The following is a 57238-nucleotide window of genomic DNA, read 5'->3' as shown; positions in this document are numbered from 1 at the left end:
TATCTATTACTACAATAATAAACGGATTAAAACAAAACTGGCCGGAAAAACTCCGGTTCAATACCGAAATCTTTCCGACCAGCTAGTTGCTTAAACTTCTCTCCAATTTTTGGGGTTCAGTTCAGGGAAATTAAATTTTCCCAATCCTTTTATGTTTAAAATTATATAGTATAAATGTCTTTCAAAATGCCTTTTGTTGCACTCACTTAATGCTCGTCTTGATCAAATTTAAAGGCATTCAAGAAGCGATGAATACGTGCCGTTGGTTTGTTAAAGAATTCATCTGGGGTACCATCGAAATCAATTTCACCATCTTCTAAGAACAACATCCGATCGGCTGCGTGACGGGCGAAATCCATATTGTGGGTCACAATAATCATTGATTGATTTTCTTGAGCTAAATTATTCAAGACACGTAGTACCTGTGCTTCAAGTTCAGGATCTAGGGCTGAAGTTGGTTCATCTAGTAGTAAATAATCAGGAGCCATCGCCATCGCACGAGCAATCGTAACACGCTGCGTTTGACCACCTGATAATTGATAAGGATAGCGGTTAGCCATGTCATCTAAGCCGACTGCTGACAATAGTTCATGAGCATGTTTGGTTGCGACTGTTTTTGATTGCTTTAGGACATGGACTGGAGCTTCAATCATATTACCCATAATCGTTAGATGATCAAACATACGGGGTTGTTGGAAAACCATCCCTGTTTTACGACGTACCCAAAGTAAGGTATCAGTCGTTACGGGTTCACTGAGATCGATTGTACGATCATCAATAGTATACTTTCCGCTGTCAGGATGCTCTAGTAAATTCAATGAACGTAACAATGTTGATTTTCCTGATCCAGATGGTCCAACAATCACTGTTGTTTCTTGTGGATTAAAAGTCACGTTAATGTCTTTTAATGCGTGATGCTCAGCATAATTTTTATCAATATGTTCTAATTTCAGCATGATTTACCTCTGATCTTTTACGAAACGGTCGGCCCAGCGTTGAATATAACGTTGGGGAATTGACAAAATAGTGACGAATAAAGCATAAATAACAGCTACTAGCAAGTACATCTTTAATGGTTCGAAGTTAACGGCAGCGAGTTGCTGAGATAGATAGAACATTTCAACTATCGTGACAACTGAAGCCAATGACGTATCCTTAACTAATGAAATGAACGAATTTGCTAGCGTTGGAATAGAAATACGAGTCGCTTGCGGTAAGATAATGCGCATAAAAATCTGCCGATCAGTCATTCCAAGAGCGGCAGCCGCTTCACGCTGTGTATCTGGAATGGAAGAAATTGACGCACGAATTGCTTCTGAAGCATACGCACCAGTGTTGAGTGATAGCACCCAAACAGCCGCAATCCAACCAGATGGCGACAACCAACTAATGCCTAATTTTGGTAAACCATAAAAGACCACGAATAATTGCACAAGCATTGGTGTTGACCGGAAAATCCAGACGTAAAACCATAGGATGAGTTTTAAGATTTGCCAACCGAGTTTACCGAGACCGGTGGCATGTGGCACGTATGAGCGTAAGACAGCTACGGTAGCTGCAATAACAACTGCAACCACAAAAGAAACTAATGCTAGTGGAATTGTGTACTTAATTCCAGCGACAATTAATTGTGGTGCATAAGTTGCAATGAATTCAAACATGAGCCTTCCTTTCAAAAAAGAGCACAAAAAAAGTGTTAAACAATCTCAGTCGTAAGATGCCTAACACGTTTTTGACGATTATTAAATTGGTGTACACCAAGATAACCTACCGCAAAAAACGCGTTAGGCTTTCACAAGTAACATAGTTATTTAATGTGATGTGAATCATAGTTATACTCCCTAAAATTGAAAATTTCGAATTACTAACTATTTTCATTCTAGGGGTGTTACTAATTAAATGCAAGTAAAAGTTTAAAATAACCGTGCAGTTGACAAAGGGATAAAGAGCGGGGTATGATTTGCGTCAGAAACTAAAAGGGGTGACGATAATGAGTTTGGGGATGCGATGTTAAATTAACAGATGTCGTTAGCGACAAATATTACGGGCAATGAATAATATTAATCAAACACATCAGTTAAGGAAATATAAAATGAATAAATATACAAAAATTGCAGCCATCGCAGCTGTTACGTTAATTACCGCAAGTAGTAGTGCTTATGCAGTTGTGCCAAGTGCATCTGATAAATCAGTACCTGCTTATCAAAAAAATCTTCACAAAAAAGGGACGTTGACAGTTGGTCTAGAAGGAACGTACTCACCATATTCGTATCGTGACAAATCTGGTAAATTAACTGGGTTTGAGGTTGATTTATCAAAAGCTGTTGCCAAGAAATTAGGCTTGAAAGTCAAATTTACACAAACAAAATTTGATTCATTAGTTGCCGGCTTAGATTCAAGAAAGTACGATGTTGTGTACAATAATATGGGAAAGACAAAGGAACGTACTAAAAAGTATGCTTTTGCCAAGCCATATATCTATACCAAGACAGTGATGATTACTAAAGCCGGATCAGACATCAAGACGGCAGCTGATTTGAAAGGTAAAAAGTCAGCTCAATCGGCATCGTCTAACTTTGGTCAGGCCGCTAAAAAGGCTGGTACCAATGTTGTATCAGTACCAGGATTTGCGGAAGCTATTGATTTAGTTAATTCAGGTAAGGCCGATGTGACGTTGAACTCACAGGATTCATGGGGCGTTTATAAAAAGGCTCATCCCGAGACAAAGTTAAAGGCGAAAGTGACGAAAACTTTGGATAACACGTCATCTTCACCAATGTTAAACAAGAAAGACAAGGCTTTAGCAAAGAAAATTACTAAAGCACAAAAACAATTGGCTAAAGATGGTACATTATCTGACCTTTCAGAGAAATACTTTGATTCAGATTTAACAAAGAAACCATAAATTCACGCTATAATGAGACTGGGACATGAGCAATGTGCCAGTCTTTTTCAAACTCTGATTTTTCTGTTATTGGAGGAATATAAATGTTAATTGCAAAGAAAATTATCGTACGTGGCCGAGTGCAAGGGGTTGGCTTTCGATACTCTACAAAAAATATTGCTGATAAATTAGGCATCCAAGGTAATGTATGGAATGAATCCGATGGTTCCGTGCATATTGAGGCTCAAGCAGAAAGTGATGCGATGTCGGATTTTATTTCAAAGATTAGTATGTCGCCATCACCATATGCCCGAATAGATTCAGTTGATAGTAAAGATATACCAGTAAATGAACATTTGCATCGTTTTAGAGCATTATAATTGCATAAGTAGGTAATCAGTCGACGTTGTTGCATTGCGCGACTGATTTTTTTCGTGTAAGCTGAGATGTCGAGAGTTTTTAGGAGGTTATGGTAGATGAGTATTAAAACATGGTTGAAATTCGTGGAAATTCAATCATTGGTTGCTAGTGCATTACCATTGGTTTTGGGTAATTTATATGCTGCAATCACATATCAAGAATTTCATACGGGATATGCAATAGTTTTCGCGATTGTTGTCCTAGCTTTGCAAATGGTTGCTAATGTTTGGAATAATATACAAGACTTTAAATCAGCAACCAGTGAGGAGTGGAAGAACGGTGTCAATAACATCATTGGTAAGGGTGGTATTTCACAACGTCAAGGTTGGATAACCTTACTGGTGTTGGCATTGATTGCTGCGGTTGGTGGATTATGGTTAGCGACACAAACAGGTTGGCCCTTGTTAATCATGGGATTAATTGGATTTTGGGTTGTTTATTGGTATGCTGGTACCCCGTTGCCTTTGTCACGCACGCCATTCGGTGAATTAGCGTCAGGGCTAACGATGGGATATCTCATCTTTTTGAGTGCAACTTATGTAAATATTGCGCCAACTTTCAACGGTGAACTCGTCTTTAAGGCTATTATTGCTTCAGCGATTGCCTGGTTTGCAATTGGCGATATCATGTTTGCCAATAATATCGGTGATTACGATGAAGACGTTGCAGAAGGACGGCACACATTAGCTTGGTACTTAGGTAAGAATCGTGCAGTTAAAGCGTTTGGTTGGGTTTACATTGCCGGCTATGTGATGCTGATTATTGCAGTGATTGCCGGAATTTTGCCTTGGCTATCATTGGTTGCCTTAGTATCGTTCCCAATTGTGATGAAAAATGTTAAAGCATTTCAAGCAAATCCAATCAAACCTAATTTTCCATATGCTATTAAAAATGCTGTAGTCATTTCAGTAACGTTAGCAATTGGTTTGATTCTGGCTTTAATTTTTAATTAGTAGTAATGCATTTTGACGATAAAGTAATTCGTCAGAATGCTTTTTTTATGGTCAATGAAGTTACTCTTTGCAAGCAGTAATGGCTTGATGATGTGCCTTGTGGATAAAGTGTGTAAAACTTTTTCGATTATTAAGTTAAACTGAATTATATAGTTACAAAATTCACAAATAAAAACATATTTATTTAAATAATGACGGGAAATTTATGATTGCCTAATATCTGTTATAATTAGAAAAAAATGAAAGTGAGGGTCTGAAGTGTTAGAACACGTCAAACGATCGAAAACATTATTTTGGACAATTGAATTATTAGCCGTTGCGCTATTAGTTTTGATCGTTGCACAATTACGCTTTATTCTAGAACCAATTGGTCAATTTATTGGTGCTGTTTTTGTCCCATTAATTATTTCAGGATTTTTATATTACATCTTAAATCCGGTGGTTGGGGCGCTGCAAAAGGTGCCATTAAGTAAGACGAGGCATGTTAGCCGTGGCTGGGCTATTACCATTGTTATGTTGCTATTATTAAGTATTTTGGTAGCCTTGTTACTAACATTATTACCTGCCTTAGTTGATCAAATCGCTAGTTTGGTAAAGAATATTCCGATATTAGTAGATACAATTCAACATTGGGCTAACCAGATTAGTCAAATTAATTTCTCTAAAGAGTATGGTATTGATTTTAATCTTGATAAGCTACAACAAGAAGTGCAGAATATTGGGAAAACCGTCGTATCAGGTATGGCAACTAGTTTAAGCGCGGTGATTGCCAAGTTAACTGGTTTCACGGTGACAGCGATTACCGTGCCAGTAATGACAATTTACATGTTAAATGATGGTCATAAACTGGCACCCTTTATTCAGAAAGTCTTTCCAAGTAAACAACAAGCAAGGATTTCTGACATATTAGGGCGATTAAATCAAACACTTGCGCAATACATTAGTGGTCAAGTCTTAGAGATGATTTTTGTTGGTGTATTTACAGCTGTTGGTTACTTTATGATCGGTCAAAAATATGCTTTGTTGTTAGGCGTCTTTGCTGGTATAACCAATATGATTCCATATGTTGGTCCCTATATTGGTTTGGTTCCGGCATTGTTTGTTGCTCTAACAGATTCATTCTGGCAAGCAATCTGGGTCATCGTTGTTGTGTTGATTGTGCAACAGGTTGACAGTAATTTAATTTATCCACGTGTCATGGGGGCATCTTTGCATGTTCATCCACTGACTATTATTGTTTTGTTATTAGCTGCTGGTAATATAGCCGGCATTGCAGGCATGATTTTAGCAGTGCCATTTTATGCGGTTATTCGGACGGTGATTGTTTATACTTGGCAGCTTTGGCAGGTACAGCAGATGCCTGAAGTAGATACAGAAAAGACTATAATAGATGAAGAGACAATTTAATTAATAATATTCTTTAAAAAATAATAAGGTATGGCTCTGGTGTATGGTAGTTTACCATGAACAGAGCTTTTCCTATTTGAGGACAGATAATTGAGAGGCATCACGTATGGTAGCTAATTTAAAATTAGGAGAACTAGTCGATAAGTATAATTTATATGCAGAACTTATTGATGGTAAATTTGGCATTGAACTTGAGACTCATCGGGTAACAAGAAAAGGTCGGCTAAGTCGTGTCAATCATTCAATAAAATTAGGTTCGAGACAAATTCATCCTTATCTACAAACTGACTATAGTGAGACACAGGCTGAGCTGGTGACAGAGGCTGTGGGTTCATTTGAGGAAGCCCGTGATCGTTTACTACAATTACAGTGGATTTTACGGAGCTATATGGCAGATGATGAGTCGGTCTGGCCATTGAGTATGCCACCTCAATTAAAGAAAGACGATCTCCAATGGTTGGATGAAACTTTTGAGAGAACTTGGGTTCAAGACTATCGTGATTGGTTATTGCATAAATATGGGTCTACGCATGAAATTATGACAGGTGTACACCTTAATTATTCATTGTCAGATGGCTTATTGCAGCACTTATTTGAAGCCAGTGATCGAACTGATTTTAAAGAATTTAAAAACGACGTTTATTTTCACATTGCGCGTCAAATTGTTGCTCATAGTTGGTTCTTTAATTATTTATTTGGTGCAGCGCCATTCAATTTAAATGATTCCGACTCAAGAACGCCACAATTCACCAAGCCAGTCCGTTCATTACGGACAAGTGAGTATGGTTTTGTTAATGATCAAGGGGAAAAGGTAGCTTATGATAGCGATTATGTTGATCATCAGCGACGAATCGAACAACTGATATCACAAGGTAAATTGTTCTCGGAACATGAAATATATGGCCCCGTCCGATTTAAGCGTAAAACAGATGGTGATGACGAAATCGACTACTTAGAAATCCGCATTTTGGATACGAATCCATTCGATATTGCTGGTGTTTCTGAAAATGATTTAAACTTGATCCATTTATTATTAATTTATTTCCTGATTAGTGACGATGAATTAACTGAAGACAGCCTTCAAAGTAATGAGAATTTAGCAAATGATGTTTCACTACAGCAACCGACAGAAAACTTAGTTAATAAAAAAGATGCATTAGCAATTATGCAAGACATTTCGCAATTAGCTGATCATTTTGGTATGAGGTTTAATGATGGCCTGTCATTAATTACGGATCGTGTGTTAACACCAACTAAAACACCAGCTGCCAAGATGATTGCAGAAGCGCCTAGTGTGACTGACATGCAAACATGGGCAACAAAGCTTGGTAATGAACGGACAGATTATTTTAAAACACATAAAAAAGAATTATTTAGAGCTTACTTCGGTGAGGGCGATCTTGCGCAGGTTGTTCATGATGGCATCGTCACTGGCATACGTGTATTGGATTTTGATTGTGAGAAGACAGCATCCGTTTGATTTTGAAAAATGGGATAAATATTTAGCTGAAGCTGAGGGAGTACCCGTGCCTTGGATAGCAGGTGACCATATGACAACTCATCCAAGTTACGATAGCCGGATGATAGCTTTAGCGCAGGCTTTTGAATGGTCTGATTTTTATGATCAAAATTTTGATCGGACATTACATCAAAAAGACCATGATCAGTTATTAGAAGAAAATGTTGAGATGATCGCATGAACGAGCCATGATTTTCGTGAGTTACGTGCTGTGACATCAGTAGTTATTCATGGTGAGGTTCGATTAGAAGGTATGTGGGCAGCGATGCTAGAAAAAGGTATTTTACGTCGCTTGCTAAAGAGATTACACGCACAAATACCAGAAGACTTTCCAGGTCCCAATTATTAAAGACGTTTAAGCGCCTAAATTGTCCATTATTTTTGGTTAATTTAGGCGCTTAAAGCTTTTGAGGCTGCTTATTTTTTAGAAAAAATGAAAGATAAATTTAATTCTAGTTTTGAAAAATTTGAAAATTCTTATATACTAGTTAATATGTTCGCAAGAGATTCAGCAAAGTAGTATGAAGTATTTAATAAAAAAGGAAGTGTGAAGATGTCACAACAAAAAGGTTCCCCTCAGAAACTGGAAAGAGGGTTGACTGGCCGTCATGTTGAGATGATTGCCTTGGGAGGAACGATTGGTACTGGACTGTTCCTGGGAGCAGGTCGATCCATCAGTGCGGCAGGACCTGCCATTTTACTGGTCTACATTATTGTTGGGCTTTTTATGTTTTGGATGATGCGCGCGCTGGGTGAGTTGTTACTAACTGACCCTAATCGAGCGACCTTTGTCGGATTTATTGAAAAATATGTTGGGCCTAAAGCAGGGTTCGTTATTGGCTGGACTTACTGGATTGGCTGGATCACCATTGCCATGGCAGAATTAACGGCTGTTGGAAATTATATGAACTTCTGGTTTCCTAATGTACCCATCTGGATATGGGAATTAGGATTCCTAGCCGTCTTATATGGTATTAATATCATTGCTGTTGCTGCTTTTGGTGAAACAGAGTTTTGGTTCTCGATGATCAAGATTATTGCCATATTGGCGATGATTGCTACTGGTGTGATTATGATGGTCTTACATACAAAGACTTCCTCAGGGGTCACGTCTATTAGTAATTTATGGCAACATGGTTTTGTTGCCCATGGTGGTCGTCACTTGTTATCGGCATTTCAAATGGTATTTTTTGCTTTCTTAGGAATTGAATTTGTTGGTATGACTGCTGCAGAAGCACAAGACCCTTATAAGAATATTCCGAAGGCAATTAATTCGATCATTATGCGAATCTTAATTTTCTATGTCGGTGCATTGATAGCTATTATGTGTATTCAACCATGGACGAATTATAGTGCCGGTGAATCACCATTCGTACAAGTGTTTGCAGGTATTGGTGTGACAGGGGCAGCAGGAATTATTAATTTTGTTGTTTTGACTGCAGCAGCATCGTCATTAAACAGTGCCATCTTTACAACTGGGCGTATGTTATTTTCATTATCAGAAGGTAAAGGATATGCAGGTCAATTAAATAGGCGTTATATCCCATTTAATGCGATTAACATTTCAACAGCACTCATTGCATTAGCAGTTGTGTTGAATTTCTTCTTCCCAGCTAATGCCTTTGATTTAGTGACGTCAGTTGCATCGGCAGCCTTTGTTGTTATGTATGCTGTCTTAGTATATGCTCATGTGAAGTATCGTAAATCACCGGACTTCAAAAATGGCAAACAATTGTTTAAAATGCCTGGTGCACCAGTTACGAATTATCTAACTATCGCATTTTTGATTGGTATTTTCTTAATTTTGTTATTTACGCCGGATACCATGCCAACAACTGTTTTGGCAATCGCTTGGTTCGTGATAATGATTATTATAAGTTTGCGAATAAAGAGTAAAAAATAGTGTATGATGAAAGGATAGTTGTGTAGGCAATTATCCTTTTTTATTTAAGAGAGATTTTAGGGGGTTAATATGGCAGAGAGATTTATTGATCGTGATTATAAACGGACGGTCGCAAAAACAGATTATATTGAAAAACAATGGCAAGATGTGCCTTACATGGCGGGTGCTCGTCATGATTTAGACATTTACTTACCAAATGAGGGCCAAGGACCTTTTCCGGTAATTGTGGATGTCTTTGGTGGTGGACTAGTTTTTGGTGATAAGAGTTCACACAAGCTTGAACCAGCGCTAAGACTTTTGGATAGAGGATATGCTGTTGCTAGTGTGTCATACACTTTAATTCAAGATGCAGATTTTCCAACGCAGATTTATGAAATCAAAGCTGCTATTCGTTTTTTGCGTGCTCACGCTGACGAGTATCAACTAGATATGGATCATGTTGCCCTAATGGGAGAGTCTTCAGGGGCTCATTTAGCATTATTGACAGGTGTTACAGCATCAGCCAATACTATGTTCAATCATGATTTTGGGGAAGCTGCTAGTGAATCTGAAAAGGTAAATGCAATTATCTCTTTGTATGGTCCATACGAATTTGATAAGTTTTCAGAGCAATTTGAGGAAAGTGGCGTTACACCTAAGTATCCGGAGACTGGAACAGCAGAATCCTTTGAAGGGCAGATGTTTAAGCAACGAGCTCCCAAAGATGTGCCAGATAAAGTGAAGGAATATAATCCAGCAACATATTTCAGTACCGTAATGCCACCAATATTGGCATTTGCAGGAACCGCTGACTTTGTTGTACCATACCAACAGACGGTGAATATGATAGCAGCTGCCCGTGAAGTGGTCAGTGATGACCGAGCAGAAATCCATATCGTGGATGGCACAGGTCACGGACCGGATGCTTATATGACACCCGAAAACACAGAAATAAAGGCTAATTTTTTAAAGAAATGGCTGTAAATTGAGGTTATATAATGATAGGTGCTTTTGGAAAAACATTTTTTCGAGCAACACCACGACAACTGTTTGTACAGCTAATGATTGATATATTGTGGTATTTAATTTTTAAACCCACGGATTCATTTTCGGTATGGGTCTATATTATTATCTTACCGGGATTTGATCTAATATCGGCAGTTGGTAGTTTTTGGAACTATGTTAAAGATAACAAACCTGAAGAAAATAAATAATGTTTCACATGGAACATTTTATAGTAAAGCAGATGATTCTTTTAAAGAGTCATCTGCTTTTTTAACGTTAAATAATAAAAAGTGGACGGTTAAAATTATTTTTAATAGGGGTAATAAAAGGGCTTTAGGATGTATATATGTGGGAAGGAGGTTGTTTAATTTGAAATGGGGTAGATATTATGTTGCACAGATTGATGAATCAGATTGTGGTGTAGCTGCTCTAGCGATGATATTTAAATATTATGGTAGTACGATACCATTGTTTAAATTAAGAAAATTAACGCAAACATCGCTTGAGGGAACGACTATTTGGGGGATTATAAGGGCATCTAGCAAGTTAAAAATTTCTGCAAAAGCAATACAAGCATCGAAACATCTTTTTCAAGACAGAGAAATTTCTTATCCTTTTATCGTACATGTTCAGAAAAATCAAGAGTTATTACACTACTACGTTGTTTTAGATGTTAAGAATGATAAGGTAACTATCGCTGATCCGGATGAAGATATTGGTATAGTACATATGTTAAAAAAAGATTTATTAGCAGAGTGGACTGGTGTAGCCATACTTTTTGAAAAAGCAAAAGATTACCATCGTATTGTAGAAAAGCCGCTATCATTATGGCAATTTCAGAAATTAATTGTTGAAAAAAAGCATCTATTAGTGCCTATTTTTTTATCAGTTGTATTTATTACTTTTTTAGAATTGATTAGTGCTTACTTTTTTCAGAATCTTATTGATTCTTTTATTCCTAAAAAATTAATTACTGAGATGACTATTATCTCAATTGGGTTAATTATTGGTCATGTATGTTCAAGTATATCAATGTACCTGAATCAGAGCCTAATTCTAAAGTTAGAACGTAATATTTCAAAGAACATCATAATGATGTATATAAAACATGTTTTTCATTTGCCAATAAACTTTTTTATTAATAAAACTAACGGTGATATTATTTCTAGATTCCAAGATACCGAGAAAATCGTTACAGCAATATCATCTTGTTACGTTGTCGGTATAATGCAGTCAAGCATTTTCTTTGCTCTTGGGATAATTTTAGCATTGCAAAATATACATCTTTTTGGTGTTTCTGTAATTAGTATACCGATATACGTGATGATTATTATTATGTTTGTAAGACCTTTTGAAAGGCAAAATAAAAATGTGATGGCAGCAAGTGAAACAGTTACTTCTGAACTGATTAGTGACTTTTCATGTATGGAACTTATTAAGTCGATGAATTGGACGGATGTAGTTTTGCACAAAAGTAATATTAAGCTAGAAAAGCTATTAAACTCAACGCAAAAATTTATGAAAATGGATCAAATTCAAAAGACATTAAAAGAATTAGTTGATCATATTTTAGAAATTATGGTGTTGATGATCGGTGCCCATGAAGTATTCGCACAACGTATTAGTCTAGGTGAATTAGTGGCATTTAATACATTGTTGTGCTATTTTATGAATCCGTTACAGGACATTGTCGGATTACAATCTAAAATACAATCTGCTAAGGTTGCTCTTAATCGTCTAAATGAAGTTTTATCTGTACCGCAAGAGAAATTAAAAGGGGACAGTTTACATCATAAAAATACTGATGCAGATATTAAAGTGGAAAATGTTTACTTTGGTTATGGGGATGGGAAAGTAGTTCTTGCGAACATTTCTTGTTCAATTCTACGACAACAAAAAGTTTTATTGCAGGGGCAAAGTGGTTGTGGAAAGTCGACTTTTGCAAAGTTATTGGCGGGTTTCTTAACATGTCATAATGGTCGAATTATTGTTGGTGAACAAGATATAAAAAATTTGAATCCAGTAGAATGGCGAAAACATGTGTTATATGTACCTCAGATACCATATATATTTAATACAACGATATTTGAAAACCTTTTGATGGACTGTTCAAGAAAAATTAGCGATGACAAGATCAAGACAGTATGTGAATTGGTTGGATTAGATGAGGTTATCAATCAATTGCCTTTGGGATTAGATACGGTTATAGGTGAACATGGATCAAAATTATCTGGTGGCCAAAAGCAGCGCCTTTGTTTGGCCAGGGCATTATTAACAGATGCTGAAGTTTTAATATTAGATGAAGTGACTAGTAGTTTGGATTTTATTTCAGAAGAACAAATTATAAAAAACATTTGTAATTTAACTAAGAAAACGGTTATTATCATCACCCATCGTTTAGAGGTAGCGAAATATGTTGATCAGATAATTAAAATATGACGAGTAAATTGAGGCAAGCGATAATGTATAAATTTACTGAATCTGTGTCTTTTTTAGCATATAAGGAAGATATGAAACTAAACTAGGTTTAAATTATTAGGTATAAAAAGATTAAGAACTAGTGGCGGAGGATAGATGGTGCTAGAAATAATAATATTAGAAGATAGTCAACATCAACTAACTTGGATATCTAATTTTATTAAGCGGTATACGGAATTTGAAGAATTAGATACCAGCATTAAGCTTGTGACAAGTGATGTTCGAAGTATCAAAAAATTTGTGAAAATGAGTAATCATCAGAATATTTTGTTCTTTTTAAATGCAGAATCGCTAGCTAATGATTTTAATATTATTGAATTAGGCAAGTATATTAGGCATTGGTTACCACTGGCTAGTCTTGTTTTTATTAATGGGCATGAAAAATTGTCAACGCTAATATTAGAACATCGGTTAAGCCCCCTGGACTGCATTTCTAAAAATAAAAGTTTTGATGAGATAGAAGAATCGATTCGGGAAGATATTAATATTGCTTTGGGTTTAGTTGTTAGTCATATGAAAAACAATCCAGAAAAATTCGTTTATAATTGCATGCGCGCTACTATGATATTCCAATGTCAGAAGTCCTTTACGTTGCTTCTAAACCCAATCATGTTAACCGTGTTGTGCTTTATGCTAAAAATAAAATTATTGAAATTAATGATTCACTATCTAGTATCGAAAAAAGGCACAAAAATTTATTTCGGTCGCATAAAGGATTTGTTATTAATTTAATGTCAGTTAGTTATTTTGATATTCGGCTTAATCGTGTCTATTTTGATGTTGAAAACCAAATATGGTGTCCATTATCTGTCCGAAAAAAGCAAAATTTTAAGAAAGCTTGGCAGCGAATCAATGGGTTAAATTAACGGTTAATAGTAAAAATACAACGGTAAATTAAAGTTCATCTAAATCTTTAAAGAATGTATATCATTATTTATAGCAAAGGAGGTGAATATTTATAATATATCGATTGTAACAACGGTATATTAGAAGTCATCATGTTTTTTTCTAAAAAATATATGCCATTAATACCGGTGCATTGTATATTGTTAATCAATGCCATTGAAGTTATTGATTTATGCTCAACAAACCAATTTAATATTCAGGATACTTTTACAACTTATATTGTCTTGGCATCGGCTTTAATTTTAGAATGTTGGATTTATCGTAAAATCAAAAATGGTATTTAATCGATACGCCTTTTCATGTCTTAAGTGTCTTACTATATATTGAATAAACAGGACTTTTTTACTTTATATATTTCTGAGTATTGGCAGTTAACAAAACTTTATTCAGTATAAAGTTATTTTTCTTTTCATAGTAAGACCTTAGGCTACGATTTATATATTGCTAATAGTGACTGGAGGAGAGTCTAATGAAGGAACAATACAAAGAATTAACACAACAGGAAACAATGTTTGTTATTGGTGGTAAGAAGAAAAACGTTGCAAAATGCTATGCAGGTACGTTAGGTCATGCATTGGTAGGATCAGTAGCTGGGCCTGTAGGATACTGGGGTGGTGCATTAATAGGATATGCTAAATATTGTCATTAGTATCTAAAAAAAGAACCGTTTAATTAGTTTTAACTACCACTAATTAAACGTTTTTTTATTCCAGTTAAGTTAATTGTGGAACTATTAACAAACAGAAGAATTTATGCTAAACTATAGTTGTTTCAAATAATACTACTGGAGGAATTCGTAATGACAAAGAAAGTCGCAATGGTTACTGGTGGTGCACAAGGTATTGGTGAAGCAATTGTTCGTCGCCTTAGCGCAGATGGATTTGCAGTCGCAGTCGCTGATTTGAACGAGGCAAAGAGTAAAGAAGTTGCAGATGATATCGAAAAGAACGGTGGATCTGCAATGGCAGTCAAGGTAGATGTTTCTGATCGTGATGGTTTCTTTGCAGCGGTTAAAGAAGTTGCTGACAAATTAGGTAGCTTTGATGTGCTAGTTAATAATGCTGGTCTTGGTCCTACGACACCAATTGATACAATTACTCCTGAATTGTTTGATAAGGTTTATCATATTAATGTTGCTGGAGATATTTGGGGTATCCAAGCAGCAGTTGAACAATTTAAGAAGCAGGGTAACGGGGGAAAGATCATCAACGCAACTTCACAAGCTGGTGTTGTTGGTAATCCAAATCTTGCTTTGTATAGTAGTACTAAGTTTGCGGTACGTGGTCTAACGCAAGTGGCCGCACGTGATTTGGCTGAGGAGAACATTACAGTTAATGCTTATGCACCTGGTATTGTTAAGACACCAATGATGTTTGATATTGCCCATGAAGTTGGTAAGAACGCGGGTAAGGATGACGAATGGGGTATGCAAACATTTGCGAAGGACATTGCAATGAAGCGTTTGTCAGAGCCAGAAGATGTGGCTGCTGCAGTAGCCTTCCTTGCTGGACCAGATTCAAACTACATTACGGGTCAAACTATTGAAGTTGATGGTGGTATGCAATTCCACTAATGAATAATTAATTTAAATTTTAAACTGATGATAAATCATTATATAGATTTGTCGTCAGTTTTTATTTTATTAGAAATGGTATGTAAATATCATAACTTAGTATTTGCTATCTACATCAAACATTGAGATACTGGGTGTATATTTAGCGAAGGAGGGAGTAAGCATGCGACAAATTCTTGTTGATGTTCACCGCCTAACAAAGAAATTTCAGATTGAACAATTCCAAACGTTTTTGAAACGCGGAAATCTCAAAATGGTGGGGCCAACTATTACATATTATGCCTTATTGTCGATGGTTCCTATTTTGATGAGTGTTGGTGCGGTTGCCAGTTTAGCAGGGTTGAGTGCGAACGACTTAATAACATTACTTTCGGAACAGCTTCCAAGTAATATTATGTCGATTTTAGAACCAATTATTAAATCAGTCCTAAAAGGTGGCGTCGGAATTTTGTCATTTTCAATTGTGACAACGATTTGGGCAGCGAGTTCAGTACTAGCAATTATTCGTAAATCATTTAATGCTGTGTATGATGTACCAGAACGGGTCAGTGGTTTACTGACACGTGTATTTAGTTTCTTATGGCTATTGGTTATTCTGGTGTCAGCGGTTGTTGTAATCGTTGTTAGTGCATTTCTACCAGCGATTATTGCGGCGATTCCAGGTATCGGATGGCTAGAATTTATCACGAAACAACGTTGGCTGATTACTCTAGCGGGTCTTTGGGTGATGATGTGTGTATTCAATGCTGCGTTACCAGCTAAAAGAATTGCATTAAAACCGCTGATCATTGGATCGGGTATTGAAGTTGTTTTGATGATCATTTTGAACTATTCATTTGGGTGGTATGCGCAATTTACTGTAAAAAATGTTGGTTTTTATCAATCATTAGGATCATTGCTTGTGCTAATTGTCTATTTGAATTTAATTGGAACAATTATGGTGATTGGTCAGATTTTGATTGCCTGGTTAGAAGGTCTTTTTGCTACTAGTTTGAATCCGGAAGACCCTGTGCCAACGGCTGCTAAACGTCCGGCAGCCCAACGGCGCCCAGACGGTAATTTACGAAAAATCACAAGCGGTAACCGTCATCGAAAAAAGCGCCGTTAAAGGCTTGGTTGTGATTTTTTAAACATAAAAACATCTTCTTTGTGAAATTTTTTTAAGCGCTTTTTTAGTCGATTAGCGTTATAATGATGGCGTAGCATGGATTGCTACTGATTGTCGTTTATACAAAGGGGGATATTATGGCATATAAAACAACCTATCCATATACTGGGGAAGTCTTACAGGAATATGATAATGCAACTGAAGCAGATTTAGAGCAAGCGCTAGCAACTGGTCACGCTTTATATAAAAAATGGCGTGGTACATCTGTTAGTGATCGTGCAGCAACATTACAGAAAATTGCTGATGCAATTGTGTCACACAAAGAAGAATTAGCTAAGGCAATGACTTATGACATGGGGAAGTTATTAACTGAGGCCGAAGGTGAAGTCGACTTGTGTGCAAGTATTGTTTCTTATTATGCAAAAAAGGGTGAGGAATTCATGGCCGACACACCTGTCGAATCACCAGCAGGAAATGCACACTATGTTAAGCAATCAACTGGTGTCATTGTTGCGGTTGAACCATGGAACTTCCCACTATATCAAGTTGTGCGTGTCTTTGCACCAAACTTTATTGTTGGTAATCCAATGATTTTGAAGCATGCGTCAATTTGTGCCAAGTCAGCCCAATTATTTGCTGATTTAGTCATTGAAGCCGGTGCGCCAGAGGGAGCTTTGACTAATTTGTTTATCGATTATGACTTAGTAGCTAAGGCTATTCATGATCCACGTGTCGCAGGTGTTTGCTTGACGGGTTCTGAACGTGGTGGTGCAGCCGTTGCCAAAGAAGCCGGTGAGGCATTAAAGAAGTCAACGCTTGAACTTGGTGGTAATGACGCATTCATTATTTTAGATGATGCGGATTGGGATGAAGTTAAGGCAGTTGCGCCAGGTGCACGTTTGTACAATGCAGGACAAGTTTGCACATCATCAAAGCGGTTCATTGTTTTGGCTGATAAGTTCGATGAGTTTATCGATATTCTAAAAGATGGTTTCTCAAAGGCTAAGGTAGGAGATCCAATGGATCCTGAAACTGACGTGGCGCCATTATCATCTAAGAGTGCGCAAGAGAAACTACAGAAACAAGTTGATAGTGCTGTTGCTGGTGGAGCGACGTTAGTTTATAGTCAAGAGCCGGTTGAAGGGGATGGTTTCTTCTTCCAACCAACTATATTGACAAATATTACTAAGGATAATCCAATTTACAATCAAGAATTGTTTGGTCCAGTTGCTGAAGTTTACAAGGTTAATTCAGAAGAAGAGGCCATTGCATTGGCTAATGATTCAAGTTATGGTCTTGGTAACACTGTCTTCTCAAGTGATATCGACCATGCACAACGTGTCGCCGAACAAATTGAGACAGGTATGTCATTCATTAATTCAGGATGGACATCATTACCTGAACTGCCATTTGGTGGTGTTAAAAACTCGGGATACGGTCGTGAGCTAAGTGAATTAGGATTGAATGCGTTCGTTAACGAGCATTTGATTTTTGAACCAACTAAGTAAATGAAGCTAATTAACAGTAAAGGAGCATGCTCAGATGAACATGCTCCTTTTTTATTATTATTATTTTGTTGTAATTGCAATTGTGTCGGCTGCTTTTTGAGCGGCCCATTGCTCATCAAATTGATCAAGTAATTCACGGACTTGTGTCGTGTTGTTTGTATCCATCAAAGCAACTCGTAAGTCAGACGCGTATGAAAAATGACGCACGTATATTTTAAAGAAACGCTTTAACTTTTGGAAGTGCATGGGACCAAATTCAGCAGTGAATTGGTCGTATAAGTCTAATTGCATACGCAATAGGGTAAGGGTCTCATCTAGCGTATGCTCTCGTGGTGTGATTTCAAAAGCAAAAGGATTCTCAAAAATCCCGCGACCAATCATAATACCATTAACACCAGGATGTTGGCGGACTAATTCAAGACCATCAGCACGATCTTTAATATCACCATTGATTTGAAGTAAGGTGTTTGGGGCGATTTCATCACGTAATTGCACTAAACGGTCAATGTATTCAAAGTGAGCGGGCACTTTTGACATTTCCTTACGTGTACGCATATGAACAGTAAGTAGTGGGATATCTTGTTTTAGAAGAAATGGAATCCACTCTTCAAAAGTGTCAATTTGATTGAACCCAAGGCGAGTTTTAACAGAAACAGCTAAGCCTGCTTTTTTAGCACTAGCAATAATTTCTTCAGCTTTATCAAAATGGCGAATCAAATCAGAACCACTATTATTCTTAACGACAGTAGCAGCTGGGCATCCCATGTTAATGTCCACGGCTTCGTAGCCACGTTCTTTTAAGTCAAAACAAGCAGTCTCAAAATCAATACCACGATCACCCCATAATTGAGCGACAGGCATTTGTTCTGATTCTTCAACGTGCAAACGACCTTGTACGGTGAACTTTGCTTTTGGATGGGTAATACTGCGAGCATTTGTGAATTCGGTAAAGTAAACGTCAGGGCCACCAGCTTTAGCAACGACACGACGGAAAACAGAATCTGTTACGGCTTCCATAGGAGCCATGGTGAAGAAGGGGATGGTGTCTAATCCTGGAACAGCAGGATGTTTTTGAGCATCGTCCACAACTTTTTGCCAATAAGGAGATTTTACTTGGACCATTTAAAGTTCCTTTCTCAAAGAAATATGTATTTTTGATACGAAAATTTTTAAACCTTATCCATATTAGCGATATTTTGTACAATTTTCAAGATATTAACTTCTTAAAAGTAAATAATGGTCATATTTAGGACAAATTATGCAATTTTTGTTAGTCTGATGGGTAATAAGGTGTATAATAATGCCGATTTGCTATAAAATTTTTAGGAGTTCACATGGTAATTAGAAAGAATATGATAGCGGGCATTATCTTAACGTTTTTGCTAGCTTTCGTTGCAAAACTACTGTCACCTTTCTTACCAACATTAGGTGCCGAGGCATTGGCTATGTTGGCGGGAATTGTCTTAGGAAATACAATTTTTATCAACCAACGTTGGGCAGCAGGAGTTAAATGGGCTGAAAAATACCCGATTGAGATTGGGATTGCCTGCCTAGGTTTGAATGTTACTTTAACAAATATGGCTTCACTTGGATGGCAAGGTGTGTTGTTTATTTTGCTACAAATGTCATTGACCATTTTCTTTGTGATGTGGCTTGGTGGCCGTATTTTTAAAGTTGCACCGGCATCAGCAATGATGATGGGAGCAGGTAATGCTGTCTGTGGTTCAAGTGCAATTGCATCAGTGGCACCGGTTGTGGGCGCTAGTGATGATCAACGACGGACGTCCGTAGCAACAGTCTCACTGGCTGGTGTGGTATTACTATTTGTCTTACCAATTTTAGGACCGGCCGTGTTACCGGATAATATGATGGTTAGTGCCTTGATTGGTGGAACCGTGCAATCAGTTGGTCAAGTATCTGGAACTGCGTCACTTGTTGGTGGCAGTGTGGTTACTTATGCACCAATTTTCAAAATGCTACGTGTCATTATGCTATCAGTAGTCGTTATTTTTATGGCACGTCATGCTGCAAAAATATCAACTGATACTGGTACAGCTACTAAATCAAAGATGAGTATCCCTTGGTTTGTCATAACATTCATTATTCTGATGTTGATCAATTCATTTATTTCACTACCTCATCTTGTGACTCATACAGCACAAAATATTACGAGTTTTTTTGGTGTTGTTAACTTAGCGGGTATTGGATTAAATTTGAAGTGGACAACGATCAAGTCATCAGGAGCTAAGTTCCTAGGATATGGACTTGTTACGATTATTTTCCAAGTAGTTATTGCCCTAGCGCTGATTTATATGCTAATGGGTGCTTAATTAAACGAAATCTAAAGAATAAGGTCTGAAATTTCGTCAGTTGATGAGAAATTTTCAGGCCTTTCTTTATAATTATTGTTAAAATTAAAATGCTTGATGGATAAATATTTTTGGGGAGGTGAGTATTAATAAATGCTATTTACGAATTTAAATAATTATGTGGTATTTGATTTGGAGATGAATGGTAGTAATCAAATTATTGAGATTGGTGCGATTAAAGTAACAGGTACCCAAAATATTGAGAAATTTTCAGTTATTGTTAATAATCCACCTGTTGGTAGCGCCATGAAATCATTTAAATATATTACTAAATCAATGGGTGGTAAAGACGGCTGGATCACGTTGGACATGATTAGCCATGGTATTTCTGAAGAACGCGCCTTAAGTCGTTTTATGCGATTTGTTGGTGATTATGCAATTGTTGGTCATGCCATTATTGATGGTGATGTCCAGCTGATCAAAGAAGGCTTGCAGCATCATAATCTTGGCAAATGGGACACTCGCGGCAAATTATATGATACGCAGCAAATTCATGGTGCTATTGCAGGTAATCCGCAAGACATTTCACTAATGGATTTAGCAGAAATGTATGGGATTGATTTGGGGCAACAAAAGCACCGGGCGTTACCTGATGCAAAAGAGACACTGGCTATTTTTTTAGCTATGAAAAAGGCATGGCGTTAGTGCCATTGAAATTACCAGACAAGTGAAATGAGTTGAAGGAGAATTTCATGGTACAAGAGTTGAAAAAAATTCCAATGGCGTTATGTGGTTTAATTTTAGGTATTGAATCATTAGGGAATTTATTTATTATGAATGGTTTTTTCATGACGGGTAATATAATTGGCATAGTGGGAATGATCTTAATGTTGTTTGTATTTGCGAAACTGTTGTTCGCATATGGTAGTGTCCACAGTGAAATGATGAACCCTGTAACTGCGGGGACGCTACCAACGTTTACAATGGCGTTGATGTTGATGGCAATGTATTGGTATCGATGGGGAATGACGCGTTTTGCCAGTTGTTTGTGGTTGGCTGCAATTATTGTTCATCTCGGTATCATGGTCGCCTTTTGTTGGTTTAACTTAATTCAGACCAAGCCGCGGTTACAAGCCGTTTATCCAAGTTGGTTTGTGATGTTTGTTGGTATTGGTGTTATTCCAGTTAGTGCACCAATGTTTAGTACAATCATTGGTCAACTCTTCTTCTGTTTAGCAGTGGTGTTGTATGTCATTGTTTTCCCAATTGTTATTTTTCGATTAATCCGTTTGCGGGAAATGACAGAAGGAGCGCTGCCGTTGTTGACAATTATGGCAGCGCCAGCATCGTTGTGTTTAACCGGATATTTAAATATTTTTAGCCAATTTAATCATGCTTTTGCCATTGGCATGGCGATTTTTGCGCAATGCCTTTACTTTGCTACGTTATTTTTAATGGCTAAAATTTATATCTCTGCTAAACATTCATTGTTACGATTTTATCCAAGCTTTGCAGCCTTTACTTTTCCATTGGTTATTGCATCAACAGCGATAACGGTCTTATCAAATCGTTTAAACCTAGCTAGTGGTGTGATGGCTTTAGCAAAAATTGAATGGCTTGCGGCGACGTTGATGATTATCTATGTATTTGGTCACTATTTAAGATTCTTAATGAGTTTGATGAAATCAACAAATGATTCAAATTAGGGTGAAATAGCCTAAAAATAAAATTATTATTTTAATAAAAAAGGTTGGGTTTTTGTTTTTAATTTGTTAATATAATGTTCTGCTATTTAATAATTAGTAGGTATTAAATAAGAAACGTTCTATAATTAGAAAATTTAATAATGTAGACGCGGAGGATACGATTATGTTGATGTACACAAGACCAGCCCAGCCAGAAGATTTTCCAGCAATTTGGGCTGCGTTTCAAGATGGCGTTGCATACTTGGGTGAGCAAGGCGCATCGCAATGGCAGGGCGAAGGTGCACCAGACAGGGCTTTATTTGAAAAAGATATTGCTAATGGCTGGGGAATCGTTCTGATTTACGATGGACAAGTAGCCGGTTATGGCTCATTAGTACCAGGACCAGAAGCAGAATATGAAATTTTACAAGGTGAATGGGTTGGTGAAGAACCAGAATATGTCGCCATTCATCGAGTAACGATTAATTCGCACATTCGTGGTAAGGGTGTTGGTAAAACATTAACACGCGATTTAGTTAATTTAGCACGTGCACGTGGCTATCGTGATATTCGCATTGATACATTCCCAGAAAATATCATTATGCAGAATGTTATTACGAAAACTGATTTTACATATAGAGGCATGGTACCATTTGAATTTGGTGATCGACTAGGTTACCAATTATTAGTAGATTAATACATTTATGAGATTTTTTTCATAAAACAATTGACTTTGCACGTAAATGGGCTTAATATCTACAGGTAAACTAAAAGAAAAGGAAATGTAGATATGCAAACTTATTTGTCAGTAACATCAGCGTTTAGTTACTTTACGTATTTCGGGTAGTCATCCGAATTCTGCGTAAGGTTGTTTGCGCTGAACATTTGGATGACGGTAAAGTATCCAAATGTGTGAAAGCAAGTGAGCAACTTGTAATGCATTATCTGCATACACGTATTGGATACAATGATGTTATCCAATACGTGTTTTTTATTATCTTGGTATTTTTCAAATGACAAATGGGTTGTAGCATGATGTTCCGTGAAAGGAAGTTATATATATGGGAATGTGGCAGAGAATATTTAAAAAGGAGTCATTAGACACCTATATGAGTAGTGATGGCCATTTTGAAAAGTCACTAAATGCAAAAGATTTAGTTGCTTTGGGAATTGGTGCAGTGATTGGTTCAGGAATTTTCGTTTTACCTGGAACTGTGGCAGCAACGACAACTGGGCCAGCAATTATTTTTAGTTTTATTTTGGCGGCCTTAGTATCGAGCTTAGTAGCGATGGCTTATTCTGAAATGTCAACTGCTATGCCAGTAGCAGGATCAGCTTATTCATATGGTAATGTTATTTTTGGTGAAGTGATTGGCTGGGTATTAGGTTGGGCACTAATTTTGGAATACATGTTAAGTGTCTCGGCTGTTTCGACGGGGTGGTCAGCTTATTTTGCTAACCTGATCTCTCCTTTGGTCAAAATCCCAACGGCCTTATCAGGTGCTTATAACCCAGCAAATGGGACGTATATTGATATCGTTGCTGTTGTCATTGTTTTGTTAATTGGTTTGCTATTACGTGGCGGCTTACGTCAGTCAAAACGTGTGGAAAATGCAATGGTCTTATTCAAGATAATTATTATTTTGGCGTTCATTGTGATTGGTTTCTTCTTTGTTAAGAGCAGTAACTACAGTCCTTTAATTCCAGAACGTGTTAATGGTGCGTTTGGATGGCAAGGAGTTATTACTGGAACATCGATGGTCTTTTTCGCCTTTCTTGGTTTTGATGCATTGTCATCATCAGCAGCCGAAGTGAAAAATCCTAAGCGTAACATGCCAATTGGAATTATTGGTACGCTAATTATTGCGGCTATCTTGTATGGTTTAATGGGATTTGTACTAACTGGTATGGTACATTATTCTAAGTTGAATGTTGCGGATCCAGCAGCTTTTGCTTTGCAACAAGTTGGTCAAAATTGGGCATCATTGATTATTACAATTGGTGCATTGATTGGAATGGCAACGATGATGTATACAATGACGTATGCGGCATCACGGTTAATTTATGCGGTTGGTCGAGATGGCCTGTTACCCGGTGGTGTTGGTAAGCTAAATAAACAAGGAAATCCTAATCGTGCCTTAACTGTCGCAACAGTTGTTATTGCCCTATTTAGTGGGTTAGTGCCATTGGACGCCTTAGTTGATTTGGTTAATGTTGGTACTTTGTTGGCGTTCGTGGTTGTGTCATTGGGTATCTTGCCATTACGTCGTCGTAAAGACGTTAACCATGATGGTTACAAAATGCCAGGTTATCCGGTGATGCCAATTGTTTCAGCACTGTTGACAGGATTCTTGATTACACAATTACATGCTGAAACATTGATTGCCGCAGGTGTCTGGTTTGTTCTTGGTCTTATTCTGTACTTGACGTATGGTGTCCGTCACTCAAGAATGAATCAGTAATGTCGTTAAACTTTCTGAATCATAATTAAATAATTTTAAGCACAAAGAGGTTCAGAGGCATGTTTTTGTCTCTGAACCTCTTTTTACTTAAAAATTACTGAGTGGTGGGTGGCGTCTTACTGACCCACCATAAATTAGTTTGCGGAACAAATTGTGTACCGATAACGATGGCTTCATCAGTATAGCCTTTAACTACGCCAGTTATCATAGGTGGATTAATGCCTTGTTCTGATTGTGTGTTCAATTGAATGGTTACCGTGTCCTGTTGGGCATATGCTTCAAATAAAATTTTGGCAATTAATTCTGGAGCCATTTCGGGTTTGCGTACGCGTTGATTGGCATGCTTTACTTCATGGGCAATTTTATTCACGTGCTCAGTATGGTCAGATAAATAGTAACCCTGCCACTTGACCATACCGCGGTCATGATAGTCGTACTTAAAAAACTGACGGGCTTGTTTGAGGGTGACGTTATCAATTTCTTCATTATCTATAGCCATAGGCATTACCACCATTATGTCCGCCGACCAGCCCAACGCGGTCAAGCATTGTGCCCCCAGCTAAACTAGAGCTTTTAAAAATGGCATCAATACCAAATTTTTGGCGGATCATATCGATTGTTTCATCTAACTGATGATGTTGTTGCATAGTAGCTGGTGGCACAAAAAGGTCCAATTGTTCCTCACCCGCAGTTTCTAAATTACCAGCACTAACAGCGATATGGCGAATGATTTCACCATGATAGTGAACGGTAAATAGTTGGTGAAGTGCTTGTGTAATTTGGGCACTTGAGTTTGTTGGGGGAAGCGTCATTTGAACGTGAAAACCGTGGCTATCAGTCGGGTTATGATATCCTACCCCTAAACCAAGCGAGATTTGGTTGGTAACTAAATGTTTGGCACGTAGTCTACTGGCGATTTGTTCACCAATTTCCCTAATGATGACGGCAATTTCAGTGGGATTATCATAATCTCGTGGTAGAACTTGGCTGTTACTTAGTGCACGACTTTTTGCATGATACTTTTGTCTAACGAGACTACGATCAATACCCCAAGCAAGTGCATAAAGTTCACCACCGACAACCCCAAACTTTTCAACCAAGTGGTATGGATTATGCAAAGCTAAGTCTTTCATTGAAAAGATGCCTAAACGATTGAGTTTCTTAGCTGTACGTTTGCCAATGTGCCAAACATCAGATAGCGTTTCAATTGGCCATAGAAACGTTGAAATTGTTTCATAATGCCATTCACCAATTAGACTAGGAGCGTGTTTAGCAGTTAAATCAAGCGCCATTTTAGCCATTGCTGGATTGTCGCCAATGCCAACGGAGGTATAAATACCAGTTTTTTTCTTGATTTCTTTTTGAATGATACGGGCGATTTGCTGGCGTGTTAAATCATGGCCATCACCAAATTTTGAAATAATATATTGATAACTATCAGTAATGTCCAGAATAGATTCATCAATTGAGTAAATGTGCAGATCCTCGTCAGCCACAAATTCACGATAGATATCATTAATTTGTTGATTTTTTTCAATGTAATAATTCATCCGTGGTTCAGCAATCAATAAATCAGGATGATAGGGTACATCTCGTTGTCGCATAACGTTACTGATACCCAGTGTTTTTTTAGCCATTGGTGAAGCAGCAAGTACCAGACCACCATTTGTATTTTCTTGCTGACTCATCACAACGAGCATGGTTTGCAGTGGATTTTTACCACGGTCAACGCATTCGACACTGGCGTAGAAGCTTTTGGAATCAATGACAAAAATAGCTCGTCTGGGTTCGTCTTTGTAAACATCAAGCATAAGGTATCCTCCTGGTTAACTTTAACTTAATGTTAGGATAAACCTAATTTCGGTATTCTGCAAGCTTTAAGTTAATTGTATGTTGCTTGTAGTCATTGTCTACCATGTGCTATGATTGATTGTTCACGGAATTTATAGGAAATAGGAGTAGTAGTTTTGGAAAAGGAAAAAACGAATAAAGGTATGGTGACATTGGCCTTATTCATCGCAACTTTTTTAAGTGCGGTCGAAGGGACCATAGTGTCAACAGCAATGCCTACCATTGTCGGTGACCTAGAGGGTATTTCAATCATGAATTGGGTGTTCTCGATTTTCTTATTGACGAGTACGTTGACTACACCAATCTATGGGAAATTAGCTGATAATATTGGTCGTAAGCCAGTATTTATTGCCGGGTTGATTATATTTTTAACTGGTTCTGTATTAAGTGGATTTTCGGCTAGTATGCCACAATTAATCATTTGGCGTGCCATTCAAGGAATTGGTGCAGGAGCTATTTTGCCAATTTCTAATACGATTATTGCTGATATTTATCCGCCTGAAAAACGTGCGCAAATTATGGGTATCAATAATTCAGCATGGGGAATTGCTTCTGTGGTTGCTCCATTATTGGGTGGCTTGATTGTTGATAATTTTACTTGGCGCTGGGTATTCTTTATTAATTTGCCATTTGGCTTATTATCAATGATTCTGACTTTAATATTTTTGAAAGAAGAGAAACGGTCTACCGAGGGACATTTGGACATCTGGGGTATCGTTTGGCTATCAATGACGATTTCAGGAATCTTGTATGGTGTTGAATTACTTAATAAAGCACACATTAACTGGGCCATGATCGTAGTTGTTGCGATTGTTGCAATTGTTGGTTTGTTACTGTTTATTAAACGAGAAAAACGTGCCACAGACCCAATTATTTTGTTGGACTTATTTAAAAATAGGACCTTTGTTATTCAAAACTTCGCAGTGGGGATGATGGCAATCTTCCTAATCGCTTATGAAGTCTATGTACCATCATGGACACAAGGAATTTTAGGATTGCCAGCAACGTTTGCTGGTTTTGCAACAACGCCTAGTTCTATTTTTTGGATTGTTGGATCATTTATTGCTGGTAAGATGTTATCACGTCTAACACCACAAAAGATTTTGATGGCCAGCATGGGGCTTTTGGTGGTTAGTGGCACGATACTAGCGTTCTTACCAACCAATACACCATTTGTTATATTCTTACTTATTGGTGTATTTTTGGGAACTGGTTTTGGTATCACTGTGACTGGCTCAACAATTATTTCGCAAAGTGTTGTATCGCTTGAACACATCGGTATGGCTACTTCGTTTAATACATTGATTCGTAGTTTGGCACAAAGTATTTCCATTTCAATTTTTGGAATTGTTATGAATCAGTCCTTGCAAAACGGTATTGCGCAACATCCAGATAAGCAATTAACAGTGGGGATGTTTAATAAAATGATCAATCCACACACGGTTGATGAATTATCAAATAAGATTGTGCCAGTGATGCATAATATTTATCATACTGGATTACGTAATATTTTTATTGTTGCGGTTATCTGCATGATTTTGGCATTTGTATATAATTTAAAGCACCAAGATCAAGGGGTTGTACAATAAAATCCAAATAAAAATAGGTTGAGACATAATTTATGTCTCAACCTATTTTTTTGCTTTATTCAAAAATTGTTTGGGCAATATTCTCAGCATCGCTCAGGTTTTTATCAGTAATTCCTGGACGTGGTGAGAACGTTGTAAACCATGACCAGCCTTCTGTTGGGACACCCCAAATAAATAGGCCAGGGACTTCTTGATCTTGTTGGTCAATTGCCGTCATTGTCTGTTTATTCATGCGTGTACCACCAGCAGAGAACGTTGAACCATCAGATTTCGTGTAGGTTGCTTCGCTTAGAATCCCCTTTTCACGTAAATTACTCATCAATGGGTTGATGGTATGTGAGAGTGAAGGTGCTGATAGGTGTGCTTCAACCAGATTATCAACAGTCCACTCGTTGTTACGGTTATCGCGGGCCACAAAGTGATTGTCTTGAATGCTTGCGCTGAGACCAGGGCTAGCAATCGTTAACAAGCCGGTTTCAATCAGGGCGCGCATCTGCTCAATACGTAAAATAGGTGGGCCAACAGAAATCAAGGTGTTCAGTGGGTTAAAGTGGCGCAAAAACTTTTCATATTCATCAGCATTTAGATAGCCAGCATCCAAGTAGTGGCGAATGACTGAGCGAATATCACGTAACATATCAAAAGCACCCGCATAAGGGGCGTCGTTATTTCCTTTGTATGCATCGTTAATATCCCAAGTTAGGTAGTTCATCATAAAGTCACTATATTCGACCTCTTCAGGAATATCAGCAACTGGGTTTAGGATACGTTGCCAATCCATGATATATTCTTCGGCGACACCATATTGACGGGCGGTCTTATTCAAATCGTCACTTTCAGCAAGTGCAGTCATAAAGTGATCGGCATTGAATGGCCAAGTAATTCCAAAGTCATTGATTGTATTACGATAATGCTTATATTCTAATTCCTTTTTCAGTAATTTGAAAAAGTCATCATATGATAGTTGACCGTTGTTTTCGTCAGCTAGCTGATCAAGCTTTTTGTTCGTAAAGAACAGTGGTTGGTAACTTTCAGTTGCCTTTTGATTAATACCACGCGCATGCAAAGGCAAACCACGCCGAGAACCCGCAATGATATGCGGTTCTTTACCTGAGGGTAGATAATAAAGAACACCGTTGTTGTCACGTGCAAAACGACCACCACGACCAATCGTCAATTTGGCTAGGTAATCAAAAAAACTTAATCCTAGACCACGAAGCACAACCTTTTGACGGGCTGGAACATCATCTAAATTCGCTTCTGCAGGATGAGTTGGTCCAATATATAGCATGTTTTCATGGGCATTAGCAGCATCAGTAAATGCTTGTTGCTCTTCTGATAATTGGTTATCGACCATCCCCGTTGACATGACAACTTTATCAGCCATAAAGTTGGTCCCATCATCTAAGACGATTTCATATTGATCGTCTTGAGGGATAACATCTAAGACTTGTTTACGTTCATAAGACAGCATGACATTACCAGGAATTTGAGTACCTAAACGTTCATAAAACCATTGACTATAAACACCAAATAGGGCACGAGAAGTAAAGCGATTAGGATTGATCCGTGCAATTTCATCAAGAAAGTGTTCACTGTTAACAAAATGGCGCCGTTGTATATATTCTTTACCATATGTAATTGCCCATTCATAAAAGTTAGGACCATAGGTGGCAGTTGCTGCATGGTTCGGTATGGAAGGGTCGGGGAATAAGGTTAATTGGCGAGTAACTGTGTTCATTAGGAAAAGTGGACTTTGATCCGGATTCCAAACACGGCCACCAATTGGGAAACTGTCATATAAAGTAATATCGACAGGCCTTGTTGTTTCCTTGGCATAAGCCATCAGACGTTCTAATAGGGTTAAGTTGCGTGGTCCGGCACCAACTAATACAATCTTCATTGGTTGCTGCTCTCTTTCTTAAAATTTGATAGTTCTTCTGGAGAATAAACGCCAATATCTTTAACGTAGATATTACCAGCACGTTTTAGGCCTTCATTTTTTAGTAATCCTTGTTTAGGATATGCAAAAGTAACCGTAGCAGATGCGCGGATGGCAGAGCCTAAAATAGTACCTGTTGTTGCATTTAGACCGGATGGAATGTCAACTGACACAACCGGAATATTAGCAGCATTAACGCGTTTAATGATTTCACCTAGTTTAACAGGGACTGGTTTTGATAGTCCGGCGCCAAATAGGGCATCCACAATAACCGTGTAATGGCGGAAGTCGCGGACACGATTATGTGGGGTAACACCGTATTTACGGGCGATGTCTAGTTGTTTTGCTGTATTAGGAGTCGCGCGATGGGCATCACCTAATAGCAATAAGTCAACACTAACACCTTTTTGTGCTAACATGCGAGTAATGGCAATACCATCACCACCATTGTTGCCTAAGCCAGCAATAACGAGAACATTGGATAAGTCAAAAGTACCTGCACCGAGTACTTCCATCACAGAGATGGCTGCTCGTTCCATTAAAACTAGGGGATGGACACCAATTTCATCAGTGGTGTAGTGACTAAACCTTTGCATTTCTTGTGCAGTTACTGATTCAATCATGAAAAGCAACCTCCTTCAATTTTTTATATCTTAATAATCAATTACGACGTTCAGTGTTTATTATATCGCAACTGACTGTTAAAATGTTTCTAGTACAATGTTTTTTTACATTCAGTAGACGAAATTAGTAAGGAGGATAAAAATGAACACGCAAAAGATTCCGGAAGATATGCAAGATGTGCGTGATCGTGTTGACCTGATGGCAGGACGTGGCTTTACAGTATCGGAAGAAGATGTTATTAAAGAAGCATTGAAAATGGGCTTTCAATCAATTGTGGATGAAAAAATGGATGGTAATTATTATACCGTCCGTTGGGATGAAGCCTTTCATGACTTGCAAGTCCTTGGGATTGATAATGAGCTGGTTGGTTCAGCAAAGCCAAAAGCGGATGGTCCTGATTTTATCAAGCAATTTAAAACTAATGCAACGAATACATGGTTTGCTTTAGACAAAGACGCATTGGCTATTATTGGCCGTTAAGGTTAAAAATTTATTAATAAAGCTGAATTTAAGTACAATAGTGTTATATAGTTAGAGTTAGTTATTTATTTTGTTATAGAGAACAAGTCAATTTTATTTAAGGAGCAATTATTGTTTATGGAAAGTAATACACGTAAATACTTAGCAGAGTTCTTTGGAACGATGTTATTAGTTGCCGTTGGTACTGGTGCAGTTGTTTTGGTCGGTGTACAAACTGGTCCACTTCCTGTTGCCTTGGCCTTTGGTATCGCCTTAGCTGCTGGTGCCTACGCTTTTGGCCCAATCTCAGGTGGTCACTTTAACCCAGCCGTTTCATTGGGAGCAGCCATGAATGGTCGTATCTCATGGAAAGACTTTACTGGTTATGTTATTGCACAATTGATTGGTGGACTAGCTGGTTCAGCCGTTGTTTGGGCAATCATGAAGGGTGTTGGAGCCAGCGCTACGATGATCAAGCAAGTTGGCTTTGGTCAAACTGATTACACAACACCAGTTTCATTCTTCGGCGCAACTGTTATCGAGTTGATTTTGACATTCTTCTTTGTACTAGTTATCTTGATGGTTACTTCAAAGAAGGCTGAAGCATCTTCAGTTGCTGCACCAATGATCATTGGTTTGACATTGGCAGTATTGATTATTGTTGGTATTTCAGTAACCGGAGCTTCATTGAACCCTGCACGTTCACTTGGACCTGCTGTGTTCTTTGCAATGTTTGGTTCAGCAACTTCATTGACTCACGTTGCTGCTTACTTCATCGGACCTTTAGTTGGTGGTGCTTTGGCAGCATTGGTTGCTAAGTACGGTCTTGGTTCAGAAGAATAATTTTTAATAAATAACACTAAAAACCACTTGTTACGCAAAGTTTTGCGATAGCAAGTGGTTTTTTATTTTGTTTATTTTTTGGACTCCAAAACGGCAACGTATCAGCTCTTTCTTTAATCATGTGCGATTCTAGCTTCGGCTGCTGCTGCGATTGCTGCGACGATATCATCGATGAAGGTATTTACGCGACCGCCGTTATGTTGTTCGTCGTTTAACTTACCAACGATGCCAGGCTTCACGCGGTCTAGATAACCGAAATTGGTCCATGAAATTGTTCCATAGATACCTAAGATAGACATGACCAATTGTTCATCGATACCGTAAGTCGCATGGTCACCACCGATACGTTCTTGTAATGGTTCTGGTAGTTGTTTAGCCTCCGCCACATCGTCTAGGGCTAAACCAGTCATGACGGCATCTTGTACTTCAGTTTTGTGTAACACGTGTTGTACAGAATCAATGGCTGTTGCCAATGATAAATCTGGAATATAGTCTTTTTGACCACTGACAACTAATTCAGCAATGTCAGGTAATTGGACACCACGATCCTGCAACATTTGAACAACATCTTCATAATAATCACGCTCAGTAAATAACATTTCCCATTACGCTCCCTCGTTTAACAATGGCATTATTGTATCAGAAAGAGGGGCCTTTTAAAACGTATCGAATTTTAAAACAGCTTTCCCTTGTAAGGAATGCTGACGAGCTTGTTCGTGAATGTCACGAAGATTAGCTAATGTAAATGGGAGCACTTGACCAATACGGAACGTGATTTTATCAGCAACCATATCGGCAAATAATGCTTCAAGATTAGGACGCTTTCCATCGGAGAAGGTGTTAGCAGCGTCGATATCAAATGCTGACAGAGCTTTTTCATCAAGACCAGCGATGCTACGTAGGATACCACCAGTTTTTAGAATTTTTGCAGACTGAATCGAGACTGCACCACCAATGGTATCTAAGACAGCGTCGAAATCAGATAGTTCATTTTCATAGGCGGTATGATAGTCGATTGGTGTGACATCTCCAAATGATTTTAGATAGTCAAAGTCAGCTGGCTTAGCGGTTGCATAAACTTGTGCCCCAATATTCAATGCGGCCTGCACAGCAACTGAACCAACAGCCCCTGCGCCACCTTGAACAAGAACTTTTTGCCCAGGTTGGATGTTTAAATCACGATGAATCATTTGATAACCAGTTGCAGCACCAATGACCGCGGCTACGGCATGAATGTCATCAATGTCATCAGGCACTTTTGTAGCGGCAGATTGGCCAACTGGTACTAATTCAGCATAGGTTTTTTGGTGACGAGTGGCAGCAACGCGGTCACCAACTTTAAAGTCGGTGACGTCTGAACCGATAGCGACGACTTCACCCACCACACTTGAACCGGGAATTAATGGTAATTCTTCTGAAGTACCCATTTTTCCTGCGATAAATTTCACATCATAAGGATCAATAGCGACGGCATGATTTTTGACCAACACCTGTTTTTTCAGTAAAGCTGGTGTTTCAGTATCGATTTCTTTTAAACCAGTAACTGGACCATAATTATCTAATTGAATAGCTTTCATAATATTTCCTCCTTATTTCTTTTATCATAAGTATAGTCTAACTTAGTTTGATAAGTGGGACAAAAGTCCAAATTAATTCACCCAAACATGGTTGTACGTTAGAATATAGCTATAAATAGTTAGGCAATTTCAGTCTGATTGTTTTTTACAAGTCAGTAATTATGTCAAAGAAGATGTTTAACATGCCATGGACAAAAGAAGATTACCCGGACTCATTAAAAAATCTTAAGCCAACTGTGCGTAACAAAGCGATTGAAATTATGAATGCGCTACAAAGAGAAGAAAACTATAATGAACAACGTATTATTGCGATTGCCACCAAAAAGGCTGAAGAATGGTACAAGAATGACCATCCTAATGCTTCGGTTTATAAAAAATGATCTATCATGTAATAGATATTTTTATTAGCGATAATGAAAATATAATTAAAAAACAGTTGCAAAGCTATAATCGCTGTGGTAGTTTAATATATATTAAATCGCATCAAGGGAGGACATCACTAATGACTAATTTAAAAAATATGCAAATTAATAATTCGACGTCCTCTGACTCAACTGTATTACCAAGCAGTTGAGTGTTTTGAGGTGATTAAATAATTTGTCGCTAACAAAAACCGTTCAATCTGGGTAATGCATTGTGTTGTGTATTACCTGGGTTGGACGGCTTTTTTATTTTGGCTTAAGGAGCATAGAGATGGCGTTAGAAAAAAGTGGCTTAAAGCGCTCGATGGGCGTGATGACAGGTATTTCGGTAGTTATTGGTACGGTTGTAGGTTCAGGAATTTTCTTTAAGCAAGGACAAGTATTAGAGACGGCTGGCGGTACGACAGCAGGGTTAGCAGCCTGGATCGTGGGTGGCTTGATTACCTTGGCTGGTGGGTTGACCTTATCAGAGATTGGCTCAAGAATACCGGAAACCGGTGGTATGTACATTTATATGGAAAAGCTCTATGGTAAGTTTGTTGGCTTCCTGACTGGTTGGACACAAGTTGCCATTTATGCCCCTGCGATTATTGCATCGGTTGCGGCTTATTTTGCGGAACTGTTTGCGGACTTTTTTAATATACCAACACAATGGGCACCAACAATCGGTATTGTGACCCTATTGCTGATTACAGCCATGAATTCATTGGATAATCGTATTGCCAGTGCTTTCCAAGTAACGACGACGACGATTAAATTAATTCCCATTTTTGCCTTGGTTACCTTTGGCGTTTTCTTTGGGAAAGCCGATGCTTTGGGTCAAACCGTTCATCATATGGCATCATCAACATCTGGTAATTTTGGACTGGCAATTTTAGCGACATTATTTGCTTATGATGGTTGGGCAACATTAGCTAACTTAGGTGGTGAGATAAAAAATCCACGTCGTAACTTACCTCGAGCAATTATTGGTGGTCTGTTAGTTGTTATTTTGGTTTATGTTGGGGTAACTTATGGTATTTATCAAGCCGTGCCAGCCAACCAAATTGTTTCCCTTGGTAGTGAGGTGCCATATACAGTCGCTCGTCAAGCATTTGGTGATTTAGGTGGTAAATTATTGGCACTTGGTATTTTGATTTCTATGGCTGGCACGCTTAATGGTAAGATGCTTGCCTTTCCCCGGATGGTTTATGCAATGGCTGATGAAGGTGTTTTACCACGTTATCTAAAAAAGGTTAATCGTGCACAAGCCCCAGTAACAGCATTATGGACAACGGCCGGCTTAGCAGCTATTTTGATTGCAATCTCAGGAGCTGATTGGTTGTCAGATATGGCTGTCTTTGTTATTTGGTTGTTCTATGCGGCAACATTTTTTGGTGTTTTTATTTTGCGTTTACGAGATAAAAAAGCTGGCGTGAAGCCCAATGAATTATTATTCCAAGTACCTTTGTACCCAATTATTCCAATCATTGCCATTGGTGGTGCCTTATTTGTTTTGATCAACACATTAATTGCTAGTTTCTCAATGGTGTTGATTTCATTTTTCTTTGTAGGTGTTGGTATCCCAGTTTATTATTACTACAAACGCAAGAATGAATAACTAATAGTATTTCATAGCCATTGAAACCTCACTCAATCAGAAAGTGGTTGCTTACTAAGAAAATATGCGATAATAGATGTAAAAGTATTTATTAGTAAGGGAGTATGTCAGTATGGGAAAGTATCATGTGACGAATTATGAACAGATGTCGTTTGATGATTTTAATCAGCCATCAGGTTTACCAATCGATCGTGACAATCGTTGGGTTGTGCGCGCAGATAAAATTCCATGGCATGATTTAGAAAAACAATATGCATTAGTTTTTACAAGTAATCGTGGTCCTAAACCTTTACCGTTCCGATTAGTGTTCGGTGCGCTAATGATTCAACAATTGCTTGAATTAACTGATGAAGAAACTTTGGAACAAATCAAGGAGAATCCCTATTTGCAATATTTCGTTGGTCAATCAGGGTATGTTTATCAACGGCCATTTAGTTCGTCAACTTTAAGTCGTGCCCGGCAGCGCATTGGGGATGATGAAGTCTTGGCGATGGTTGATCGTATTGAGGATTTGATGGTAGCCGAAGGGGTAACGTCTAAAATTGGTAAGCGTCATTAATAAATGTATGGCATTGTATTTAATAGTAAAAAGACCAGCAAGGTCACGCGATGTTCATCGCATGACCTTGCTGGTCTTTATTGTTGTGATTTAGTTTTGATGTTTCTTTTCTCGAACAAAGAAAATAATCGACAACAGAACTAGGAAACCAGCACCGATGCAGACAGAAATACGAGTGTCTGGATTAATAAACATGAAAATAACGATGATTACTAGTGAGATCAGAGCGAAGTAGTTCGTTAATGGATATAGTGGCATTTTGAAAGGATGCTCAGCCATCAAGGCTTTATTAGATGCGCGGAATCTTAACTCTGAGAACAGGATAATAAACCAAGGCACCATACCTGGTAGCACACTTGAACTATAAACTAGGACGAACAAATCAGCTGTTGATTTACTTAATGCAGAAAAGACCGTATTTAAAATCAAACCAAGTAGAATACCACCAGAAATAGCAAGAATTGAAACATAAGGCACTTGATGTGATGACAACTTTGATAACGATTTTGCTGTTTCACCATCTTTTGATAACTTAAACAACATCCGGCTTGAACTGTAGATACCAGAGTTGGCACCCGACATTGCAGCTGTTAGTACGACGAAATTAATAATACCAGCGGCTCCTGAAATACCGACTTTTGAAAATGTTTCAACGAATGGTGAACCGACAGCATCAAGTTGGTTCCAAGGGTAGATTGTGACGATAACAAAGATAGCACCAATATAGAAAATCAAAATACGCCAAACGATTGAACGAATTGATGCAACGATGGCATGCTTTGGGTGTTCTGCTTCACCAGCAGTGATTCCTAATACTTCAATTCCTTGATAAGAACCGACCACGATTGACAGCGCAAAGATGAACCCTTTAACGCCACCTGTGAAGAAACCGCCGTGTGACCACAAATTTGATAATCCGATTGCGTGCCAGTTATTACCTAACCCTAAGAAGATGACCATGACACCGAGCACGATCATGATGATAATCGTGACCACTTTGATCATGGCAAAATAAAATTCCATCGTACCGTAAGCTTTAGCAGAAGTTAGATTTGCAAAAGCTAGCGTGGCAATGACGACAACGCCAGAAATCCAGCCGGGTAAGTTGGGCCACCAATAATTTAGATAAGTACTGACGGCAATAACTTCACTTATTCCAACAACGATGTATTGAAAAACGTTACTCCACTTTGTGAGATAACCAGCCAAAGGATGAATATAGTTTGTTGCATAGTCAGCAAATGAGCCAGTTGTTGGGTTAATGAAAATCATTTCCCCTAGTGCTCGCATGACTAGATACAACAGAATACCGACAAAAGCGTAGGCTAATAGCACTGATGGACCAGTCCATTGGATGGTTGATGTTGATCCCATAAATAGACCAACACCAATTGTGCCACCAAGTGCAATCATCTGCATTTGCCCACTCGTTAATGAACGTTTTAACTGACGCTCAGGTTTTCCCTGTTCACTTTTCATCTGCCAAACTCCTCTTTCTACTAAAAAAGTATACAAAAAACCGCCCAATCAACTTGCACCGCAAGGGGGTGTCGAGCTGGTTGGACGGTTTGCTAATAATCGATATTTATTAACAGCACGTTAAATAACCCAACCAGCCGAGATGGTGGTTGAGGTGGTGGTCGTTAAGTGGTCTGCCAAGATTAAGTTTTTAACTGCATGAACTAACATAACGATTTCCCTCCGTGCATTAATTGATAATTAGAAGAATAGCACCATTATTCTGAGATGACAAGAGTTAATTTGAAATTTCATTAATAGGAATGACGTATTTATTTACCAAATAATAATAATAAGTCAGCGGTATCTTGAATATCATGAGAAACTTTACAAGTTATATTCATGCCGGGCATGACAAACGATGAATAGTACAAGAGAGATGAGAGGTTTATTATGGCGCAATTGAATTTATGGCAAAAAATGATTCGACGTGAAAATCCCAGTAATTATGCGGATAAGGATGGTAAATTACAGCCAATATTGGGTAAAAAAGAAATGATTGCCATGGGGATTGGTACGGTGGTCGGTGCTGGTGTATTTACGATGCCCGGTATAGTGGCAGCCGAATATGCTGGTCCGGCAGTGGTCATTTCTTTTATTATTGCAGCGTTGATTGCTGGGTTATCAGCTTTAGCCTATTCCGAGTTAGCATCAGCGATGCCTTTTGCAGGTTCGATTTATTCTTGGGCAAATGTTATTTTCGGTGAATTTATTGGTTGGGTCGCTGGTTGGGCGATTTTAGCTGAATATTTGATTGCTTTAGCACTAGTTTCATCGGCGTGGTCATCTTATTTTCAAGGTTTTTTAGCAAGTTTTGGCTTTGAATTACCCCAATTTTTCCAGGCATCTTTTAATTTAGCGCAAGGTACCGGCTTCGATTTGTTTGGGGCACTGGCGATTTTAGCCGTTGGTGTATTAGCTTCTCGTGGGATGCGAAATATTGCGCGGATTGAGAATTGGCTAGTTGTTGGGAAAATTGTGGTCATTATTATTTTTATTGTTGTGGGAGCCACAGCTGTACAAGTAAATAACTGGTTGCCATTTATTCCTCATCATCAAGCAGGGACGCATTTTGGTGGGATGACTGGGATTATTGCTGGGGCAACCCAAATTTTCTTTTCGTATATTGGGTTTGATACGATTGCTGCTAACTCAGCAGAGGTTAAAAATCCGCAAAAAACAATGCCACAAGCAATTGTGGGGACGTTAGTGATTGCGACAGCTTTATTCGTTGGTGTTGCAGTAACTTTGACGGGGATGTACCCATACGAAAAATTTGCTGATAATGCTGAACCGGCTGCATGGGCGTTACGTGAATCAGGTCATTTATTTACAGCTAACTTGTTGTCAGTGGTAGCCTTAGTGGGGATGTTTTCTGGTTTGGTTGCCTTGTTGATTGGTGGGTCGCGATTGGTGTACTCATTTAGTCGTGATGGTCTAATGCCTCGTCAATTTGCACAGTTAGATCGGACAGGATTACCTAAGATTGCCACGATTGTTATTACGATTATTGCAATTGTTCTAGGCGGTATCTTTCCAATCGGTATGTTAGCAAATCTAGTTTCAGCGGGAACATTGATTGCCTTTATTGTGGCTGGATTAGCTGTTTTGAAGCTCCGTCAGCGTTCAGATATCGACCATAGTGGTTATAAGATGCCGTATTATCCGATACTACCAATATTGGCAGCTTTAGCAGCGTTCTTGCTACTATGCTCATTAAATATTTCCGCAATTTTCTTAACACTGGGTTGGTTAGGCCTTGGTGTTCTAGTTTACGTATTTTATGGTAGTCGGCATAGCTAAGTAAAATCAAATTGACTGTATTTCGCTAATATAAATATGCGATAATAATTAAATACTAGTCATTGAAATTGATGGGAGAAAAGCCGATGAAAAAATTATTGGTTTTAACTACTGGAGGTACCATTGCCTCAACGAAAACTGCCCAAGGCTTAGCGCCAGGGATGACAGCTAATGAACTGATGACATATGTTGTACCACGTGATAATGTGACGATATCTGTTGAAAATATCATGGGGAAAGATTCAACGAATATGCAACCAGAGGATTGGCTGATTATTGCCGGACGTATTTTAGAACAGCAGGATGAATTTGATGGGTTTGTCATCACTCATGGGACAGATACGATGGGCTATACAGCGGCGGCATTGTCGTATTTGTTGTACGGTATTAAAAGGCCCGTTGTTTTGACTGGATCGCAAATTCCAATAAGTGAGACACAGTCGGATGCTATTCGTAATTTGGATGATGCCGTTACGTTTGCTAGTCAAACGCATTTGACCGGTGTTTATCTTGTATTTAACGGTTTGGTCATGATGGGGACCCGCGCGGTTAAGACAAAAACAAAGAGTTATGATGCGTTTGAAAGTATCAACTACCCATACCTGGCAAGCGTGAATGCTGGAGAAATGGTGTCACTATATGAACCAGAACCAGAAGAACCCTTGTTAAAGGCCCATACATCATTGGATCCGAATATCTTTGTTGTTAAAGCCTTTCCGGGGCTTTCTGTGGATATATTTGATTATCTAGTTGAAAATACCCATGGTGTTATTATTGAAAGTTTTGGCAATGGTGGTCTGCCATTCCAACGACGTAACTTAATTCCAGGGATTGAGAAGTTGATTGCGGCGAATATTCCGGTTATTATTACGACGCAAATTCTGGAAGAGGGTCAAGACATCAATTTGTATGAAGTTGGTAAACGCGTGGCGGATGCTGGTGGCGTCACGGTGGGTGATATGAATACCGAAGCGGTTGTGGCAAAATTGATGTGGGTACTAGATCAGACCCGCGATCCACAAACGATTACAAAAATGATTCAGACACAAACAGCTCATGATATTGGATTTGTTTAGATATTGTCACAGAGGAGGTTCAAATGGCAAAACTATCATATGATATTTTAGAAAAGTTCGGTGCATTATCAACCAGTAAAAGTGGTTGGGAACTACAGTTAAACTTTGTGCAATGGGGTGAGAATAAACCTAAATTTGATTTACGATCATGGTCACCAGATAATAGCAAAATGGGAAAAGGACTAACCTTATCCCATGATGAAATTGTTGCATTATATGATGTGTTAACAAAAGTACTAGCAGCTGAACATGCACCTGTAACAGATGTCACGGGTAACGATGATGTTGAGACTCAGTCAAATAATGCGGACGATGATAAACCCAAGTGGGGTCGCCTAGACGAGATGTAAGCGAGTGCTTGCTTCTTGTACTAAACGCCATCAAGTAGATGTTTGAAATATTATAAAATTAAATCTATTAGGATTCAAAAAGGGTTGGGATACAATAAGTATCCCAACCCTTTTAGGCTTTGTTATATATTTGTTAACTTGAGCGTATAGATGCTGCCTGAAAGACTGCAAATATTCTCTCATGTCCTGGGTTTATAACATACGTAACCCAAGGCCAAATCCATTCCAAATACCTCGATATTGAACCATTGACATTAGTTTGAGCACAGAATGAGGAACATTTTGATGATCTTTTCGGATGATTTTTGAAATTCCATCTATGAATTGAGAAATTTCAATTCCCTTAAGCTTGTTGTTGAGTAACTTGTTTCGGTACTCGATTAAAAACTTACTTAATTTTGAATTTTCATCAACTTCTTGAATTGCAATATCAAATTGATTGAGTAAGGCAGTGTTTTTATTTTTCATAGGTTAACACTTTCTGATAGTCAGTTCTCTTCAATAATGAAGCGGGTTAATAAGCACGGGTCATTTCTCCAGTAGTAGGACGCATACGTTCATTGTGCTAGGCAAATCCTGTGGTTCATACATACATTTGAAAACTTTTATTGAGCCGTATCAATTTATTTAATCGTAACATATTACATAGCAGGAACACTGATTGTGCCTTGGAAAGTATGACTAACTAAAATCTTTAAAGTATCACTCAACCTTGCGTGGTTATCATCACCGTCACAATCGATGTTGATGTCTGTTGCTGTGTCTCTTCAATTAAGGTTGTGACTGTCCAAGTTTGGATGCGGTGACCTAATTTGATAGGGGTTGCAACGGCAATCAAGGTACCATTTTTTGCTGCATTTAAATGATGAGTATGAATATCGACCCCAACTGGCACTTGATTTGGCTCAGTCAAACTAGCTTTGGCCCCTAAACTGGCAGCAGTTTCAGCAAGAAAAGCATTGATACCACCATGCACGATGCCATAAGGTTGCTTAATATTATCGGTGATTGGTAAACGCACGATTGTTTTTTCAGTCGTGACCAGATCGTTTGCAACATTTAGAAATTTCAGTGCATCCATGGTAATACCTCGCATTTAAATATAGAATATAATCAATCATCATTTTAATATTAATTTGGAAAAAATAATAGAAAAGATTATAATGCATTAGTAGCATATAAGAGATAAAAAATAGGAAGTGGCAAAATAAATATGACAGTAGAATGGTCAACAGTTAAAGAATACTCAGAAATTTTCTTTGAACGTGCTGATGCGATTGCTAAGATTACCATGAATAATCCACGCCATCACAATGCGTTCACACCTGATATGGTTCAAGAAATGATCGACGCTTTTTCAATTGCGCGTGACGATGCGTCAATTGGTGTGATTATTTTGACTGGAGAAGGGGATAAGGCCTTTTCATCTGGTGGTGATCAATCAGTACGTGGTAATGGTGGTTATGTTGGACATGATCACATTGCTCGTTTGAATGTTTTAGACTTACAACACTTGATGCGTATTATTCCTAAGCCAATCATTGCAATGGTTAAGGGTTGGTCAGTCGGTGGTGGTAACATTTTGCAATTAGTTTGTGATTTGACGATTGCCGCTGACAATGCCATGTTTGGACAAACTGGTCCCAAGGTTGGTTCATTTGATGCCGGCTATGGTTCAGGTTACTTAGCACGTGTTATTGGACATAAGCGCGCAAAGGAAGTTTGGTTCTTGAACAAGTTCTATACCGCTCAAGAAGCTTATGATATGAACTGGATCAATCGTGTGGTTCCTTTGGCTGAAGTTGAAGAAGCAACCATCGAGTGGGCAAATATCATTTTACAAAAGTCACCAACTGCCTTGCGCTTTATTAAGGCAGCCATGAATGCTGATACAGATGGTTTGGCTGGTTTGCAACAATTTGCTGGTGATGCCACAATGTTGTACTACACAACTGACGAAGGAAAAGAAGGTAAGAATGCCTTCCTTGAAAAGCGTCAACCAGACTTTAATAAGTATCCAAAATTCCCATAAAAAAGATTAAGACTCGGTATGTGACAAATGATTGTCAGTTATCGAGTTTTTTGTTCTAGTTTGCTTTAAAAAAATAATAGAAGGAATATTATGGAAAATTGGTTAACAAAACGTGCCCAGTTATCACCTGATCGATTAGCCGTTCAGTATCAGGGAACAAAATTAACTTTCGCACAGATGCAAGAAAAAGTGCAGCGCATTGCAACCCAATTAGCGCAATTTGCACAAGATGAAGAACGCATTGCGGTGATTACGTCAAATCAACTTCAAGGCTATTTGATGATTTTGGCTGTCCAACAACTAGGGAAAACAGTCGTGCTGATTAATCGACGTTTATCAGCAAGAGAAATTAATTTTCAATTACAAGATGCAGGGGTTCAGGTAGTTGTCCAAGATGATGATTTTGACTTAGCATTATCAGTCGATCAACAAGTATCATTTGCGGAAGTATTAGAATTACCAGTAACCACGCTCATTGAACCAGTTGCCGAGTTTGATTTAGATACAGTGACATCAATTATGTATACATCTGGAACGACTGGTAATCCCAAAGGGGTCATGCAGACCTTTGGCAATCACTTTTACTCAGCCGTCGGTTCAGCATTAAATTTGGGTATTATGGCGGATGATGTTTGGTTGGCAGTGGTGCCAATCTTTCATATTAGCGGGTTGTCAATTATGATGCGTTCGCTCATCTATGGTATGGGGGTACGCTTATTCAAAAAATTTGATGTTCATGAGATTAATCATGCATTATTGAATGGTGAAGTGACAACCATTTCTGTAGTTCCTATGATGTTGACACAACTATTAGCTGAGTTGCCAGCCAATACCCGTTATCATGAAAAATTCCGCACGATGTTGTTAGGTGGTGGACCAACGGACTTAACAACCTTGCAACGGGCAAAAGCAGCAGGTATTGAGGTCGTGCAGTCGTACGGTATGACGGAAACAGCCTCACAAGTGATTGCCTTGGATGCAGCGAATGCGCAACGGAAACTTGGTTCAGCTGGTAAGCCATTGTTCCCAGTATCAATACGTGTTGCTCATCAAGATGACCAACAGCACGGGCGTATTCAAATTAAATCACCAACGTTAGCAGTGGGGTACTTAAATCAACCCGAGAAGTACGCCAACACATTTGAAGATGGTTGGTTTGATACTGGTGATATGGGTTGGTTAGATGATGAAGGTTTCTTATTTATTGATGGTCGTGAGGGCGATATGATTTCATCAGGTGGTGAAAATGTCTTTCCGGACGAAATTGAATCAATTTATGCGAAATTAGATGAAATCAAGCAAATTGTGGTGGTTGGTGTGCCCGATGAAAAATGGGGCGCAGTACCAGTGGCTTTTGTTATCTTTAAGGATGGACAAACATTATCACGACAAGCTTTACGTGACTTTGGACGAGATATGTTGGCTCATTATAAAGTGCCCGCCCATTTTTACAAGGCAACAGACTTCCCACGCACAGCTAGTGGTAAAGTCCAACGACACAAGTTACGCGACTTGATTACGGACGCGTTGGAAATAGAATAAGCATTATCCTTGAATTTTCTAAATGAGCGACTATAATAATTGGTAATCTAGGAAAGGGGGTGATACGTTTTGGCAGATATACACAATCAACGAAACGTATCGCCCTTGTAAAAGGAAACAAGGGCGATACGTTCTGTATAATTTAGTAGATAATTACTAAATAGATTATGCGGATTGTAATTTAACAGCATAATCGGAATGGTTGGGACAAAATAATGTCCCAGCCATTTTTTTGTTCTTAAAAGAAATTACTTACAAATTAGCGCCAAGGCGTTTTTTGTCGCGCGCTTTTTTTATAAATGGCTATCCATGTTATAATCGTAGATAGTTTATAATTTATGTCGATAGAATGAGGTGTTAAAAAATGGAAATCATTGATGTTACGCCAAAGACTGAAGCAGACTGGGAACGTATTTACCTTGAGGCCTTCCCAGAATATGAGCAACGTCCCATTGCGGAGCTAGTTGCAATGTCTGATCAAAAGAGTGGCACAAGGATGCAAGTGGTGACTGATGAAGATCAGGTAATTGGTGTTTTGTATTTGTGTGAAATTGGTGTGGACAAAGCGTTTGTGCTATATTTCGCGATGGATGCAAAAATTCAAAGCAAGGGTTATGGTAGCCGTGCTTTAGCTATTTTGAAAGAACGGTACCCAAAAGGTTTGATTCTGGAAGCTGAACAGACTGGCCACCAAGCAGAAAATGAAGAGCAACGTGTTAAGCGTTATGCCTTCTATAAACGTAATGGATTTGAGGATAAGCAATTGCTTTCTGAAAATTCTGGTGGTATTTTCCACCTGCTAGCAACTACGGAAGATGTTACGGCAACGGAGTATTTGCAGGCTATGCAAACATTGTCAATTGACGCAGTTATCCGTAGAGGATAGGGAATTAAAATAGAATTAATATGTTTATTGACCCGAAAACTGACCACATTGTTTGGCAAGTTTTCGGGATTTTTTGGTTTTTTCTAAAGAAAGTCCTATTTAATGGATTTTTCGGGTAAAATAAGTCTTAATAAATGTATTGTATGATGGTCAATAAGTAGTGGTATGTGCCCAAGGCGATATGTTTTAATATAGTAGGTAAGTTAGGACAGAAAATGGGTTGCTAGACATATACTTCAAGGTAGGTTTAGAAAGGTAGGATTGTTTATGGCGCAAAATGGGCTTAAGCCAAGTATTAGCACATTCGGAATTATTTCCTTGGGTGCTGGTGGTGTAATTGGTAGTAGTTGGATTTATACAAATAGTCAGTTTTTCCACCAATATGGTGCGGGTGGAGAAATTTTTGGTTTATTAGCGGCAGCAGTGTTAGCAGTTCTGGTTTCGCTGTCATTTGCTGAGTTATCAACGATTTACCCTAAAGCAGGTGGTGAAGTTGTTTACGGGTATCAGGCCTTTGGTAGAAAAGGTGGGATGTTTGCCGGTTGGGCTTTGCTCGGGTCGTACCTGAGTGCGTTAGCCTTTTATGTCACGGCATCCAGTATGTTACTGTCACAGATTATTCCGCAGATTGCGACTGGCCCAGCATATTCATTTGCAGGGATGAAGGTTCATTATACTGAATTAGTGTTAGGCGTGTTGATCACATTATTTATCTTTGCGATTAATTATCGAGGAGCAAGTCTGACGAGTAATGTGCAAATTGTGTTGTTTATTCTCCTTGGCGTCATTGGTGTTATGTTGGTAGTTGTTGGGTTTAGCCATGGTAAACCAAGTAATTTTTGGCCAGCATTCTATGATCATCAGTCAAAAACCCCTGAAATATTCCGCTTTATTTTGCCAGCAATGACATTTTTGACGGGTTGGGAATCAATCGGTGTGATGGCTGAAGAGGTGAAGACCCCCGCACGAAAAATTGGGCGCATTGTCGTGATGGCAATTATGATTGCCTCGGCTTACTATCTATTAGTGCTCTTAGCTTCAGCTTGGATTCATCCATGGCAAAGTACTGCAACTATGGAAATGGGAACGATCGATGCCTTTAAAGCAGAAGGTTTCCCATTACTTGGTACGGCGGCTTTTATTATTTCTTTCTTAGGATTAGGAACCAGTTTTTTGACGTTGTTTTCAGCGGCGCCACGATTGATTTATTCATTAGCTGAGCAGAATATTTTGCCACGTTATTTTGCAAAAGTACATCCTAAACATGGTACGCCAAGTCGTGCCATTGTGATGACCTTAGTATTGGTTTTGTCACTTGGCTGGATGGGAAAAGGTGCGTTAACTTACTTCTTGGATATCGGTGGTTTCCTAACGGCTTTAGCCTGGGGAATCAACGCCTTTAACTTGTTAGCCATTCGTAAGAAGTACCCTGATTTGAAGGGTGGATTTCGTAACAAGCATTTATCGCTACCTGTTATTGGTGGTGTGATTGCGATTCTAATTGCGTTATCAACGATTATTCCGGGTACATCGGTTTCTCTAGTTTGGCCTTATGAATATATTATTTTAGGTATTTGGATCATTATCGGATTGATCAGTTATTTTGCTGGTAAGAAGAAATAGATGTCTACAAATTAATAAATTTTAACTATTAAACAAGCTGTGCCGTTTTCTTCGGTAGCAGTTTGTTTTTTTGTACAAGCAAGTGCTCTATAATGAGAGATATAAACCTTAAATATTTAAGGTATAAATAAGTTGAAAATAGGTAGTTTTTAAGGTTCAGCGTTTATATTGAAAATAACAAAACTAACAAGTGCAAGAGGGACGGTAACATTATGGCAGAAAATACGGTTAAATTATTAATTGTCGAGGATGACTATGCGTTGAATGATACAGTGAAAGAAACAATTTCTGACCTAGGTGAAGTTGTTCAGGTCCACGATGGTGATGAAGGCTGGTTTGAAATTGAGTCAGGGGTATATGATGCAGTCGTTTTGGATGTGATGTTACCTGGACAAGATGGTTTTACTATTTTGAAAAAGGCTAAAGAACAGTTTCCAAATTTGCCAGTACTGATGCTGACAGCTAAGGGTGAAATAGCTGATAAAATGCAAGGATTTGATTTAGGTGCTGATGAATATATTACGAAGCCATTCTATAAAGAAGAACTTTTGGCACGTTTAAAGATGTTATTACGTCATACAGGTGTGCTTGGACAAGATGGCGCATTGGAAGTTGGTAATGTACAAATTTATGTGGACCAACACAAGGTGTTAGTTGATGATACAGAAGTTAGTTTGCAAGGTCGTGAGTTTGGTCTGTTAGTATACTTAGTGCAACACGTGGGCCAAATAGTTACCAAGGATCAAATCTTTGACCGACTATGGGGATTTGATTCTGATACATCTTTGACGGTTGTCGAAGTTTACATGTCTAACTTGAGAAAGAACTTGCGTCAAGCGGAGGCCCAAGTTAATATCAAAACATTGCGTAACGTGGGATACACACTGAGCGCGACGACTGAGGAATAATGGCTAAAACGAAACTGGCTGAAAAGCAACACCATTGTTTTAACAAATTAAAACTACCAAAGTGGCTACAAAGAATCCGCGCTTCGTTGTCACAACAGGTTAAAATGACTATTTTAATGGTGGTTGGCTTTACTTTAGTTTTCGTTTTGATTGGTTCCTTTTCAATTAGTCAATTCCGAACAGTGATGTATGGCAATGCCCAATCACGTGTGGAAAGTGCTTTTGATGTACAAGCAAACCGCTTTGATCGACCCGTTGTCCAAAATGAAACGGCCCAGATTACTGATTATGTCGGCGCATTTAAAAAGACGTTGGATTTACCTAAATCTAATCATGTATATTTGCGTGAATATCGAGGCAGTTGGTATTTCTTCAATCGTAAGGGCAGTGAGTTGGCCTATGTCGATGTCACTGCAGAACATGATTTAGTAGAATCATATCAGACGCGTTTGTTTTGGATTTATGTGCTATCTGAATTAGCGCTATTATTGATGGGAATGGCATTAACGAGAGCTAATATGCGTCCGATTATGCGGTCTTGGAATCAGCAGCGGACATTTGTTGCTGATGCCGCGCATGAATTTAAAACCCCGATGACCGTTATTCAAAATAATTTGGAACGTATGCTGGAACATCCAAATGATACGGTAATGGATCAAGTCGAAAGTGTCGCCAATGCACTGACAGAAGTTAGACATTTGAACCATTTAACTGGAGATTTATTGACCCTTTCACAGGCCGATGCGGATATCCCGATGTTTGAATTTGAAGAAATGGATTTGGCTAAGACGGTACGTGAAGTTGGCGACATTTATGAATACAATGCTAATGAAAAGCAGCAAACGTTGCAAGTTGATGTCCCAGAAACATTGCCGATTGTTGGGGATGCCCAGCGTCTACGTCAACTGTTGGTGATTCTTACTGATAATGCTCAAAAGTATGCTGGTGAAGGTGCCAGCGTCACTATTGCTGCAGCAGCAACAAGTAGTGGGGTCAAGTTGACAGTGGCGGATACTGGTAAAGGTGTTTCAGAAGAAGATAAGAAGCACTTGTTTGATCGTTTCTATCGAATTGACAAGGCTCGTTCACGTTCAACGGGTGGTCATGGGTTAGGATTGTCGATTGCTAAATGGGTCGTGCAAGGCCATCGTGGTACGATTGAAATCTTGGATAATAAACCGCATGGTACGATTTTTAAGATGTTGATTCCAAAAGGTCAAAAGAGTATTTCATAATGTAATTTATGAAAAAAGACAGGTAAGAAAAATCCATGGATTCTTCTTACCTGTCTTTTAATTTATGTTTCCTCAGCTATTTAATTAGATTAAGGGCTGGGGATGTGAATCAAAAACCGCAATTGTCTCATCATCACGACCAACAATCACTTGGTCAACGATATTTAGGAACAAACCGTGTTCAACCACACCAACCATACTAGTCAGTTCACGACCTAGTTTAAATGGATCAGGCATTTTATCAAAATGCAAATCAAACAAGAAGTTGGCCGAATCGGTACGGACCGGGTTACCATTTTGGTCTAAGCGCCAGGTTGGTTCATAACCTTTTTGCTTTAAGCGCTTAAATAGTTGTTCAGCACCGTAAGGGATAACTTCTACAGGTAGATAATGTGTTAATTGAGGTGCTATTTTTGTATCATCAACGACCCAAATATTACGTCGTGAGTTAACAGCGACGATTTTCTCCCAAAGTAAGGCAGCTCCACCACCTTTAATTGCTGCAAAATTTTCATCAATTTGATCGGCTCCATCGATGGTTATATCGATGTGATCAACATCATCAACATTATGCATGGGAATACCAAGCTTTGCTGCTGTGCGTCGTGTCTTATCTGAAGTAGGAACCCCTTTGATTTTTAATCCTTCTTCCGCAACACGTTTCCCCAATGCTTCAACGACAAAGGCGATAGTTGAACCTGAACCGATTCCAACTACCATACCATCTTCAACGAATTCAGCTGCACGATAACCGGCTAATTTTTTAAGTGCAGTTTGGTCTGCCATAAGGATAATGCCTCTTTCTTAATTTTTTCTTATCTCCATTATCGCTCATTGCATATGGTTTAGGCAAATTTGAAATTAGAAAATGTTACACTGGATAAATAACTTTTAAAAAAGGTGGCAAAATTCATGATTGATATGTGGCATGAAGACAAAATTGCGGCATTCCGTCAAACATTACTTGAATGGTATGACAGAGAAGGCCGTGCAGATTTACCGTGGCGTAAAGACCATGAACCTTATCACGTTTGGGTATCGGAAATTATGTTACAGCAGACCCAGGTGCAGACGGTCATTCCATATTTTGAACGCTTTATGACAACCTTTCCGACAATAGAAGATTTAGCGAAAGCTCCGGAACAAATTTTATTGAAAACTTGGGAGGGACTCGGCTATTATTCACGAGTGCGTAATATGCAAAAAGCAGCCCAACAAGTTGTTAATGATTATGCAGGCGTTTGGCCAACTGATATGGCTACTTTACAGAAATTAACCGGAATTGGTCCATATACGGCAGCAGCGATTGCTAGTATATCTTTTAATGAACCAGTACCAGCGATTGATGGGAACGCATTTCGGGTGTTTTCACGGTTATTCAAAATTGATGCCGATATTGCTCAAGCAAAAACAAGAAAAATTTTCTTTGAGGTGGGACAAAAGTTAATTGATCCAGAACGTCCTGGCGATTTTAACCAAGCAATTATGGATTTAGGGTCATCATATATGAGTGCTAAAAATTATGATAGCGAACATTCGCCAGTCAAAGCGTTTAATGCAGCATATTTAGATGGAACTGAGGATTTTTATCCAGTAAAAACAAAGGCAGCCAAGCCCAAACCAGTTACTTATTTTGCAATTGCTGTGAAATCACCAGCCGGTTATTTATGGGAACAACGACCAGCCAATGGTTTATTAGGAAACTTTTGGACGATGCCATTGTATGCATTAACAGATTTTATGACAGATAGTGATGCCAATTGGACTGAAGATGAAATGATTACAGCCACTCAGAAAAGACTGACTACTGATTATGGTGTGGTAGCCGATTTAAAGAAGGTAACCGGCCGTCCAGTAACCCACGTTTACACGCATTTGAAGTGGACGGTCACGATTTTAACGGCAGAAGTAGCATCACAACAGTTGGCTCGTGGCATGTGGCGATCATTTGATGACATGCAAAAGGATCCGCAACCTAAAATTCAGGAAAAAATTTGGCGTCGCTTAAGTTAAAATCTGGCAATTGTTTACTTGATTTATGATGATAATTTTTGTTGGGTAGTAGCACAAATATTAATGTTCCACGTGAAACATAAGCCCTTAGATTTTGTGATTCAACTCTGTCCATCTATTGAATAGATGGGCATTTTGCGGTATTCTTTTAGTATTGGAATCAGTTTGGAGAGAGATAATGAACCCCGAAGAATTTGCGGCGGCACTACGCGATAAAAACGTCATTTTAGACGATAAACAACTAACGCAATACCAAACGTATTACGATCGTTTGGTAGCAGTTAATGAACATATGAATTTAACGGCCATTACTGATCGTGATGAGGTTTACTTAAAGCATTTTTATGATTCATTAACTTTAGCATGGGCATATCCTAAGTTACAAACTGACCAACTTAGTATGATTGATGTTGGTGCAGGGGCTGGATTCCCGTCGTTGCCGCTAAAAATAGCCTTTCCACAATTACAGATTACTATTATTGATGCTTTAAATAAGCGGATAAACTTTTTGCAGGAGCTAGTTAACGAACTCGGACTCGAAGGGGTGACGGTCATCCATGCTCGAGCTGAAGAGTTTGGTCATAAAAAGGCGCCAAATCGCGAACAATTTGATGTGGCGACTGCTCGGGCGTTAGCTCGTTTAAATGTTTTAGGCGAATTGACTTTACCACTTGTTAAAGTTGGTGGGGCACTGTTAGCCATGAAAGGTAGTGCTGCAAGCGAAGAATTGCATGAAGCACAAGGAGCAATCGCAAAGTTGGGCGGCAAGATTGGCGAAGAAGTACCGGTCAACTTACCAAATGGTGATCCTAGGACAATTATTGTTATTGATAAGGTAAGTTCAACACCTAACCGTTATCCTCGTAAACCAGGAGACCCAGCACGCAAACCATTGTAGGAAGGGGAAAATAATGGGACACATTATTGCATTAGCAAACCAAAAAGGTGGTGTTGGTAAAACAACCACAACAGTCAATTTGGCTGCTTCGATAGCATCTTTTGGCAAAAAAGTATTAATTATTGATACCGATGCTCAAGGTAATGCAACATCAGGAACTGGTGTTCATAAATCAAATATTGAACAAGATATTTATGACGTCTTGATTAATGACGTGCCCTTAGCTGACGTCATTTTATCAACTTCTCATGAAGGCGTTGATATTGTACCGGCAACGATTCGTCTTGCTGGTGCAGAGCTGGAGTTAGCACCAGTAATGGCACGCGAATTGCGCTTAAAAAATGCGTTGGGTAACATTCGCGAACAATATGACTATATTTTAATAGATAATCCACCTTCACTTGGATTAGTGACGATTAATACATTTTCAGCGGCGGATTCAATTTTGATTCCGGTTCAAGCTGAGTACTATGCGTTAGAAGGTCTTGGCCAACTTATGAATAATATGAAATTGGTCAAACGTCATTTCAACCCTGATTTAGAAGTTGAAGGTGTCCTAATGACCATGGTTGACCCACGTACAAATTTGTCAGCTGATGTTATTGATAATGTGCGTGAGTACTTTGGCAGTGAAGTATACGATACTGTTATTCCGCGCAATGTTCGCTTGTCTGAAGCACCATCTCGGGGGATGTCAATCATTGATTATGATCCAAAATCAAGAGGTGCTGAGGTCTATACAAAGTTAGCGAAGGAGGTCTTAGAATCTCATGGTGAAATCTAAAAAAACAGGATTAGGTGGCTTTGGGAAAAAAGGTGGTGGCCTAGGAGCCTTATTTGCTGATCAAGGTCTTGATAACTCAGTTTCTAATGGTGATGAAGTTCGTGAAATCGCAATTGAAAAGATGGTTGCCAATCCATTCCAACCGCGACGGGTGTTCAACCAGGATAAGCTGCAGGAATTAGCTGAATCAATTAAGCAAAATGGGGTCCTACAACCAGTTATTGTTCGACATAATCCCAAAGACAGTAGTCAATACGAAATTCTTGCTGGTGAGCGCCGTTGGCGAGCCTCGCAGATTGCTAATATAGAAACTATTCCGGCAATCGTGCGCAAGTTAGACGATGATCAAATGTTGCAAGCGGCAATTCTTGAAAACTTACAACGTGAAGATTTGACGCCATTAGAAGAAGCGCAGGCTTATCGTGATATGATGGATGGCCTTAATTTGACACAAGCACAAGTAGCTAAACGATTGGGCAAGGCCCGGTCGGTGGTTGCTAATTTCTTGCGTTTATTGAATCTACCTGATGAAGTCAAAGAATTGTTAAATGCCAGTCAGCTGTCAATGGGGCAAGCTCGTACGTTATTAGGATTACATAATAAGCGTCGGATTGTCCCTGTTGCCAAGCGTGCCGTAGCTGAAGGGATGACAGTTCGCCAATTAGAACAGTTGGTCAATAAATTAAACGAACAGTCAGCACCTACTAAGGAGCAACCAAGTTTGTCTCCTTATATCAAAGCATCGACAACGGCATTGGAAAATAAGTTCGGGACAAAAGTCCATATGACACGTAATCATAAAGGTGCTGGAAAAATTGAAATCACCTATTTGTCAGATGAAGACTTAAACCGGATTTTTGAAACACTAGACATTGACTTAGATGCGGAATAGTGGAGGCAGTGATGTATAATTTACATGATATTGTTGAAATGAAAAAGGCGCATGCATGTGGTGCAAATGAATGGCAGATTATGCGTGTTGGTGCTGATATGAAAATCGTGTGCCAAGGTTGTCAGCGACAAATTGTCATGACACGTCATGATTTTGATAAACGTTTTAAACGTGTACTAAAAAGTGCACAAGATTAATTAATGAAAAGAGAGATGGGTAAATAAAATGGCTCTTACAGCAGGAATTGTTGGCTTGCCAAACGTCGGTAAATCAACTTTGTTTAATGCAATTACTAAAGCAGGTGCAGAAATGGCAAACTATCCATTTGCAACCATTGAACCAAATGTTGGTATGGTTGAAGTGCCTGATGATCGGTTGGACCGTATTCAAGAATTGATTCCGGCGGATAAAGTTGTCCCAACAACTTTTGAATTTACTGATATTGCTGGAATCGTTAAAGGTGCTTCACAAGGTGAGGGACTTGGAAATAAATTCTTGGAAAATATTCGACAGGTTAACGCTATTGTCCATGTGGTACGTGCATTTGATGATGATGACATTACCCATGTGTCTGGTAAGATTGACCCATTAGAAGATATTGAAACAATCAATACGGAATTAGTATTAGCTGATTTAGAATCAATTGACAAACGTTACAGTCGTGTTGAAAAGTCAGCGAAGTCTGCTAAAGATAAAGATGCTATTGCTGAGCTTGCCGTTCTAGAACAACTAAAGCCTGCATTAGAAGCTGGTAAACCAGCCCGCTCAATTGATTGGGATGAAGATGAGCAAAAAATCATTCATGATTTATTCTTGCTAACGTCAAAGCCAGTGCTTTATGTGGCTAATGTTTCGGAAGACGACATGGCTGATCCATCAGAATCAGAATATTATCAACAGATTAAGCAATATGCAGAATCAGAAGGTGCTGATGTTATTGGTATTTCTGCACGCGCTGAGGAAGAAATTGCCGAAATGGATGATGAAGATAAAGCGGAGTTCATGGAATTGCAGGGCATTACTGAACCGGGATTGAATCGTTTGATTCGTGCTGCTTATCATATGCTTGATTTACGTACATTCTTTACTGCTGGTGGTAAAGAGACACGTGCCTGGACATTCCGTGCTGGCATGAAGGCACCTCAGGTTGCCGGTGTTATTCATTCAGACTTTGAACGTGGTTTCATTCGTGCTGAAACAGTGTCATTCGAAGATTTGGACAAGTATGTATCAATGAAGGCGATCAAAGAGGCTGGGCGTCGTCGTTCAGAAGGAAAGGAATACGTTGTACAAGATGGAGACATCATTGAATTCTTGTTCAACGTTTAATTGGGGAGAAATATGACAGAGTCAAAGGAACAAACACAATCACAGGCACCAAAGCCAACGTTGCCGACTATTCAAGAACTTGCAACGTCGGGATTAACAAGACGTAACCAAGAGTTTATCCGTCAAATGGTTATTCTGGCTAATGGTGATGAGTCTAAAGCACAATTGATCACTGAAGTTGGCGCAAAATTATTAACTGCCCAAAAAACGGGAGTAACAGCTAAGCAATTATATAATACGCCAGCCGAAGCAATGGGACTAAAGACTGAGGCAGAAAAGAGCGATGATACTCGTGGGTATGCAAGTTATGGTTTTTGGCCACTTGCAGTTGATAACGCCATTGCCTTCTTTATGATGTTTAGTTTCATGTTTGGACTAACATTGATCTTTAGTGGTATGAAGTCATCAGCGGATGGCTCAGCAGGTGCAGCCGGAATTACTTCATTGATTTTGACGTCAGTCTTAGGTGGTATTTTCTTCTCAGCTGTTACATTGACCCTTGCACCACGTCGCGATGGTAAACATGTATCATTTTTGAAAAAGGCCAGTGTTACAGTCGGGGCCTTTGCTATTTGGTTCTTAGCATACCTAGGCTTTGCCTTCTTACCACCAGTGATTAATCCACTGTTACCAGGTTGGGTATATCTTGTGATTGCAGCACTTGCCTTCGTTGGCTTCCGCTACTGGCGTTCAAAGACGGGAATCAAGGGTGGTTTCCTTGGAGCAAACGCGCAAACACAATCACGAAAGAAATAGCCAAAGAAGCAGTGAGGGTAGATTAATGAAAATTTTGATTGTTGATGATGACCAAGAAATTGCGGAATTGCTAGAAATCTATGTGAAAAATGAAGGCTATGAGCCAGTTGTTGCTGGCGATGGTAGAGAGGCATTGACTAAGATTCGGACGAATCCCGATATTGGTTTGATTATTTTAGATATTATGATGCCTGAAATGAGCGGTACAGAGGTTTTGAAAGAAGTTCGTAAGGACAATTCAGTACCTATTTTAGTATTGTCAGCAAAGTCAGGTGCGATGGATAAAATTCAAGGACTAATTACGGGTGCTGATGATTACGTGACAAAGCCATTTAATCCATTGGAAGTTATGGCGCGCGTACGTGCATTACTACGTCGGGCACAAAACGGCTTGGCACAAGCTACACCAGAGGTGCTAGATGTCGGCCCATTGACAATCAATAAAGATAGTCACGAAGTGCGCACAGCAGACGGTGTTGATATTAATTTGACAGCTTTGGAGTTTGGCATTTTGTACCTACTAGCATCACATCCAAATAGAGTATTCAGTGCTGATGATATTTTTGAGCGTGTTTGGCAACAAGAATCCGTTGTGTCAGCAAAAACAGTGATGGTTCACGTGTCGCATTTACGTGATAAGTTAGAAGAAGCCACTGGTGGTAACCAGGTTGTGCAAACTGTTTGGGGCGTTGGTTATAAAATCGAAGTACTTTAATACAGAAAGGCAGTGGGGATGAAACTAAGAATACTGAGTTGGCTAAAATTCACAGTCAAGGCAGTGGTTTCCGCCCTGCTTTTTGTATGCATGGGAATTGGTATTATTCTCATGATTCAATCACATTGGGATACAAATAATTTGTGGTCAGAATTAGTAAGGATATCACAGCAATCACCAGTAACTGTCGGGATTGTAGGGGGTATTTTATTAATTGTCTGGTTGCTATTGCTATGGCAGTTTTATGAACAAACAAAGTTATCAGAATTGATTGTAGCAGTGAATAAATTAGTACCACAGGTTGGTGATACAAAGAGTCAGGGGTTACAGGTTAAGCACTGGGGGCGCCGCTTGCAACCATTAGCAGAGAATGTTAACGGTGTTTTTGAAGCTGCGCAACAAGCAATGGTTGAAGAACATGAAATTGAACGGTCTAAAGATGAAATGGTTACAAATGTCTCGCATGATTTGCGGACACCGTTGACGTCAATTTTGGGGTATCTTGGATTAATCATTAACGATAGTGAGCAACAAAAATTGCAACGTGAAGAGATTATGAAATATGCCCAAACGGCTTTTGATAAGTCAGGCCAAATGAAATCATTAGTTGAAGATTTGTTTGATTACACGCAAGTTCATCAAGTTGACTTCAAACTCCATTGGGCACCATTAGATTTAGCGGCCTTACTCCAGCAATTGGCAGTGAATTATGAGCTTGAAGCAGAGGAAAAAGGTGTTGTGATTTCGGCCGTGTCAAATCCAACGGTTATTGAAATGGTTGGTGATCCTGACCGACTGGCGCGTGTGTTTATGAATCTAATCAATAATGCCTTTAAGTATGGTGAGGGTGCAACTTTTGTTAGATTATCGGCAAAGGTTATGCCAGATGACAACCAGGTAGAAATTCGTGTGACGAATAATGGGGCTAAAATTCCTGATGAGTCCATTAAACGTCTGTTTGATCGGTTTTATCGTGTAGAAGGATCGCGTAATACGAAAACCGGTGGTACAGGACTTGGTTTGGCTATCGTTAATGGAGTAATTAATGCGCATGGTGGACAAGTGCGAGTTGAGTCAGATGATGACATTACTAGCTTCATTATTAATTTGCCGTTAACACCAGAAGAAGACGAACTACCAGATTAACAGAAATTACATGTTTAATATAAAAAGGTTGGAACATTTGCTTTTGTTCCTGAACTGAACCCCGTAAGTTGGAGTAATTTCCAAAACTTACGGGGTTTTACTATGTTTTCAAAAGAAGTACAAATTGAAGCTGTCACAATGTATCTACAAGGTATTCCGCCTTATAA

General features: G+C 38.8%; 59 protein-coding genes. 46 read left to right on the top strand and 13 right to left on the bottom strand.

Features of this window, described 5'->3' with window-relative positions; all coding sequences use genetic code 11:
- Nucleotide 1: 1 nt before the first annotated feature.
- Nucleotides 2-94 carry an IS3 family transposase gene (locus NGR58_RS04670; RefSeq protein ID WP_407077141.1) on the top strand — a complete coding sequence of 31 codons (93 nt, stop codon included), beginning with the start codon at nt 2-4 and terminating at the stop codon, nt 92-94.
- A gap of 112 nt (nt 95-206) precedes the next feature.
- Here NGR58_RS04670 and NGR58_RS04665 read toward each other — a convergent pair whose 3' ends face one another.
- Nucleotides 207-956 (bottom strand): amino acid ABC transporter ATP-binding protein, encoded by a 750-nt coding sequence (locus NGR58_RS04665; RefSeq protein WP_258088478.1) that lies wholly within the window; start codon nt 954-956, stop codon nt 207-209.
- 3 nt (nt 957-959) lie between these two features.
- Entirely contained in the window at nt 960-1661 is a 702-nt protein-coding gene (locus NGR58_RS04660; RefSeq protein WP_075270476.1) for an amino acid ABC transporter permease, read from the bottom strand.
- 431 nt (nt 1662-2092) lie between these two features.
- Between NGR58_RS04660 and NGR58_RS04655 the strand changes: the two genes are divergently transcribed.
- The 16 genes from NGR58_RS04655 to NGR58_RS04580 all read left to right on the top strand — a co-directional run bounded on the left by NGR58_RS04655 (nt 2093) and on the right by NGR58_RS04580 (nt 17643).
- Nucleotides 2093-2905, top strand: coding sequence for a transporter substrate-binding domain-containing protein (locus NGR58_RS04655; RefSeq protein ID WP_258088477.1), 813 nt, complete (start codon nt 2093-2095; stop codon nt 2903-2905).
- Between the two features lie 83 nt (nt 2906-2988).
- Complete coding sequence (locus tag NGR58_RS04650; protein WP_258088476.1) at nt 2989-3264, top strand: acylphosphatase; 276 nt, start codon at nt 2989-2991, stop codon at nt 3262-3264.
- A 96-nt stretch (nt 3265-3360) separates the two neighbouring features.
- Nucleotides 3361-4257 (top strand): UbiA family prenyltransferase, encoded by an 897-nt coding sequence (locus NGR58_RS04645; RefSeq protein WP_258088475.1) that lies wholly within the window; start codon nt 3361-3363, stop codon nt 4255-4257.
- A 258-nt stretch (nt 4258-4515) separates the two neighbouring features.
- A complete protein-coding gene (locus NGR58_RS04640) occupies nt 4516-5664 on the top strand; it encodes an AI-2E family transporter (RefSeq protein ID WP_258088474.1) in 1149 nt (382 codons plus the stop codon).
- A 106-nt stretch (nt 5665-5770) separates the two neighbouring features.
- The gene (locus NGR58_RS04635) at nt 5771-7144 is read left to right on the top strand and encodes a glutamate--cysteine ligase (protein WP_258088473.1); all 1374 of its coding nucleotides are present in this window, start codon (nt 5771-5773) and stop codon (nt 7142-7144) included.
- Nucleotides 7122-7364 carry a hypothetical protein gene (locus NGR58_RS04630; RefSeq protein ID WP_258088472.1) on the top strand — a complete coding sequence of 81 codons (243 nt, stop codon included), beginning with the start codon at nt 7122-7124 and terminating at the stop codon, nt 7362-7364. The genes NGR58_RS04635 and NGR58_RS04630 overlap by 23 nt, the downstream gene beginning before the upstream one ends.
- A gap of 30 nt (nt 7365-7394) precedes the next feature.
- A complete protein-coding gene (locus NGR58_RS04625) occupies nt 7395-7532 on the top strand; it encodes a hypothetical protein (RefSeq protein WP_345791596.1) in 138 nt (45 codons plus the stop codon).
- 204 nt (nt 7533-7736) lie between these two features.
- On the top strand, nt 7737-9086 hold the full coding sequence (locus NGR58_RS04620; RefSeq protein WP_258088471.1) for an amino acid permease: 1350 nt from the start codon (nt 7737-7739) through the stop codon (nt 9084-9086).
- A 69-nt stretch (nt 9087-9155) separates the two neighbouring features.
- Nucleotides 9156-10049 carry an alpha/beta hydrolase gene (locus tag NGR58_RS04615; protein ID WP_258088470.1) on the top strand — a complete coding sequence of 298 codons (894 nt, stop codon included), beginning with the start codon at nt 9156-9158 and terminating at the stop codon, nt 10047-10049.
- 14 nt (nt 10050-10063) lie between these two features.
- Nucleotides 10064-10279, top strand: coding sequence for a hypothetical protein (locus NGR58_RS04610; protein WP_075270467.1), 216 nt, complete (start codon nt 10064-10066; stop codon nt 10277-10279).
- The gene (locus NGR58_RS04605) at nt 10245-12509 is read left to right on the top strand and encodes a peptide cleavage/export ABC transporter (RefSeq protein ID WP_258088469.1); all 2265 of its coding nucleotides are present in this window, start codon (nt 10245-10247) and stop codon (nt 12507-12509) included. Before NGR58_RS04610 ends, NGR58_RS04605 begins: the two co-directional genes overlap by 35 nt.
- Before the next feature lie 611 nt (nt 12510-13120).
- The gene (locus NGR58_RS10270; RefSeq protein ID WP_407077144.1) at nt 13121-13414 is read left to right on the top strand and encodes a LytTR family transcriptional regulator DNA-binding domain-containing protein; all 294 of its coding nucleotides are present in this window, start codon (nt 13121-13123) and stop codon (nt 13412-13414) included.
- Nucleotides 13415-13923: 509 nt separating this feature from the next.
- Nucleotides 13924-14103 carry a Blp family class II bacteriocin gene (locus NGR58_RS04595; protein ID WP_258088467.1) on the top strand — a complete coding sequence of 60 codons (180 nt, stop codon included), beginning with the start codon at nt 13924-13926 and terminating at the stop codon, nt 14101-14103.
- Between the two features lie 150 nt (nt 14104-14253).
- Nucleotides 14254-15027, top strand: a complete 774-nt coding sequence (locus NGR58_RS04590; protein ID WP_258088466.1) for a (S)-acetoin forming diacetyl reductase — start codon at nt 14254-14256, stop codon at nt 15025-15027.
- 163 nt (nt 15028-15190) lie between these two features.
- On the top strand, nt 15191-16135 hold the full coding sequence (locus NGR58_RS04585; protein WP_258088465.1) for a YihY/virulence factor BrkB family protein: 945 nt from the start codon (nt 15191-15193) through the stop codon (nt 16133-16135).
- 137 nt (nt 16136-16272) lie between these two features.
- A complete protein-coding gene (locus tag NGR58_RS04580; protein WP_258088464.1) occupies nt 16273-17643 on the top strand; it encodes an NAD-dependent succinate-semialdehyde dehydrogenase in 1371 nt (456 codons plus the stop codon).
- A gap of 60 nt (nt 17644-17703) precedes the next feature.
- On the opposite strand, the gene NGR58_RS04575 is transcribed toward NGR58_RS04580, so the two are convergent.
- Nucleotides 17704-18765 (bottom strand): tRNA dihydrouridine synthase, encoded by a 1062-nt coding sequence (locus NGR58_RS04575; protein WP_258088463.1) that lies wholly within the window; start codon nt 18763-18765, stop codon nt 17704-17706.
- A gap of 212 nt (nt 18766-18977) precedes the next feature.
- On the opposite strand from NGR58_RS04575, the gene NGR58_RS04570 reads away from it, so the two are divergent.
- From NGR58_RS04570 to NGR58_RS04550, 5 genes are all read left to right on the top strand, one after another.
- On the top strand, nt 18978-19973 hold the full coding sequence (locus NGR58_RS04570) for a YeiH family protein (protein WP_258088462.1): 996 nt from the start codon (nt 18978-18980) through the stop codon (nt 19971-19973).
- A gap of 132 nt (nt 19974-20105) precedes the next feature.
- Nucleotides 20106-20657: a 3'-5' exonuclease gene (locus tag NGR58_RS04565; protein WP_258088461.1), complete on the top strand. Its 552-nt coding sequence runs from the start codon at nt 20106-20108 to the stop codon at nt 20655-20657.
- A gap of 47 nt (nt 20658-20704) precedes the next feature.
- On the top strand, nt 20705-21658 hold the full coding sequence (locus NGR58_RS04560) for a TDT family transporter (RefSeq protein WP_258088460.1): 954 nt from the start codon (nt 20705-20707) through the stop codon (nt 21656-21658).
- A gap of 163 nt (nt 21659-21821) precedes the next feature.
- Nucleotides 21822-22334, top strand: coding sequence for a GNAT family N-acetyltransferase (locus NGR58_RS04555; protein WP_258088459.1), 513 nt, complete (start codon nt 21822-21824; stop codon nt 22332-22334).
- A 364-nt stretch (nt 22335-22698) separates the two neighbouring features.
- On the top strand, nt 22699-24099 hold the full coding sequence (locus tag NGR58_RS04550; protein ID WP_258088458.1) for an APC family permease: 1401 nt from the start codon (nt 22699-22701) through the stop codon (nt 24097-24099).
- 94 nt (nt 24100-24193) lie between these two features.
- Here NGR58_RS04550 and NGR58_RS04545 read toward each other — a convergent pair whose 3' ends face one another.
- Nucleotides 24194-24598, bottom strand: coding sequence for a hypothetical protein (locus NGR58_RS04545; protein WP_258088457.1), 405 nt, complete (start codon nt 24596-24598; stop codon nt 24194-24196).
- On the bottom strand, nt 24585-25910 hold the full coding sequence (locus tag NGR58_RS04540; RefSeq protein ID WP_258088456.1) for a Y-family DNA polymerase: 1326 nt from the start codon (nt 25908-25910) through the stop codon (nt 24585-24587). The genes NGR58_RS04545 and NGR58_RS04540 overlap by 14 nt, the downstream gene beginning before the upstream one ends.
- Before the next feature lie 156 nt (nt 25911-26066).
- Here NGR58_RS04540 and NGR58_RS04535 point away from each other — a divergent pair, with 156 nt between their 5' ends.
- Nucleotides 26067-27539 (top strand): MDR family MFS transporter, encoded by a 1473-nt coding sequence (locus NGR58_RS04535; RefSeq protein ID WP_258088455.1) that lies wholly within the window; start codon nt 26067-26069, stop codon nt 27537-27539.
- A gap of 55 nt (nt 27540-27594) precedes the next feature.
- On the opposite strand, the gene NGR58_RS04530 is transcribed toward NGR58_RS04535, so the two are convergent.
- Both NGR58_RS04530 and NGR58_RS04525 read right to left on the bottom strand, forming a co-directional pair.
- The gene (locus tag NGR58_RS04530; protein ID WP_258088454.1) at nt 27595-29442 is read right to left on the bottom strand and encodes an FAD/NAD(P)-binding protein; all 1848 of its coding nucleotides are present in this window, start codon (nt 29440-29442) and stop codon (nt 27595-27597) included.
- The gene (locus NGR58_RS04525; protein ID WP_258088453.1) at nt 29439-30104 is read right to left on the bottom strand and encodes an NAD(P)H-hydrate epimerase; all 666 of its coding nucleotides are present in this window, start codon (nt 30102-30104) and stop codon (nt 29439-29441) included. The genes NGR58_RS04530 and NGR58_RS04525 overlap by 4 nt, the downstream gene beginning before the upstream one ends.
- Nucleotides 30105-30246: 142 nt before the next feature.
- Between NGR58_RS04525 and NGR58_RS04520 the strand changes: the two genes are divergently transcribed.
- Together NGR58_RS04520 and NGR58_RS04515 are read left to right on the top strand one after the other, a co-directional pair.
- The gene (locus NGR58_RS04520) at nt 30247-30585 is read left to right on the top strand and encodes a hypothetical protein (RefSeq protein ID WP_258088452.1); all 339 of its coding nucleotides are present in this window, start codon (nt 30247-30249) and stop codon (nt 30583-30585) included.
- 117 nt (nt 30586-30702) lie between these two features.
- Nucleotides 30703-31407: an MIP/aquaporin family protein gene (locus NGR58_RS04515; RefSeq protein ID WP_258088451.1), complete on the top strand. Its 705-nt coding sequence runs from the start codon at nt 30703-30705 to the stop codon at nt 31405-31407.
- Between the two features lie 113 nt (nt 31408-31520).
- Here the strand turns inward: NGR58_RS04515 and NGR58_RS04510 are convergent, their stop codons facing one another.
- Both NGR58_RS04510 and NGR58_RS04505 read right to left on the bottom strand, forming a co-directional pair.
- Nucleotides 31521-32006, bottom strand: a complete 486-nt coding sequence (locus NGR58_RS04510) for a phosphatidylglycerophosphatase A (protein WP_258088450.1) — start codon at nt 32004-32006, stop codon at nt 31521-31523.
- A gap of 57 nt (nt 32007-32063) precedes the next feature.
- A complete protein-coding gene (locus NGR58_RS04505) occupies nt 32064-32984 on the bottom strand; it encodes an NADP-dependent oxidoreductase (protein WP_258088449.1) in 921 nt (306 codons plus the stop codon).
- Nucleotides 32985-33166: 182 nt separating this feature from the next.
- Between NGR58_RS04505 and NGR58_RS04500 the strand changes: the two genes are divergently transcribed.
- The 3 genes from NGR58_RS04500 (at nt 33167) to NGR58_RS04490 (ending at nt 35565) form a co-directional block, all read left to right on the top strand.
- Nucleotides 33167-33364 (top strand): DUF2188 domain-containing protein, encoded by a 198-nt coding sequence (locus NGR58_RS04500; protein WP_258088448.1) that lies wholly within the window; start codon nt 33167-33169, stop codon nt 33362-33364.
- A 313-nt stretch (nt 33365-33677) separates the two neighbouring features.
- Nucleotides 33678-35006 carry an APC family permease gene (locus NGR58_RS04495; RefSeq protein ID WP_258088447.1) on the top strand — a complete coding sequence of 443 codons (1329 nt, stop codon included), beginning with the start codon at nt 33678-33680 and terminating at the stop codon, nt 35004-35006.
- A gap of 112 nt (nt 35007-35118) precedes the next feature.
- Nucleotides 35119-35565, top strand: a complete 447-nt coding sequence (locus tag NGR58_RS04490; protein WP_115471678.1) for a transposase — start codon at nt 35119-35121, stop codon at nt 35563-35565.
- 90 nt (nt 35566-35655) lie between these two features.
- On the opposite strand, the gene NGR58_RS04485 is transcribed toward NGR58_RS04490, so the two are convergent.
- Complete coding sequence (locus NGR58_RS04485; RefSeq protein WP_258088446.1) at nt 35656-37044, bottom strand: amino acid permease; 1389 nt, start codon at nt 37042-37044, stop codon at nt 35656-35658.
- A 432-nt stretch (nt 37045-37476) separates the two neighbouring features.
- Between NGR58_RS04485 and NGR58_RS04480 the strand changes: the two genes are divergently transcribed.
- The 3 genes from NGR58_RS04480 (at nt 37477) to NGR58_RS04470 (ending at nt 40312) form a co-directional block, all read left to right on the top strand.
- Nucleotides 37477-38886, top strand: a complete 1410-nt coding sequence (locus NGR58_RS04480; RefSeq protein ID WP_258088445.1) for an APC family permease — start codon at nt 37477-37479, stop codon at nt 38884-38886.
- Between the two features lie 86 nt (nt 38887-38972).
- The gene (locus NGR58_RS04475) at nt 38973-39962 is read left to right on the top strand and encodes an asparaginase (RefSeq protein WP_258088444.1); all 990 of its coding nucleotides are present in this window, start codon (nt 38973-38975) and stop codon (nt 39960-39962) included.
- Nucleotides 39963-39985: 23 nt separating this feature from the next.
- Nucleotides 39986-40312: a YdbC family protein gene (locus NGR58_RS04470; RefSeq protein ID WP_258088443.1), complete on the top strand. Its 327-nt coding sequence runs from the start codon at nt 39986-39988 to the stop codon at nt 40310-40312.
- Between the two features lie 192 nt (nt 40313-40504).
- On the opposite strand, the gene NGR58_RS04465 is transcribed toward NGR58_RS04470, so the two are convergent.
- Both NGR58_RS04465 and NGR58_RS04460 read right to left on the bottom strand, forming a co-directional pair.
- Nucleotides 40505-40780, bottom strand: coding sequence for a bacteriocin immunity protein (locus NGR58_RS04465; RefSeq protein WP_258088442.1), 276 nt, complete (start codon nt 40778-40780; stop codon nt 40505-40507).
- A gap of 238 nt (nt 40781-41018) precedes the next feature.
- On the bottom strand, nt 41019-41393 hold the full coding sequence (locus NGR58_RS04460) for a PaaI family thioesterase (protein ID WP_258088441.1): 375 nt from the start codon (nt 41391-41393) through the stop codon (nt 41019-41021).
- Between the two features lie 132 nt (nt 41394-41525).
- On the opposite strand from NGR58_RS04460, the gene menB reads away from it, so the two are divergent.
- The 6 genes from menB to NGR58_RS04430 all read left to right on the top strand — a co-directional run bounded on the left by menB (nt 41526) and on the right by NGR58_RS04430 (nt 48538).
- Nucleotides 41526-42344, top strand: coding sequence for a 1,4-dihydroxy-2-naphthoyl-CoA synthase (menB, locus tag NGR58_RS04455; RefSeq protein WP_258088440.1), 819 nt, complete (start codon nt 41526-41528; stop codon nt 42342-42344).
- A 90-nt stretch (nt 42345-42434) separates the two neighbouring features.
- Nucleotides 42435-43886 (top strand): o-succinylbenzoate--CoA ligase, encoded by a 1452-nt coding sequence (locus NGR58_RS04450; protein ID WP_258088439.1) that lies wholly within the window; start codon nt 42435-42437, stop codon nt 43884-43886.
- A gap of 364 nt (nt 43887-44250) precedes the next feature.
- The gene (locus NGR58_RS04445; RefSeq protein WP_258088438.1) at nt 44251-44772 is read left to right on the top strand and encodes a GNAT family N-acetyltransferase; all 522 of its coding nucleotides are present in this window, start codon (nt 44251-44253) and stop codon (nt 44770-44772) included.
- 267 nt (nt 44773-45039) lie between these two features.
- Nucleotides 45040-46395 carry an APC family permease gene (locus NGR58_RS04440; protein WP_258088437.1) on the top strand — a complete coding sequence of 452 codons (1356 nt, stop codon included), beginning with the start codon at nt 45040-45042 and terminating at the stop codon, nt 46393-46395.
- A 212-nt stretch (nt 46396-46607) separates the two neighbouring features.
- Nucleotides 46608-47303 (top strand): response regulator transcription factor, encoded by a 696-nt coding sequence (locus NGR58_RS04435; protein ID WP_258088436.1) that lies wholly within the window; start codon nt 46608-46610, stop codon nt 47301-47303.
- Entirely contained in the window at nt 47303-48538 is a 1236-nt protein-coding gene (locus NGR58_RS04430) for a sensor histidine kinase (RefSeq protein ID WP_258088435.1), read from the top strand. The genes NGR58_RS04435 and NGR58_RS04430 overlap by 1 nt, the downstream gene beginning before the upstream one ends.
- Before the next feature lie 84 nt (nt 48539-48622).
- Here NGR58_RS04430 and rpiA read toward each other — a convergent pair whose 3' ends face one another.
- Complete coding sequence (gene rpiA, locus NGR58_RS04425) at nt 48623-49324, bottom strand: ribose 5-phosphate isomerase A (RefSeq protein WP_258088434.1); 702 nt, start codon at nt 49322-49324, stop codon at nt 48623-48625.
- A 126-nt stretch (nt 49325-49450) separates the two neighbouring features.
- Between rpiA and mutY the strand changes: the two genes are divergently transcribed.
- From mutY to NGR58_RS04380, 9 genes are all read left to right on the top strand, one after another.
- Nucleotides 49451-50551 carry an A/G-specific adenine glycosylase gene (gene mutY / locus NGR58_RS04420; RefSeq protein ID WP_258088433.1) on the top strand — a complete coding sequence of 367 codons (1101 nt, stop codon included), beginning with the start codon at nt 49451-49453 and terminating at the stop codon, nt 50549-50551.
- 178 nt (nt 50552-50729) lie between these two features.
- On the top strand, nt 50730-51449 hold the full coding sequence (gene rsmG, locus NGR58_RS04415) for a 16S rRNA (guanine(527)-N(7))-methyltransferase RsmG (protein ID WP_258088432.1): 720 nt from the start codon (nt 50730-50732) through the stop codon (nt 51447-51449).
- 13 nt (nt 51450-51462) lie between these two features.
- Entirely contained in the window at nt 51463-52233 is a 771-nt protein-coding gene (locus NGR58_RS04410; protein WP_258088431.1) for a ParA family protein, read from the top strand.
- Entirely contained in the window at nt 52220-53125 is a 906-nt protein-coding gene (locus tag NGR58_RS04405) for a ParB/RepB/Spo0J family partition protein (protein ID WP_258088430.1), read from the top strand. The genes NGR58_RS04410 and NGR58_RS04405 overlap by 14 nt, the downstream gene beginning before the upstream one ends.
- A gap of 11 nt (nt 53126-53136) precedes the next feature.
- Nucleotides 53137-53322: a DUF951 domain-containing protein gene (locus NGR58_RS04400; protein WP_075270422.1), complete on the top strand. Its 186-nt coding sequence runs from the start codon at nt 53137-53139 to the stop codon at nt 53320-53322.
- Nucleotides 53323-53350: 28 nt separating this feature from the next.
- Nucleotides 53351-54454, top strand: a complete 1104-nt coding sequence (ychF, locus tag NGR58_RS04395) for a redox-regulated ATPase YchF (protein ID WP_258088429.1) — start codon at nt 53351-53353, stop codon at nt 54452-54454.
- A 12-nt stretch (nt 54455-54466) separates the two neighbouring features.
- Nucleotides 54467-55210: a DUF1129 domain-containing protein gene (locus tag NGR58_RS04390; protein WP_258088428.1), complete on the top strand. Its 744-nt coding sequence runs from the start codon at nt 54467-54469 to the stop codon at nt 55208-55210.
- 25 nt (nt 55211-55235) lie between these two features.
- Entirely contained in the window at nt 55236-55925 is a 690-nt protein-coding gene (locus NGR58_RS04385; protein ID WP_258088427.1) for a response regulator transcription factor, read from the top strand.
- 18 nt (nt 55926-55943) lie between these two features.
- Nucleotides 55944-57071 carry a sensor histidine kinase gene (locus tag NGR58_RS04380; protein WP_258088426.1) on the top strand — a complete coding sequence of 376 codons (1128 nt, stop codon included), beginning with the start codon at nt 55944-55946 and terminating at the stop codon, nt 57069-57071.
- Nucleotides 57072-57238: the final 167 nt, after the last annotated feature.

It is taken from the genome of Weissella fangxianensis (assembly GCF_024718545.1).
Classification (GTDB): Bacteria; Bacillota; Bacilli; order Lactobacillales; family Lactobacillaceae; genus Weissella; species Weissella fangxianensis.
This window is presented reverse-complemented; position numbering and strand designations above follow the sequence as displayed.

Excerpts from the sequence above, each read along its gene's own strand:
- NGR58_RS04635 (WP_258088473.1), top strand. The coding sequence starts at position 5,771 with ATGGTAGCTAATTTAAAATTAGGAGAACTAGTCGATAAGTATAATTTA.
- NGR58_RS04495 (WP_258088447.1), top strand. The coding sequence starts at position 33,678 with ATGGCGTTAGAAAAAAGTGGCTTAAAGCGCTCGATGGGCGTGATGACA.
- NGR58_RS04480 (WP_258088445.1), top strand. The coding sequence starts at position 37,477 with ATGGCGCAATTGAATTTATGGCAAAAAATGATTCGACGTGAAAATCCC.
- NGR58_RS04585 (WP_258088465.1), top strand. The coding sequence starts at position 15,191 with ATGCGACAAATTCTTGTTGATGTTCACCGCCTAACAAAGAAATTTCAG.
- NGR58_RS04505 (WP_258088449.1), bottom strand. The coding sequence starts at position 32,984 with ATGAAAGCTATTCAATTAGATAATTATGGTCCAGTTACTGGTTTAAAA.
- NGR58_RS04465 (WP_258088442.1), bottom strand. The coding sequence starts at position 40,780 with ATGAAAAATAAAAACACTGCCTTACTCAATCAATTTGATATTGCAATT.
- NGR58_RS04530 (WP_258088454.1), bottom strand. The coding sequence starts at position 29,442 with ATGAAGATTGTATTAGTTGGTGCCGGACCACGCAACTTAACCCTATTA.
- NGR58_RS04565 (WP_258088461.1), top strand. The coding sequence starts at position 20,106 with ATGCTATTTACGAATTTAAATAATTATGTGGTATTTGATTTGGAGATG.
- NGR58_RS04605 (WP_258088469.1), top strand. The coding sequence starts at position 10,245 with ATGTTAAAGATAACAAACCTGAAGAAAATAAATAATGTTTCACATGGA.
- menB (WP_258088440.1), top strand. The coding sequence starts at position 41,526 with ATGACAGTAGAATGGTCAACAGTTAAAGAATACTCAGAAATTTTCTTT.
- NGR58_RS04470 (WP_258088443.1), top strand. The coding sequence starts at position 39,986 with ATGGCAAAACTATCATATGATATTTTAGAAAAGTTCGGTGCATTATCA.
- NGR58_RS04400 (WP_075270422.1), top strand. The coding sequence starts at position 53,137 with ATGTATAATTTACATGATATTGTTGAAATGAAAAAGGCGCATGCATGT.
- rsmG (WP_258088432.1), top strand. The coding sequence starts at position 50,730 with ATGAACCCCGAAGAATTTGCGGCGGCACTACGCGATAAAAACGTCATT.
- NGR58_RS04540 (WP_258088456.1), bottom strand. The coding sequence starts at position 25,910 with ATGCTTGATGTTTACAAAGACGAACCCAGACGAGCTATTTTTGTCATT.
- NGR58_RS04655 (WP_258088477.1), top strand. The coding sequence starts at position 2,093 with ATGAATAAATATACAAAAATTGCAGCCATCGCAGCTGTTACGTTAATT.
- NGR58_RS10270 (WP_407077144.1), top strand. The coding sequence starts at position 13,121 with ATGTCAGAAGTCCTTTACGTTGCTTCTAAACCCAATCATGTTAACCGT.
- NGR58_RS04555 (WP_258088459.1), top strand. The coding sequence starts at position 21,822 with ATGTTGATGTACACAAGACCAGCCCAGCCAGAAGATTTTCCAGCAATT.
- NGR58_RS04450 (WP_258088439.1), top strand. The coding sequence starts at position 42,435 with ATGGAAAATTGGTTAACAAAACGTGCCCAGTTATCACCTGATCGATTA.
- NGR58_RS04650 (WP_258088476.1), top strand. The coding sequence starts at position 2,989 with ATGTTAATTGCAAAGAAAATTATCGTACGTGGCCGAGTGCAAGGGGTT.
- NGR58_RS04525 (WP_258088453.1), bottom strand. The coding sequence starts at position 30,104 with ATGATTGAATCAGTAACTGCACAAGAAATGCAAAGGTTTAGTCACTAC.
- NGR58_RS04405 (WP_258088430.1), top strand. The coding sequence starts at position 52,220 with ATGGTGAAATCTAAAAAAACAGGATTAGGTGGCTTTGGGAAAAAAGGT.
- NGR58_RS04445 (WP_258088438.1), top strand. The coding sequence starts at position 44,251 with ATGGAAATCATTGATGTTACGCCAAAGACTGAAGCAGACTGGGAACGT.
- NGR58_RS04575 (WP_258088463.1), bottom strand. The coding sequence starts at position 18,765 with ATGGTCCAAGTAAAATCTCCTTATTGGCAAAAAGTTGTGGACGATGCT.
- NGR58_RS04385 (WP_258088427.1), top strand. The coding sequence starts at position 55,236 with ATGAAAATTTTGATTGTTGATGATGACCAAGAAATTGCGGAATTGCTA.
- NGR58_RS04595 (WP_258088467.1), top strand. The coding sequence starts at position 13,924 with ATGAAGGAACAATACAAAGAATTAACACAACAGGAAACAATGTTTGTT.
- NGR58_RS04660 (WP_075270476.1), bottom strand. The coding sequence starts at position 1,661 with ATGTTTGAATTCATTGCAACTTATGCACCACAATTAATTGTCGCTGGA.
- NGR58_RS04460 (WP_258088441.1), bottom strand. The coding sequence starts at position 41,393 with ATGGATGCACTGAAATTTCTAAATGTTGCAAACGATCTGGTCACGACT.
- NGR58_RS04500 (WP_258088448.1), top strand. The coding sequence starts at position 33,167 with ATGCCATGGACAAAAGAAGATTACCCGGACTCATTAAAAAATCTTAAG.
- NGR58_RS04615 (WP_258088470.1), top strand. The coding sequence starts at position 9,156 with ATGGCAGAGAGATTTATTGATCGTGATTATAAACGGACGGTCGCAAAA.
- rpiA (WP_258088434.1), bottom strand. The coding sequence starts at position 49,324 with ATGGCAGACCAAACTGCACTTAAAAAATTAGCCGGTTATCGTGCAGCT.
- NGR58_RS04570 (WP_258088462.1), top strand. The coding sequence starts at position 18,978 with ATGGTAATTAGAAAGAATATGATAGCGGGCATTATCTTAACGTTTTTG.
- mutY (WP_258088433.1), top strand. The coding sequence starts at position 49,451 with ATGATTGATATGTGGCATGAAGACAAAATTGCGGCATTCCGTCAAACA.
- NGR58_RS04515 (WP_258088451.1), top strand. The coding sequence starts at position 30,703 with ATGGAAAGTAATACACGTAAATACTTAGCAGAGTTCTTTGGAACGATG.
- NGR58_RS04440 (WP_258088437.1), top strand. The coding sequence starts at position 45,040 with ATGGCGCAAAATGGGCTTAAGCCAAGTATTAGCACATTCGGAATTATT.
- NGR58_RS04380 (WP_258088426.1), top strand. The coding sequence starts at position 55,944 with ATGAAACTAAGAATACTGAGTTGGCTAAAATTCACAGTCAAGGCAGTG.
- NGR58_RS04560 (WP_258088460.1), top strand. The coding sequence starts at position 20,705 with ATGGTACAAGAGTTGAAAAAAATTCCAATGGCGTTATGTGGTTTAATT.
- NGR58_RS04665 (WP_258088478.1), bottom strand. The coding sequence starts at position 956 with ATGCTGAAATTAGAACATATTGATAAAAATTATGCTGAGCATCACGCA.
- NGR58_RS04550 (WP_258088458.1), top strand. The coding sequence starts at position 22,699 with ATGGGAATGTGGCAGAGAATATTTAAAAAGGAGTCATTAGACACCTAT.
- NGR58_RS04580 (WP_258088464.1), top strand. The coding sequence starts at position 16,273 with ATGGCATATAAAACAACCTATCCATATACTGGGGAAGTCTTACAGGAA.
- NGR58_RS04390 (WP_258088428.1), top strand. The coding sequence starts at position 54,467 with ATGACAGAGTCAAAGGAACAAACACAATCACAGGCACCAAAGCCAACG.
- NGR58_RS04475 (WP_258088444.1), top strand. The coding sequence starts at position 38,973 with ATGAAAAAATTATTGGTTTTAACTACTGGAGGTACCATTGCCTCAACG.
- NGR58_RS04485 (WP_258088446.1), bottom strand. The coding sequence starts at position 37,044 with ATGAAAAGTGAACAGGGAAAACCTGAGCGTCAGTTAAAACGTTCATTA.
- NGR58_RS04510 (WP_258088450.1), bottom strand. The coding sequence starts at position 32,006 with ATGTTATTTACTGAGCGTGATTATTATGAAGATGTTGTTCAAATGTTG.
- NGR58_RS04545 (WP_258088457.1), bottom strand. The coding sequence starts at position 24,598 with ATGGCTATAGATAATGAAGAAATTGATAACGTCACCCTCAAACAAGCC.
- NGR58_RS04590 (WP_258088466.1), top strand. The coding sequence starts at position 14,254 with ATGACAAAGAAAGTCGCAATGGTTACTGGTGGTGCACAAGGTATTGGT.
- NGR58_RS04430 (WP_258088435.1), top strand. The coding sequence starts at position 47,303 with ATGGCTAAAACGAAACTGGCTGAAAAGCAACACCATTGTTTTAACAAA.
- NGR58_RS04645 (WP_258088475.1), top strand. The coding sequence starts at position 3,361 with ATGAGTATTAAAACATGGTTGAAATTCGTGGAAATTCAATCATTGGTT.
- NGR58_RS04435 (WP_258088436.1), top strand. The coding sequence starts at position 46,608 with ATGGCAGAAAATACGGTTAAATTATTAATTGTCGAGGATGACTATGCG.
- NGR58_RS04620 (WP_258088471.1), top strand. The coding sequence starts at position 7,737 with ATGTCACAACAAAAAGGTTCCCCTCAGAAACTGGAAAGAGGGTTGACT.
- ychF (WP_258088429.1), top strand. The coding sequence starts at position 53,351 with ATGGCTCTTACAGCAGGAATTGTTGGCTTGCCAAACGTCGGTAAATCA.
- NGR58_RS04410 (WP_258088431.1), top strand. The coding sequence starts at position 51,463 with ATGGGACACATTATTGCATTAGCAAACCAAAAAGGTGGTGTTGGTAAA.
- NGR58_RS04490 (WP_115471678.1), top strand. The coding sequence starts at position 35,119 with ATGGGAAAGTATCATGTGACGAATTATGAACAGATGTCGTTTGATGAT.
- NGR58_RS04610 (WP_075270467.1), top strand. The coding sequence starts at position 10,064 with ATGATAGGTGCTTTTGGAAAAACATTTTTTCGAGCAACACCACGACAA.
- NGR58_RS04520 (WP_258088452.1), top strand. The coding sequence starts at position 30,247 with ATGAACACGCAAAAGATTCCGGAAGATATGCAAGATGTGCGTGATCGT.